This is a genomic window from Falsiroseomonas selenitidurans (genome assembly GCF_012103215.1).
Taxonomy (GTDB): Bacteria; Pseudomonadota; Alphaproteobacteria; order Acetobacterales; family Acetobacteraceae; genus Falsiroseomonas; species Falsiroseomonas selenitidurans.
The window spans coordinates 170,198-226,120 of sequence record NZ_JAAVNE010000001.1; the positions used below are offsets into that span (position 1 = coordinate 170,198).

The window sequence follows — 55,923 nt, forward strand, 5'->3', positions numbered from 1 at the left end:
CCGGAATCGGCTTCGCCGGCTGGGCGCGGTCCAACCCGGTCTACCGCGAGGAGCCGGCGCTGGACGGCTTCCTGCGCTACGCGCAGGCGCAGTTCCCCTGCCGCGACGCCCCGGCCCGCCGGCCGGCCCGTCGCTGAGCGCAACCCGAGCCCTCGAAGGATCTGATCCCATGCGCAGCTTGCGCCTTGCCCTTCCCCTGCTCGCCGCGCTCGGCCTCTCGGCCTGCGGCAACCTCAACCAGACCCAGCAGCGCACGGCGACCGGCGCGCTGGCCGGCGGCGCCGCCGGCGGGCTGATCGGCTCGTTCAGCGGCGATACCGGCCTGGGCGCGCTGCTCGGCGCCGGTGCCGGCGGCCTGGGTGGCTACCTCTATGACCAGTCGCAGCAGCGCTACGAGCCGCGGCGCGCCCCCTATCGCGGCCGCGACGACCGCGGGCGCGGAAGCGACCGGCGCGACTGGCGCTGATTGACGCGGCCGGATGCCGCGTCGCGGCATCCGGCGTCTCGCCCTCAGCCTGACTGGATTGCGGCAGCGGAACCTTTTGGAGCAGCGCGGCGAAAATCTGCCCGAACCCCGGGCGGAGTTGGTCGTGGACCTGCGTGAGATGAAATATTTCCTGGCTGCCAGCCAGACTCTGCACTTCACCCGTGCCGCCGGCCTCTGCGGCGTGACGCAGCCAACCCTGACGCGCGGCATCCAGAAGCTTGAACGCGAGCTGGGTGCGCCGCTCTTCGCCCGGGAGGGCGGCACAACCCATCTGACGGCGCTGGGCCGCATGGTGCAGCCGCGCATCGAGGACATCGTTGCGCGCAGCCGCTCGGTCTGCAAGCAGGCGGCGCTGCACCTGCGGCTGCAGGGCAGCGACCTCCGGCTGGGGGTGATGTGCTCGCTCGGGCCGTCCCGCTTCGGGCCGCTGCTCGGCCGTTTCCGCGCCGCCCAGCCCGGCATCGACATCACCCTGGCGGATGCGACGCCGGAGCGGCTCTCGGAACAGCTGCTGCAGGGTGAGCTGGACGCGGCGCTGATGGTGCAGCCGGAAGCCTATCACGAACGGCTGAAGCCGGAGCCGCTCTATGCCGAGCGCTACCTGGTGGCCTGTGCCCCCAGCCACCCCTTCGCCCAGCGCCGCTGCATCGCCATGCGCGACATGGATGGGCAGACCTACCTCTCCCGCATCAATTGCGAGCATCGCGACGTGCTGCGCGAGCACCTGCAGGCCGCAGGGGCGCGGCTGGTGCATGCCTGCCGCAGCGAGCGGGAGGATTGGATCCAGTGCCTGGTCGCCGCGGGCATGGGGGTGTGCTTCCTGCCGGAATTCAGCGCGGTGCAGAACGGGCTGGTGCTGCGACCGGTGGAGGATGCGCCGGTGGCGCGCCAGGTCTGCCTGGTGACGGTGGCCGGCCGCCGTTGGTCGGCGCCGTTGGCGCGCTTCGTGGAGACGCTGCGGCGGACCCGCTTCACCCCCAACGGCGTGTGACCGCGGAGACGCCGGTCGGGCGCCTGGCAGCGCCAGCTCGATACGCCAGAGGTATCGGGTGGCTGCACCCCGCGCATCAGGGCTGCGAAGGCGGCGGCGCTTCGGGGAGGGTGCGGGCAAGCGCGGGCAGCGCCCGCGCCCAGGAATAATGGAGAGACCCAGCATGACCAACCGCACGACCTTCCTGGCCGCCGCCGCCGCGCTGCTGCTGGCCGCCCCGAGCGCGATGGCCCAGAGCTACCCGCGGGTGACCGGCAGCGGCGAAAACCTGATGGTTGACTACGGGCCCATGGGCCAGGGCACGCTGGTCGGCGGTGGCCGCGTGATGGTCTCCCAGGCCGGGAACATGGATGTCAGCGTCATGCATTTCGACGCGATGTTCGCCCAGCAGCCGCGCGAGGGCTATGTGCCGCTGACCATCGGCTCCGGCGAGGCCGCCCAGACCGTCTATGTGCCGGCGGCGATGCTGGAGATGATGCGCCGCGCCCGCACGGCGCCCGCGCGTTAAAGCTTGCTTCAGCAAGCCCACGCACCCTCGCCGGATGGCGGCGCAGCCTGTATTGCTGCGCCGCACACCAGCATGGGGTCAGCGATGGTCGAGCGGAAGATCTGGGTGGTCTGGGGCGGCATCTTCACCGACACCAGCTTCACGAAGCTGGAAGCAGGGACCGAGGAGCTGCACGGGCCCTTCCATGACGAGGCCACGGCTCTTCGCGCCTGGCAGGACAACATGCGCCGGAAGGTGGATATCGCCTCGCACCGGCTGTTCGTGATGGAAGCGAAGACCACCGCCTGAACGGCCGCTTTCCCCCCCGCCCCTGGCGCGGATCAGCCTTCCCGGGGTGCCGGGGCGGCCGGGCGGCGCCGCAGCCGCCCGACGGCGGCCCGCAGGCCCGCCGCCTGCTGCGCCAGGAAACCGCCGGTGACGATGGCGGGGTCCGCCCCCGGCACGCCGGTGGCCGGGAACCGGGTGCGGTTCCAGTCGGCGGTGCCGAAGATCCAATCCCAGACCGGCAGCAGCACGGCATAGTTCACGCCCTGCACCTCGGTCGCCTGTTCGCCGTGATGCGCCCGGTGGAAGCGCGGCGAGACCACCAGCCTTTCCCCCAGCCGGCCAAAATGCAGCCTTGCATTGGCGTGCGACAGGGATTCCACCACCCGCGTGACCAGCACGATGACCGGGAACTGCGCCGGCGGCACGCCGATCGCCAGTGCCAGCAGGCCCAGCCAGGCGGCGGCGATGGCATCGTCCAGCAGGTGGTTTCGGTCATCGGTCCAGAAGGTCATCTGCTTCTGGGCGTGGTGCACCGCATGCAGCTCCCACCACCACGGGATGGCGTGCTGCAGGCGATGGCGCCAGTATTCGCCAAAATCCAGCACCACCACATAGACCAGCAGCGCCAGCAGCGGATGGTCGCGCAGCGGCGGGACCAGGCTTTCCAGCGTCGGCGGCACCGCGCCGAAATCCACCACGGTGCCGTGCAGCCAGACCTGCAGCGGCCGGAACAGCACGAAGACCGCCAGCGGCAGCACGCCCAGCCGGATCAGCACGGTGTAGAGGATGTCCGTCTGCACCGGCCGGTGGTCCTCCCAGCGTTCCACCGGGCGCCACTTCTCCAGCCCACCGCAGAGCGCGATGCAGACGGCGATCTGCACCAGGCCGAGCAGGGCGAAGCCCAGCCAGTCGAAGGCCTCCTCCTCCCAGTTCATCAGGCCGAGATCGTACAGCAGCGGGATCAGGTACTGCTCGTGCAGCGCGGCGCGCAGGCCGTCCAGCAGCTCGATCATCGGGCGGCCTCTCCGAGGAAGCGTTCGAAGGCGGCCAGCGTGGCGTCGCTGACATGGTGCTCGATGCCCTCGGCATCCGCCTCCGCGATGTCGGCGGGCACGCCGAGCGCGGCGAGGAAGGCAACCACGGTCTGGTGCCGGGCGCGGACGCGCCGCGCCAGTTCATGCCCCGCCTCGGTCAGGAAGACGCCGCGATAGGGCTTGGAATGCGCCAGCCCATCCCGCTTCAGCCGGCCGATGGTCTTGATGGCGGTGGCATGGGTGACGCCGAGGCGCCGGGCGATGTCGGTGGGCCGTGCCTCGGCATCGCGTTCCAGCAGGTCCGCGATGATCTCGACGTAATCCTCCGCCAGCGCGGCGGCGCGGGCGGTGCGGGCGGAGGCATGGCGGGCGGCCTCATCCGGCTGGTCCGGCAGGCTGCCCTCCGGCAGGGGATCGGCCGTGGTCATGACGCCAGCCTAGCATCGCCCCGGGGGTGCAGGAAGGGCGGCGCCAAAGTGTGGCCGATGCTTCACTTTGCTCCGCGCCGCCAATCCCCGGCGCGGGCTATTCCGCCGGCGCCGGCAGCGGCGTCACCCGCCGCGGCCGCAGCAGGCCGTGCCGCGGGCTGAACAGCAGCGCCGCCACGAAGATCGCCGACAGCGCCAGCACGATGGACCCGGCGGTGGAGGCATCCAGCATGAAGCTGGCCTGGATTCCGACCAGCGTCGCGGTGCAGGCCGCGCCGACACTCACCCAGACCATGCGCCCGAAGCGATCGGCCATCAGCAGGCCGATGGCGCCCGGCGTGATCAGCAGCGCCACCACCAGGATGACGCCCACCGCCTGCACCCCGGTGACGATGCTGGCCGCCAGCACCGTCAGCAACAGCAGGCGCAGCCGGCCCGGATGCAGCCCGGCGATGCGGGCCTGGCCGGGGTCGAAGCAGAACAGCACCAGGTCCCGGCCGCGCAGCGCCAGGATCAGCAGGGCCGCGCTGGCAATGCCCAGCGTCTGCCAGAAATCCTCCGCCTCGATGCCGAGGATGCTGCCGAACAGGACATGGGAGAGGTGGACGTTGGAGCGCACCTGCGACAGCAGGATCAGCCCCACCGCGAACATGCCGCTGAACACCACGCCCATTGCCGCATCCTCCTTGACGCGGGAGGTGGCGCGGATGGCGCCGGAGGCCAGCGCGCAGGTGAGGCCCGCGACGAAGGCGCCGATCACCAGCGGGATGCCGAGCAGCCAGGCGCCGACCACGCCGGGCAGGATGGCATGGCTGACCGCATCGCCCATCAGCGACCAGCCCTTCAGCACCACGAAGCAGGACAGGATGGCGGACAGCGCGGCCACCATGAGCCCGACCGCCAGCGCCTGCTGCATGAAGCCATGGGTCCAGGGTTGGACCAGCGCCTCGATCATGCCGCGCCCTCCGCAACCGCGGCGGCAGTGGCGCGCCGCGTGGCCCGGATTCCGTGCTTCGGCGCGAAGACCAGCACCACCACGAAGATCGCCGCCTGCAGCGCCACGATGCTGCCGCCGGTCGAGCCATCCAGGAAATAGCTGGCATAGGCGCCGGCCAGGCCGGTGGTGGTGCCGATGACCGTGGCAATCGCCGCCATCCGCCCGAAGCGGTCGGCCAGCAGATAGGCGGTGGCGCCGGGGGTCACCAGCATGCCGATCACCAGCACCGCGCCCACCGCCTGCAGGCCGGCCACCGCGGTCGCCGCCAGCAGCATCAGCAGCAGCACGCGCATCCGCCCCGGGCTGCCGCCGGCGGCGACAAGCTGCACCGGGTCGAACAGCGACAGCATCAGGTCCCGCCCGCGGATCGCCAGCACCAGCGCCACCACCCCGGCGATGATCGCCATCTGGATGATGTCGGCATCCGCGATGCCCAGCACATTGCCGAAGATGATGGTCTGCAGCCGGACGTTGGACGGGAACAGGGAAAGCAGGAACAGCCCCAGCCCGAAGAAGCCGGTGAAGACCACGCCGATGACCGCATCCTCCCGGATCGGGGTGCGGCCGCGCAGCCCGGCCATGGCGAGTGCCGCCAGCAGGCCGGAGGCGAAGGCCCCCACGGCGAAGGGTATCCCGCCGAGCCAGGCGAGCACCACGCCGGGCACGATGGCATGGCTCAGCGCGTCGCCCATCAGCGACCAGCCCTTCAGCACCACGTAGCAGGAGAGCAGGCCGGCGACGGCGCCGACCAGCGCGGAAATGCCCATGGCGCGCAGCATGTAGTCGTATTCGAAGGGGATCAGCAGCTCACTCATCCGGCTGCCATCCTCACAGATCCTGCGTCAGGCGGCCGAGCACCCGGCCATCGGGGGCCATCACCAGCGGCCGCTCATCGTCCGAGAGCACCACCACATGCCCGGCTTCCAGGGGCCCATGGGCGCGCGGCGCCTCCGGCAGGCTGTGCTGGCGCAGCGCGCCGCCGAAGGCGCGCAGCAGGTTCTCCCCGGTGAAGATCCGCTCCGTCGGGCCGGCGGCCAGCACGGTGCGGTTCACCAGCACCACCTGGTCGCAGAAGGTGGGCACGGAGCCGAGGTTGTGGGTCGAGACCAGGATGATCTTCCCCTCCAGCCGCAGCGCCTTCAGCAGGTCGATGATCGCCTCCTCCGTCGTCACGTCGACGCCGGTGAAGGGCTCGTCCAGCAGCAGCAACTGGCCACCCTGGGCCAGGGCGCGCGCCAGGAAGACGCGCTTGCGCTGGCCGCCCGACAATTCGCCGATCTGGCGCTCCGCAAGGTTCGACATGCCGACCCGGTCCAGGGCCGCGTCAACCGCCTTGTGGTCGGCGGCACGCGGGATGCGCAGGATGTTCATGTGGCCGTAGCGGCCCATCATCACCACATCGCGCACGCCGACGGGGAAGGACCAGTCCACCTCCTCCGCCTGTGGCACATAGGCCACCAGATTGCGCTTCAGCGCCGCCTGCACCGGCTGCCCGCCGATGCGCACCTGGCCGCGCGCCGGGCGCACCAGGCCCATGATCGCCTTGAACAGCGTGGACTTGCCGCTGCCATTGATGCCGACCAGCCCGCAGATGGTCCCCGGTTCCAGGCTGAAGCTGGCATCGCGCAGCGCCAGGTGGCCGTTCGGGTAGGCGACGGAGATGCCCTCCACCGCCAGGGATGTGCCCCCCGTGGGGGCCAGGCCGTGCATCACCTTGCCGCGCCCGTCAGGCCGCGGAGGATGATCTCGGCATTCGCTTCCAGCAGCTTCAGATAGGTGGGCGCCGGCCCGTCCTCCGCCGTCAGGCTGTCCACATACAGCGCGCCACCGTAGCGGGCGCCGGCTTCGCGGGCCACCTGGCGCATCGGGCGGTCGTTCACCGTGCTCTCGCAGAAGATGGCGGGGACGCGGGCGCGGCGGACCGTGTCGATCATCGCCCGCACCTGGCGGGGCGTGCCTTCATCCTCGGCGTTGATCGGCCACAGATAGGCCTCGCGCAGCCCGTAATCGCGGGTCAGGTAGCTGAAGGCGCCTTCGCAGGTGGCCAGCACGCGGCGATCCGCCGGCACGCGGGCCAGCGTCTCCCGCAGCCTGGCGTCCACGGCGCGGATCTGTGCGGCGTAGCGTTCGGCATTGGCGGCGAAGGTGGCGGCATTGGCCGGGTCCAGCGCCGCCAGCGCCTTGCGGATGTTCTCCACATAGACCAGCGCCAGGGTGGGCGACATCCAGGCATGCGGGTTCGGCTGGTTCAGATAGGGCCCCTCGCCGATGCCGATCGGCGTGATGCCCTCGGTCAGGACCGCCTGGCGGGTGGCACCGGCGCGGCTGAAGAATCGCTCGAACCAGCGTTCCAGGCCCAGGCCGTTCCACAGCACCAGGTCGGCGGCACGGGCGCGCACCACATCCAGCGGCGTCGGCTCGTAGTCGTGGATCTCGGCGCCTGGGCGCGTCAGGCTCTCCACCAGCACCGCCTCCCCGGCCACGTTCTGCGCCATGTCGGCCAGCACGGTGAAGGTGGCGACGACGCGCTTCGGGGCCTGCGCCCGGGCCGGCAGCGTGCCGGCCAAGCCGGCGCCGAGCGTGGTGCCGAGCAGGACGCGGCGCGCGACGTTCGGAAGCATGGCCTCTCCTTTTTCGCGATGGATCGAAGTGTTGTGTTTGATTGAATATCAGGCTTGGCGCGCAGTATGTAGCCAAAGCTACATCCCACGCAAGCCCGCCGCGCCACGATTGCGTGAGCAGGCGGCGCCGACCTCACTCCAGATCCGTGCGCGTCTCCCGGCTCAACTCATCCAGCGCCAGGCCGGTTGCGAAGGCGGCACGCGGCAGCGGCGGCAGGTTTGCCAAGCGCGCCAGCACGCGGCGGCCGTCGCCTGCCGCCACCGGGTCCAGCGCCGCCGCGGCCGCTTCGGCCTGCCCGGCGCGAAGCGCCGGCGCCGCCTGGCGGAGGGCGGCCGCAACGGCAGCCGGTGGCGCATCCGGCGCGATGCCCAGCGCCGCCCGCAGCTCGGCGCGCGCCTGGCGCAGGGCGGGATCGAGCATCGGCGTCGCGCTGCGCCATTCCGGCCGCTGCGTCAGCTCGGCCGACATCCATTCGAGCTGCGCGGCCAGCGCCGCGGCCTCCGCCGGGCGACCGGCGAGCCGGCCGGGGTTGGCGAAGCCGGACGCGGTCTCGAACACCGCGGCGCGGGCGGGGTCGCCCAGCCCGGCCGCAACGGTGGGCTCCGGCACCCCCCCGGTGATGGCGCCGCTGCCGGCGCAGCCAGCCAGAAGAAGGACCAGCGCGGTGGCCGGACCGCTTCTAGAACCGGAAATAGGGCGGCCTGCGGTCGCTGTCGCGCCGGTTCAGCGCGCTCCGCGCGCGGGCGGTGGCCGCGGCGGCGCGCGGCAGCGGCGGCAGGTCGCTCAGCCGGGCAAGCACCGCCGGCGCCGTGCCGGGCTGGGCCAGCGGCGCGATGGCCTGGCGCGCGGCATCCGGCCCCGCCCCGCGCAGCGCCGTGGCGGTGCCGTACAGCGCATCCACCGCCAGCTGCGGGGTGGCATCGGCCCGCAGGCCCAGGGCGGCGCGCGCTTCCGCCCGGGCCTGGCGCAGTTCCAGCGGCACCAGCGGGTCCATGTCCCGCCAGGGGCCGCCGAGGCCCAGTTCAACGGTGAGGTATTCCAGCTGGGCCAGCGCTTCCGCCGCCGCCGCGGGATTGCCGGCGAGGACACCGGGCGTGCCGAAGGCGTAGGAGGAGGCCAGGATGGCGCCGCGGGTGGGATCGCCGGCGCCCTGCGGCAGGCCGGCCGGCGGCAGGGTCACCGCCTGTTCGGCGGGCAGGCTGGCGGTGACGCCCTGGGCGCAGGCGGAGAGCGGCAGAAGCAAAGCGAGGCGGCGGGGGACGGGCATGGGGACCTCGGCGCGACCGGAGGGGCGGGTTTGCCCCGCCGGTAGATGGCGCGGCACCGCCGGACCGGCAAGCAGCCTCCGTTTCAGCCCTTCGCGAGCGCTTCACCCCCCCCCCCGCCCTGCCAGGCCGGCGCGCCACCTCAACGCGCCAGGGAGGCGCGATGCCGCTTGGAAAGCGCAACATAGTTCGGCGCCGTGCGGTCGAACTTCCCGCGCTCCTCCGCCGACATCACCCGAACCAGCTTGGCAGGGCTGCCCATCCACAGCTCGTTGGGGCCGATCACCTTGCCCGGCGGCAGCATCCCGCCGGCGCCGAGCATCCCGCCCTCCTCGATCACCGCGCGGTCCAGCACCGTGGCGCCCATGCCGACGAAGGCGCGGTTCTTCAGGGTGCAGGCGTGGACGATGCAGGCATGGCCGATGGTGACGTCATCGCCGATGATCAGCGGCTCCGCCCCCGCATTCAGGTGCAGCACGCTGCCATCCTGGATGTTGGTGCGGGCGCCGATGCGCATCATGTTCGTGTCGCCGCGCAGCACGCAGTGATACCAGACGCTGCTGTCCTCGCCGATCTCGACATCGCCGATGACGATGGCGGTCGGCGCCACCCAGGCCTCTGGATGGATCCTTGGGGTCTTGTCCTCGAAGGGGATGACGGGACCGGTCATGTCGTTCTTCTCTCCCTGGCGCATGATCCGTGCCGCTGGAGGCGCGGCTCATGCTTCGTCGATTTGTCGAGGCGCATTTCCCGAGCCGCCAGCCGCCTCCGCCTGACCGGAAAATGCCTAGAGCATTTTCAAGCCTTGCGGCTTCGCAAGGCGACTCGGAAAACGCGTCGGAACAATAAGCTGGGCGCCGTTTCACCGCCTTCGCTTGCGGTGAAACGGCTCCAGAGCACGCTGCGTTCGCTCGAACGCCGCTCTTGCTCTAGAAGCCTTCGATTCTAGAGCAAGACATGCGTTCAGATGATCCCATCCGAACGCCTTTCGGTTCAGGCCGCCAGCGGCAGGGCGTCGGCGACATCCACGCCCAGCATCAGGCCGATGTTCTGCACGGCGGCGCCGGAGGCACCCTTGCCCAGATTGTCCAGCCTGGCCACCAGCACCGCCTGGCCCTGCGCGGCATGGCCGAAGACGCGCAGCTCAAGGAAATTGCTGCCGTTCAGCGCCTCCGGCGCCAGCCGCGCCTTGGCATCGGCCGCTTCCACCCGCACCCACCCGCTGCCGGCATAGGCGGCGCGCAGGCAGGCTTCCAGATCCGCCGGAGAGGGCGCGCCGTTGAGCAGGTCGAGATGCAGCGGCACGGAGACCAGCATGCCCTGGGCGAAGTCGCCGACCGAGGGGACGAAGATCGGCCGCCGCGTCAGCGCCGCATAACGCTGCAGCTCCGGCACATGCTTGTGCTCGAGGTTCAGCCCGTACAGGAAAAAGGGTGCGGCGGTGCGCGCCGGCTCATACTCCGCGATCATCTGCTTGCCGCCGCCGGAATAGCCGGAGACGGCATTGACGGTGACAGGATAGTCCGGCGGCAGGATGCCGGCCTCCACCAGCGGGCGCAGCAGCGCGATGCCGCCCGTGGGGTAGCAGCCGGGGTTGGAGACGCGCATGGCGCCGGCCACCGCCTGCGCCTGGGCCGCGTTCAACTCGGGAAAACCATAGACCCAGTCCGGGTCCACCCGATGCGCGGTGGAGGCATCGACCAGCTTCGGCGCCTCGGCGCCGAGGGATGCCGCCATGGCCGCGCTTTCCTTCGCCGCGGCATCCGGCAGGCAGAGCACGACCAGGTCCACCTCCGCCATCAGGGCGCGCTTGGCGGCGGCGTCCTTGCGATGTTCCTCGGCGATGGAGCGCAGCGCGATGCCGGGGAAAGGCGCCAGGCGCTCGCGGATCTGCAGGCCGGTGGTGCCGGCTTCGCCGTCGATGAAGACGCTGGGGATGGGTCCCTTGGCCATGGTCGTGTTCCCTCGGATCGCACGCATGCCGCCCTGCGGCGGCCGAAAAAGCAAGAGGGGCAGGCCCTTGCGGACCTGCCCCCCGGTATAGCCAGCCATGCGGCCGGGCGTGGCGCCCGGTCCGTCGGGCGTCAGCGCTTGGAGAACTGGAAGGATCGGCGGGCCTTCGCCTTGCCGTACTTCTTGCGCTCGACCACGCGGCTGTCGCGCGTCAGGAAGCCGGCCTTCTTCAGGATGCCGCGCAGGCCCGGCTCGTAGTAGGTCAGCGCGCGGGTGATACCGTGGCGCAGCGCGCCGGCCTGGCCGGACAGGCCGCCGCCGACCACCGTCGCGAAGACGTCGAACTGCTGGTCCCGGTCGGCCACCAGGAAGGGCTGGCCGATCAGCATCCGCAGCACGGGGCGCGCGAAATAGGTGGTGGAGGGCTTGCCGTTGATCTCGATCTTGCCCTTGCCGGGCTTCACCCAGACGCGGGCGATCGCGTTCTTCCGGCGACCGGTGGCGTAGGACCGGCCGAGCGCGTCACGCTTCGGCGCGACAATCGCCGCAGGCTCGGCGGAGGGGCCGCCGGCGGCGTTGACCAGGTCCTTGAGCTCCGCGAGGGAGCCGCCGGTGCGGGGGGCGGTGGTTTCGCTCATGCTCAGGCAGCCTTACCAGCTTCGGCCTTCGAAGGGGCGCCGAAGACATTCTTGCGGTTCAGGGCGGCGACATCCAGGGCGACCGGCGTGTTGCCGGCATGGGGATGTTCCGGGCCGGCATAGACATGCAGGTTGCGCATCTGCGCGCGACCCAGCGGGCCACGGGTGATCATGCGCTCCACGGCCTTTTCCAGCACCCGTTCCGGATGCGGGCTGGCCAGGCGCTCACCCACCGTGCGGCCCTTGATGCCGCCGGCATAGCCGGTGTGCCAGTAGAAGACGGATTGCTCGGCCTTCTGGCCGGTGACCTTCACCTTCTTGGCGTTCACCACCACGACATGGTCGCCGCAATCCACATGCGGCGTGAACGTCGCCTTGTGCTTGCCACGGAGGCGGTTGGCGATGAGGCTGGCGAGGCGGCCGAGCACGAGGCCCTCGGCGTCGATCAGCACCCAATTCTTCTTGACCTCCGCCGGCTTGATGGAGGTGGTTTGCCGAGTGAGCATCTGCTGCGTAATTCCGACTATCGGTCTGGCGCGCCTTATCCCGGGACAGGGCCGCAAAGTCAAGCGGAAGCTGGGTTTTTTGGCTGCGGTATCAGGTTACCGTCATCCCGCGGAAGCGCAACCCCCATCAAGCGCCGGCATGCCACAAGGCGCCGCCACAGCCGGAGATGCCCGCCATGTTCAGCCACGCCACGCTCGGCACCAACGACCTGCCGCGCGCGATCGCGTTCTACGACGCCCTGCTCGCCCCGCTCGGCCTGGCGCGCTTCCACACCGCGGAAGGTGAGGCCGGCTATGCACGGCGCCCGGATGCCAGCCCGCAATTCTGGCTGATGCGCCCGATCGATGGCCGCCCGGCCAGCCCGGGCAATGGCGCCACCCTGGGCTTCGAGGCGCCGGACCGCGCCACCGTCCGCGCCGTCCATGCCGCCGGGCTGCAGCATGGCGGGGCGGAGGAGGGTGGCCCGGGGCTGCGCCCGCATTATCATGCCGACTTCTACGGGGCCTATCTGCGCGACCCGGACGGCAACAAGCTCTGCTGCGTCTGCCACCGGCCGGAATAGGCTGCCGCCGGGCCTATTGCGGCGCCTCGGCGGCCAGCCGGCCGTTCATCGCGGCGCAACACGCCCCGCCGCCGCGCCGGGCCGGCGATGGCGGCGGCGTTCGGCCATGATCGCGGCGCCAGCCCTCAGAAGGGCAGGACGGTGGTGGCGCGATCGGTCATGCGGCGCGCCATCTCCGGCGGCCGGGCGGGGCGCACGCCGTCGATCAGCGCCTCGGGGCCGATGCCGGCATTGGGCAGATACAGCGCACAGACCTCGGTCCGCACGCCCGCGCGGACGATGCCGGCGAGCATCTGCGCCGGCGTCGCGTTCATCGGGCGCAGGGCTGTGGCGGCCGGACCAGGTGGCTCGCGCCGCGCGAGGTCGGCAGCGGGGCCGCAGAGCATCACCTCGACGGTGGCGCCCTGCTGGCGCATGGCGTTCAGCAGCACGAAGGCCATGCCCTGCACCTGCGGCTCGGCGGTGGTGAGGAGGGCGAGGACGCGCGGTGCCTCCTGCGCCGCGGCCGGGGGAACGCCGGCGCTGGCGGTGCCGGCCAGCAGAAGCAGCGCCGCGCGCGTGAGAGTGGAGCGGGTCATGATCGGGGGCTTCCTGTCAGGGTTGGAGAGGCGGCTCATCGCAGCATGGCCTTGATGGCGAGACCGACGACGCCGAGGCCCGCGACACTCGCGGCCCAGATCAGCGCGAACCAGAGCAGGCGCCGCGGCAGGCTGCGGGTGTGCGCCATCAGTGATAGCCCCCCACCGCCTTCACCTTCCCGCGGAACACCCAGTAGGCGTAGGCGGTGTAGGCGAGGATGACCGGCACCAGCACGGCGGCGCCGACGAGGAGGAAGGCCAGGCTGTTGTCGGGCGCCGCGGCCTCGCGGATCGTCACGGCATGCGGCACCATGTAGGGGAAGAAGCTGATCCCGAGGCCGATGAAGCAGAGCGCGAACAGCGCCAGCGAGGCCAGGAAGGGCGCCACCTCCCGCCGCTCGGTCAGGCCCTTCAGCAGCAGGAAGCCCGCGCCGAGCACGGCCAGCGGCACCGGCCCCACCAGCAGCACCTGCGGCCAGGCGAACCAGCGCTGCGCATAGAGGCTGTTGAGAAAGGGCGTCCCCAGGCTGACCGCGCCGATCAGCAGCAGCGTCGCCGGCGCCACCCAGAAGGCGATGTCATAGGCGCGTCGCTGCACCCGGTCCTCGGTCTTCCAGATCAGCCAGGTCGCGCCAAGCAGCGCGTAGCCGATGACCAGCGCGACCCCGGTCAGCAGGCTGAAGGCGGAGAGCCAGTCCCACCAGCCGCCGGCATAGGCGCGGCCTTCGACCGCGATTCCCTGGACCAGCGCGCCGAGCGTGACACCCTGCGCGAAGGCCGCGATCGTCGAACCGAAGGCGAAGGCCCAGTCCCACAGGAACTGCCCGCGCTTCGTCCGCCAGCGGAACTCGAAGGCGACGCCGCGGAACACCAGCGCCAGCAGCATCACGATGATCGGCACATACAGCGCCGACATGATGATGGCGTAGGCGAGCGGGAACACCGCCAGCAGGCCGCCGCCGCCCAGCACGAGCCAGGTCTCGTTGCCATCCCATACGGGCGCCACGGCATTCATCGCCTCGTCGCGGTTGGCCTCGCCGCGGATCAGCGGAAAGAGGATTCCGACGCCAAGGTCGAAGCCGTCGAGCACGACATAGGCGAGCACGGCAAAGGCGATCAGGCCGGCCCAGATCATCGGCAGGTCAAGGGTCATGGCACGTCTCCCCTATTCGCCGGCCGGCAGCGCATGCTTCGCCGCCATCACCGGCCCCGGCATGATGCCGCCGGCGCGCACCGGCGCCGCCGGCGGCAGGCCGGGCTCCGCCGGCCGCGGCGCGTGGTTCATCAGCCGCAGGATGTAGAAGGTGCCGGCGCCGAACAGCGCGAAGTAGACGACGACGAAGGCGACCAGCGAGGCGCCGACGGCGGCGGCGTCGATGGGCGAGGCGGATTGCGCGGTGGTCAGCAGGCCCTGCACGGTCCAGGGCTGGCGGCCGACTTCCGTGGTGATCCAGCCGGCGAGCACCGCGGCGAAGCCGGACGGCCCCATCAGGAGCGCCGCGCGGTGCAGCCAGGGCGCGTCGTGGAGCCTTCCCTTCCAGCGTGCCCAGAGGCTCCAGAGCCCGAGGCCGAGCATCAGGAAGCCGATGCCGACCATGATGCGGAAGCTCCAGAACACGATGGCGACGGGCGGGCGCTGGTCGGCGGGCCATTCATTCAGGCCGCGCACCACGCCGTTCCAGTCATGGGTCAGGATGAAGGCGCCGAGATTGGGGATCTGCACCTTGTAGTCGATGCGCCCCTCCGCGGCGTTGGGAAGGCCGAACAGGATCAGCGGGGCGCCGGCATGGGTCTCGAAATGGCCCTCCATCGCGGCGACCTTGGCCGGCTGGTGCTCGAGCGTGTTCAACCCGTGGAAGTCGCCGGCGACGATCTGCAGCGGGGCGACGATCGCGGCCATCCACATCGCCATCGAGAACATCACGCGCGCCGCCGGCCCGGCACGATCGCGCAGCAGGTGCAGTGCGCCCACCGCGCCGACCACGAAGGCCGTGGTGAGGTAGGCGGCCAGCAGCATGTGCAGGAGGCGATAGGGGAAGGAGGGGTTGAAGATCACCGCCCACCAGTCGGTGGCGATGAACTGCCCGGCCTCGTTGATCGCATAGCCGGCGGGCGTCTGCATCCAGCTGTTCACCGACAGGATCCAGAAGGCCGACATGAAGGTGCCGGCCGCGACCATCAGCGTTGCCAGGAAATGCAGCTTCGGCCCGACCCGCTCGCGCCCGAACAGCATGACGCCGAGAAAGCCCGCTTCGAGGAAGAAGGCCGAAAGCACCTCGTAGCCCATCAGCGGGCCGATCACCGGGCCGACCTTGTCGGAGAAGGCCGACCAGTTGGTGCCGAACTGGTAGCTCATGACGATGCCGGAGACGACGCCCATGCCGAAGGCGACGGCGAAGATCTTCTTCCAGTAGTTGAACAGGTCGGTGAAGACCGGGCGGCCCGTCCAGAGCGCGAGCCCGTTCAACACCGCGAGGTAGCTGGCAAGCCCGATCGAGAAGGCCGGGAAGATGATGTGCGCGCTGACCGTGAAGGCGAACTGGATGCGCGCGAGGAGGAGGGCGTCGAGACCGAGCATGGCAAACCCCGCTAAACCATCATTCTGGATGAAGAATATTGCCGGCAGCCCAGAAAAGCAATACGCTGAATGAAGATTAATCTGCGAAGGAAGTCCCTTGCGCCTCACCCAGTACTCGAACTTCACCCTGCGCACGCTCCAGCTTGTCGCGCTCCGCGCGCCGGCCATCGTCACGGTGGATGACGTCGCGCGCGCGCACCGGATCTCGAAGGCGCATCTGGTGAAGGTCGCCGCGGAGCTGGCGCGGCGCGGCTACATCGACTCGCTCCGCGGCCGGCACGGCGGCATGCGCCTCGCGCGTCCCGCGGACAGCATCACGGTGGGCGAGATCATCCGCTGGACCGAGGCGCCGCTCGAACTCGTCGAGTGCTTCAACCCCGACACCAACACCTGCCCGCTGCTCGGCGCCTGCCACCTTTCGCGCGGGCTGCAGCGGGCGCTGCGGGCCTTTCTCTCGGTGCTGGACGACCTCACCATTGCGGACATCGCCTACAACAAGAACGCATTGCTGGCGCGGCTTGGCGGCGTGTCGCCGGCCGAGGCGCACGATCAGGCCGCCGCGCTGCCACAGGACGCCGACGCACCATAGAGCCGGAAGAGCGTCTCCAGGATCGCCGCGACCTCGGCGCTCGCCAGCCGGTAGAAGATCGTCTGCCCGTCGCGGCGCGTCGCGACCAGGTCGAGGTCGCGCATCCGCGCCAGGTGCTGGGACAGGGCGGTCGGCGCCAGGTCGATCAATCCGGCAAGCTGCCCGACCGATTTCTCGCCCTGCAGCAGGTGGCACAGCGCCATCAGGCGCTTGGCGTTGGCCAGGGTGGCAAGCAGCCGCGCGGCCTCCTCGGCTTTCGCTTCCATCGCGGTAAATACGTCATCTTTGATATCTGTTTTCGCGTTGACACCTTCGCATCTTCGCATATAAATGTCTAGCCCGAACCCGCTGGAGGAGACTCGTCATGGCCAATGTCGGCGCCCTCGACCGCATCCTTCGCGTCGCCCTTGGCGCCGCGCTGGTCGCCGCCCCCTTCCTCCTTGCCGGGACCTTCGCGCCGCTCGGCGCCTGGCGCTTCGTGGTGGTCGCCTCGGGCGTGGTGCTGCTGGGCACCGCGGCCTTCCGCTTCTGCCCGGCCTACGCGCTGCTGGGCATCCGCACCTGCCCGGTGGCGAAGGCCTGAGATGAACGCGCCCGCGTGCGCGCCTGTCCGCAACCGCGCCTGACAGGCGCGAGCCAACACAACAGGAGACGCCCCATGAACGCCATCCCGCATCGCGTCGATCTTTCGGTGAAGCCCGAGGTCACCGCCTTCTTCGACGCGCCCACCAACACGATCAGCTATGTGGTGAAGGATCCGGCCTCCCATGCCTGCGCCGTGGTCGATTCCGTGATGGACATCGACTACGCCGCCGGGCGCATCACCTACGACAGCGCCGATGCGATCATCGCCCACATCCGCGACCGCGGCCTCACGCTCGAATGGCTGATCGAGACGCATGTGCATGCCGACCATCTCTCCGCCGCGCCCTACATCCAGGGCAGGCTGGGCGGCAAGATCGGCATCGGCGAGCAGATCACCGTCGTGCAGGAGGTCTTCGGCAAGGTCTTCAACGAAGGCACCGAGTTCCGCCGCGACGGCAGCCAGTTCGACCGCCTGTTCAAGGATGGCGACACCTACGGCATCGGCAGCCTGCAGGCCTTCGCGCTGCACACGCCTGGCCACACGCCGGCCTGCATGACCCATGTGATCGGCGATGCTGCCTTCGTGGGCGACACGCTGTTCATGCCGGATGGCGGTTCCGCCCGCGCCGATTTCCCCGGCGGCGATGCGCGCACGCTGTTCCGCTCGATGCGCCGCATCCTGGAGCTGCCGCCGCAGACGCGGCTGTTCATGTGCCACGACTACGGCCCGAACGGCCGCGAGATCCGCTGGGAGAGCACCGTCGCCGAGGAACGCGCGCACAACATCCATGTGCATGACGGCATGACGGAGGACGACTTCGTCGCGATGCGCGAGGCGCGCGACAAGACGCTCGGCATGCCGCGGCTGATCCTGCCCTCGCTGCAGGTGAACATGCGTGCCGGCGCGCTTCCGCCCGCCGAGCCGAACGGGCGCGTCTTCCTGAAGCTGCCCGTCAACGCGCTCTGAGTCCGAACCACAGGAGGTCGCCATGACCGATACGACAAGGCCGCTGGCGCTGCCCGGCCTGAACCGCCCGGCGCCGGAATTCAGCGCCAACACCACCGACGGCCCGCGCACGCTGGCAGACTACAAGGGGCGGTGGCTGGTGCTGTTCTCGCACCCGGCCGACTTCACGCCCGTCTGCACCACCGAATTCATCGGCTTCGCGAATCACCACGAGCAGTTCAAGGCGCTCGGCTGCGAGCTGCTCGGCCTGTCGATCGACAGCATCTTCGCGCACATCGCCTGGATCCGGAACATCGAGGAGAAGTTCGGGATCCACATCCGCTTCCCGATCATCGAGGACCTCTCGATGAAGGTCGCGCACGCCTATGGCATGGTGCAGCCGGGCGCGAGCGACACCTCCGCCGTGCGCGCGACCTTCGTGATCGACCCCGAGGGCGTGCTGCGCGCGATGCTCTACTACCCCATGAGCAACGGCCGCTCGGTGCCCGAGATCCTGCGCCTGGTCACCGCGCTGCAGGCCTCCGATGCGCAGAAGATCGCGACGCCCGAGGGCTGGACCCCCGGCCAGGACGCCATCGTCCCGCCGCCCAGGACCGCCGAGGCGGCGCGCCAGCGCGGCAGCGAAGGCTATGCCACCACCGACTGGTACTTCAGCACCCGCAAGCTGGACTGACGCGAAGGGCCGGCCCGCCGCGGCCGGCCCTTCCCATGCGGCAATGACAGCGCACCCCAAGGGTGCCGACAGGGAGGAAAACGCCATGACCATCAGGGCCATCAATGCCGGGCTGTCGGTGTCCCCGCAGATCCTGCCCGCCGACATCGCCGCCATCGCCGCCGCCGGCTTCCGTTCGGTGATCTGCAACCGCCCGGATGGCGAGGGGGCCGACCAGCCCGCCTTCGCCGAGATCGAGACGGTCGCGAGGGCCGCCGGCCTGCAGGCCGCCTATCAGCCGGTCATCTCGGGCCAGGTGAAGGACTCCGATGCCGAAGCCTTCGGCGCCCTGTTCGCGACGCTGCCCAAGCCGGTCTTCGCCTATTGCCGCAGCGGCACGCGCTCCGCGACTCTGTGGTCGCTGTCCGAGGCCGCGCATGGCCGCCCGCTGCCGGAAATCCTGGCCACGACCAGGGCCGCCGGCTACGACATGGCGGCGGTCGCCCGGCGCATCGCCAATGGCGGGCGCACGCCCACCGAGCAGGCGGATGCGACGCATGAGGTGGTGATCATCGGCGGCGGCGCGGCCGGCATCGCGCTGGCCTCCAGCCTCAAGGCGCGCAAGCCCGACCTCGACATCGCGCTGATCGACCCGGCCGACATCCACTACTACCAGCCCGGCTGGACCATGGTCGGCGCCGGCGTCTTCGACCCGCAGACCACCGCGAAGACCATGGCCTCGCTGATCCCGGCCGGCGTGCGCTGGATCAAGGCCGCGGTCGCGGCCTTCGAGCCGGAGCGCAGCGCCGTCATCCTCGATGGCTGCCGCGTGGTGAAGTACCGCGCGCTGGCCGTCGCGCCGGGCATCAAGCTCAACTGGGCGGGCATCGAGGGGCTGGCCGGGACGCTCGGGCGCAACGGCGTCACCTCCAACTACCGCTATGACCTCGCGCCCTATACCTGGGAATGCGTGCAGGGGCTGAAGGCCGGCCGTGCCGTCTTCACCCAGCCGCCGATGCCGATCAAATGCGCCGGCGCGCCGCAGAAGGCGCTCTATCTCTCGGCCGATCACTGGCTGCGGTCGCGCCGGCTCAACGACATCGCGGTCGAATTCTACAACGCCGGCGCGGTGCTGTTCGGCGTGAAGGACTACGTGCCCGCGCTGATGTCCTACATCGAGCGCTATCACGCGCAGCTGCATTTCCAGCACACGCTGACGAAGGTCGACGGCCCCGCGCGCCGCGCCTGGTTCCGGCGGACGGATGCCGAGGGCGCCACGACGATGGTCGAGACCGATTTCGACATGCTGCACGTCGTCCCGCCGCAGGTGGCGCCCGACTTCATCCGCGTCTCGCCGCTGGCCGATGCCGCCGGCTGGGTCGATGTCGACCAGGCGACGCTGCGCCACAGGACGCTGCCCGGCATCTATGGCCTGGGCGACGCCTGCAACGCGCCCAACGCCAAGACCGCCGCCGCCGCGCGCAAGCAGGCGCCCGTCGTCGCGCACAATCTGCTGAAGGATCTTGGCGCGATCCAGGGCGCGGATGCGGTCTATGACGGCTACGGCTCCTGCCCGCTTACCGTCGAGCGCGGCAGGATCGTGCTTGCCGAGTTCGGCTATGGCGGCAAGCGTCTGCCCAGCTTCCCCGCCTGGCTGATCGACGACACGAAGCCGAGCCATCTTGCCTGGCTGCTGAAGGAACGCATGCTGCCGCCGATCTATTGGAAGGCGATGCTGCGCGGCAAGGAATGGATGGCCAAGCCGCAGATGGCGGGCTGAGGTGATGCGCCGCCTCGCTTCCCTGCTGCCGATCCTGGACTGGGCGCCACGCTATACGCGCACGGATGGGGTGAACGACCTGTTTGCCGCGGTGATCGTGACCATCATGCTGGTGCCGCAGAGCCTGGCCTACGCCATGCTCGCCGGCCTGCCGCCGGTGGTCGGGCTCTACGCCTCCATCCTGCCGCTGGTCGCCTATGCGCTGTTCGGCACCAGCCGGACGCTGGCGGTCGGCCCAGTCGCGGTGGTCTCGCTGATGACGGCGGCCGCGGTGGCGCCGATCGCCGTGGCGGGGTCGGCGGCCTATGTCACGGCCGCGGTGACGCTCGCCTTCCTGTCGGGCCTGGTGCTGCTGGCGATGGCGGTGCTGCGGCTCGGCTTCCTGGCGAATTTCCTGAGCCACCCGGTGATCTCGGGCTTCATCACCGCCTCGGGCATCCTGATCGCGGCGAGCCAGCTCAAGCACATCCTCGGCATCCGGGCGGAGGGCGACACGCTGCCGCGCATCCTGGTCGAACTCGCGCAGGGGCTGGGCGGGGCGAACCTGCCGACGCTGGCAATCGGCGTCGCCGCGACCGGCTTCCTGTTCTGGGCCCGGCGATCGCTGAAGGCGTTGCTGCTGCGGGCCGGGCTTGGGCGGAGGCTGGCGGACCTTCTGGCCAAGGCGGGGCCGCTCGCGGCCATCATCCTGTCGATCCTCGCGGTGGTGCTGATGGGCCTCGACCGGGCGGGCGTGCGCATCGTGGGCGAGATCCCCGCCGGCCTGCCGCCCTTTGCGGTGCCCAGCTTCGACCCGGCGCTGTGGGTGGCGTTGCTGCCGGCAGCGGTGCTGATCAGCCTGGTCGGCTTCGTCGAATCCGTCTCGGTCGCGCAGACGCTGGCGGCCAAGCGCCGCCAGCGCATCGTGGCGAACCAGGAGCTGGTTGGACTCGGCACCGCGAACCTCGCCTCGGCGATCTCGGGCGGCTATCCGGTGACCGGCGGCTTCGCGCGGTCGGTGGTGAATTTCGATGCCGGCGCGGCGACGCCGCTGGCCGGAGCCGCGACGGCGCTCGGCATTCTCGGCGCGACGCTGTTCCTCACGCCGCTGTTCCGTTACCTGCCGCAGGCGGTGCTGGCCGCGACCATCATCGTGGCCGTGCTGTCGCTGGTGGACCTCGCCGCGATCCGCCGCACCTGGACATATTCCAGGGCGGACTTCGCCGCCATGGCCGCGACCATCCTGCTGGTGCTGCTGGTCGGCGTCGAAGCCGGGATCGTCGCCGGCGTCGCGCTGTCGCTGCTGCTGTTCCTGTGGCGCACCAGCACGCCGCACATGGCGATCGTCGGCCAGGTGCCGGGCACCGAGCATTTCCGCAACGTGGACCGGCACGCGGTGATCACGGAGCCTGCGATCCTGTCCCTGCGCGTGGATGAAAGCCTGTATTTCGCGAATGCGCGCTATCTGGAGGACCGCATCTACGCCGAGGCCGCCGCACGTCCCGCGTTGCAGCACGTCATCCTCATGTGCCCTGCGGTGAATCTGATCGATGCGAGCGCGCTTGAAAGCCTGGAGGCGATCGCCGACCGCCTGCAGGCCGCCGGGGTCGGCTTCCACCTGTCGGAGGTGAAGGGGCCGGTGATGGATGCGCTGAAGCGCTCGGACTTCTTCGAGCATTTCAAGGGCCGGGTGTTTCTCTCGCAGTTCGAGGCCGTGCAGGCCCTGGTGCGGGAGCCGAGGCCGAAGGCGCCAGGCCCGGCGGCCGATCGGTGACGCCGGCGGGCGCGGGGCAGGCGCGGCCCATCATGCCAGCCATCGTCACCCCCGGAGCGGTTCCGGACAATCTCCCATGAATGCCGCCCTCCCCCCGCGGCGCCGGGCCCGCAGCTTGTCCCGGGGGCGCCAGGTGTCGCCCGGGCCTGGGGAGCGATCGACCCCCCAGGCTTCATCATGTTGTTTTCCAGGGCAGCCATCCGGACCCCTCGCCGGCCGCGGTGGACGCGCCGCGACACCCCCTCTGGACAGGCGGCGCGCCGCGAAGGAGGCTCCCGCCATGGAAACGCCCCTCAAGCCGCACGGCCTCGCCAACCGCTCCTCGAATTACGGGGACCGCGAATTCGCCCTCTATCTCCGGCGATCCTTCGCCAAATCCATGGGTTATTCCCAGGCCATGCTGGACAAGCCCGTGGTCGGCATCGCCGATACGGGGTCCGACTACAACAACTGCCACCGCACGGCGCCGGAGCTGATCGAGGCGGTGAAGCGCGGCGTGCTGGCCGCCGGCGGGCTGCCGCTGGCCTTTCCCACCATCAGCATCTGCGAGCCCTCGCTCTCCCCCTGTTCCATGCATTACCGCAACCTGATGGCGCTGGACACGGAGGCGATGCTGGCGAACCAGCCGATGGATGCCGCCGTGCTGGTGGGCGGCTGCGACAAGACGGTGCCGGCGCAGCTGATGGCCGCGATCTCCGCCGGCACGCCGAGCGTCATGCTGGTGGTCGGGCCGATGCTGGCGCAGGCCTTCGCGGGGGAACGCCTCTCGGCGTGCACCGATTGCCGTCGGTACTGGGCGCGCTACCGGGCCGGGGAGGTTTCGGGCGAGCGGATCAAGACTCTTGAGGGAAAGCTGGCCACCACCGCCGGCACCTGCGGCGTGATGGGCACCGCCAGCACCATGGCCTGCATCGCCAGCACGCTGGGCTTCATGCCGCTGGATGCCGCCTCCGCCCCCGCCGTGCATGCCGACCGGCTGCGCATGGCGGAGGAAGCCGGCGCGCAGGCGGTGCGGCTGATCCACAAGCCGGTGGCGCCGCTCTCCCTGATGACCCAGGGCAATCTGGACAATGCCGTGCGCGTGCTGCTGGCCCTCGGCGGGTCCACCAATGCCGTGGTGCACCTGGCGGCGATCGCCGGCCGCGCCGGGCTGAGCCTGGACCTGAAGCGCCTCGACGAACTCAGCGAAACCACCCCCGTGCTGGTCGACCTGAAGCCGACCGGCGAGGGCTACATGGAGGATTTCCACGCCGCCGGCGGCATGCAGGCACTGCTGTGGGAAATCCGCGACCTGCTGGACCTCGAGACGCTGGACCTGGACGGCGTGACGCTGCGCGACCGCATCGGCGATGGCAGCCATTTCGTCGACCGGAAGATCATCCGGGCGCGGGAGACGCCGGTGAGCCCGGTGGGCGGGCTGGTCGCCCTGTTCGGATCGCTGGCGCCGGATGGCGCCATCCTCAAGCGCAGCGCGGCAACGGAATCGCTGTTCGAGACAGAGGCGCGCTGCCTGGTGTTCGACGGGCTGGCGGATCTGTCGAACCGCATCGACGACCCGGCGCTGGACGTGACGCCGCAGGACATCCTGGTGCTGAAGAATGCCGGGCCGCGCAGCCCCGCCGGCATGCCGGAAGCCGGCTATCTGCCCATCCCGAAGAAGCTGGCGCGCCAGGGCGTGAAGGACATGGTGCGGATGAGCGACTGCCGCATGTCCGGCACCGCCTTCGGCACCATCGTGCTGCACATCGCGCCGGAAGCCGCCGTGGGCGGGCCGCTGGCGCTGGTGGAGACCGGGGACCGCATCCGGCTTTCGGTGCGCGACCGCAGCCTGGACCTGCTGGTGGATGCGGCCGAGCTGGACCGCCGCCGCGCCGCCTGGACCCCCGCCCCCGCCCCGGCCCGTGGCTGGGACCGGCTGGTGCATGAGCAGGTGACGCAGGCCCCCGAGGGCGCGGACCTCCGCTTCCTGCAGGCGGCACCCTGAGCACGGGGCCATTGACCCCGACGGAGCGCCAGGCCCATCAAGACGTGACGTGAATCGCCGCGGCGGCCGAGGCAACGCGCTGCCCCACCCCGACCCTTCCCCGCCCAGCGGGGGAGGGAGAAAGCCGCGCTTCCCGGCTGTTGCGGGGGCGGGCCGGGGTGGGGGCCGCAGCCGGCGCGGCAGAACCGCTTTCCTCCAAGGGTTGCAGCATGCCCATCATCAACCGCATCGCCGACTTCCACCCCGACATGACCGCGTGGCGGCAGGATTTCCACCGGCACCCGGAACTGGGCTTCGAGGAGGTGCGCACCAGCGGCATCGTCGCCCAGAAGCTGCGCGAATTCGGCTGCGACGAGGTGATCACCGGCATCGCCACCACCGGCGTGGTCGGCGTGATCCGCGGCCAGGGCGCCTCCGGCCGCGCCATCGGCTTCCGGGCCGACATGGACGCGCTGCCGATCGAGGAAGCCACGGGCAAGCCCTGGGCCTCCACCGTGCCGGGCACCATGCATGCCTGCGGCCATGACGGGCACACCACCATGCTGCTGGGCGCCGCGCGCTACCTGGCGGAAACCCGCAACTTCGACGGCACCGTCTACCTGATCTTCCAGCCGGCGGAGGAGAATCTGGCGGGTGGCGAGGTGATGGTGAAGGAAGGGCTGTTCGAGCGCTTCCCCATGGACCGCGTCTTCGGCCTGCACAACTGGCCCGGCGCGCCGGCCGGCGTCTTCCTGCACGCCCCCGGCCCGGTGATGGCGGCGGTGGCGAATCTCGAAGCCACCATCACCGGCCGCGGCGCGCATGGCGCCATGCCGCATAACGGAATCGACCCGGTGCTGGTCGCGGCCCATGTGGTGACGGCGCTGCAGAGCGTGGTGGCGCGCAACCTCAACCCGCTGGAGGCCGGCGTCATCACCATCGCCCATATCGAGGGCGGCTTCACCTTCAACGTCATCCCCGAAAGCGTGCGCCTGCGCGGCACCGCGCGCTGGTTCCTGCCGGAGGTGGGGGACCTGCTGGAGGCGAATTTCCTGCGGATCGTCAACGGCGTCGCCGCCAGCTTCGGCGCCACCGCCGAAGCCCGCTTCAGCCGCGCCTATCCGGCGACGGTGAACGAGGCCGAAAGCACCGTGATCGCCGCCCGGGCTGCTGCCAGCGTGGTGGGGGAAGCGCGGTCCCGCACGCTGCCGCAGCCGACCATGGGCGGCGAGGATTTCAGCTTCATGCTGAATGAGCGCCCTGGCGCCTACCTGTTCCTGGGCGGCGGCAAGGGCGAGGGCGACGCCATGGTCCACCACCCGAAATACGACTTCAACGACGAGATCCTGCCGATCGGCGCCAGCTGGTTCGCCACGCTGGCGGAGCAGGTGCTCGCCCGGAAGGCATGATCGCGGGCGGCGCGGTGGATCACGGCGCCGCGGCGGCCAGGCCTTCCCCCCAGGGCGGCGCCGGCTCCGCGCCGCGGCTGCGCAGCCCATCCACCAGGCCGAGCAGGCGGCGCGTCTCGAAGGGCTTGCGCAGCACGGCGTCGAAGCCGGCGGCGCGGCAGGCCGCGTCGAGTTCCTCAGCCGGGTCGGCAGTCAGGGCGATCAGCGGCACCCGCCCCTGTTCGCCCGGCAGGGCCCGCACCGCCCGCGCCACGCCGACGCCGCCCAGCCCTGGCATGTGCAGGTCCAGCACCACCAGGTCGAACCCCGCGCCATGCAGGGCGGCCAGGGCGTGCGGCCCATCCACCGCCGCCGTCACCGCATGGCCGGCGCGTTCCAGCACCGTGGTCAGCAGCATCCGGGCAGCCGGCACGTCCTCCGCGACCAGGATGCGCAACGCCCCGCCGCTGCGCGCCACCGCCGGCGCGGCGCCGGGGCGGAAGGGCACCCAGAAGGCGAAGCGGCTGCCGCGGCCGGGCTGGCTTTCCACGCCGATGGCGCCGCCCATCGCCTCCGTCAGACGGCGGCAGATCGCCAGCCCCAGGCCACCGCCCGCGACCGGCTCCGGCATGTCCGCCGCTTCCGGGGCGGGGTCGCGGAAGCGGTCGAAGATGCGTGGCAGCTCGGCCTCGGCATGGCCGGGGCCGGTATCCGTCACCGCCACCTCCACCCGTTCCGGCCGCGGCGTCAGGCGGGCGGACAGCGTCACCTCGCCGTGCCGGGTGGCGCGGATGGCGTTGTCCAGCAGCTTGGTCGTCACCTCCCGCAGCCGGGTGGGATCGCCGCGGATCCAGCGCGGCAGCCCGGGGTCGATGGCCACCCGCAGCGCCAGGCCCTTGGCGAGGGCCACCGGCCGCATCAGCGCGGCGCATTCGTCGAGCAGCGGGGCGATCTCGACGTCGCTGTCCTCCAGCGCCACCGTGCCATGTTCCAGCCGGGCGAAATCCAGCACGTCCCCCACCAGCGCCAGCAGCGCGTGGCCGGCGCGGCGCTGCTGCTGCACCCAGCCCAGCGCCTCTGCCGGCAGGGGGGCGTCGGCCAGGCGCTCGGTATAGTCGAGCAGCCCGGCCAGCGGGGCGCGCAACTCCTCGCTGACGGCGGCCATCATCTCCGTCCGCCGCCGCTCCTGCTCCGCCGCGCGGGCCAGCACCTCCCGCTGCCGGCGCTGGTGCCGGGCGGCATCGCCACGGTCGCGCAGGGCGGCGCGGGTGGCGACGCCAAGCCCGGCCAGCACGGCGGAAGCGCCGAGCGCCAGGGCCAGCCACCAGCCGGCCATGTCGCCGAAGCCCGGCGGCGGTGCCGCCACCACCAGGGACCAGCGGGACTCGCCGACCGGCAGGGCCAGGGCCAGCACCTCCTCGGTCTCCACCAGCGTGGTGCGGCGCTGCAGGGCCGGGCGGACCGTCTCCGGCGCCTCCCGGCCATTGGCGGCGCGGGCGATCAGCCTTCCCTCGCCATCCACCAGCAGGGCGGACCAGCCATCCGGCAGGCCGGCCCGGTCCAACAGTTGGGCGAAGGTGGTGGCTTCCTGGGTCGCCACCAGGGCGAAGCGCACCGCGCCATCCACCCGCACCGGCACGCGGAAGGAGACCCGCCCCTCCACCAGCCCGCCCGGCGCCGGATGGCCGGTGCGCAGCACACTGCCCACCGCCGCCAGATCCTGGATCGGCGGCAGCGCCGCCTCCGCCGGGTAGCGCAGGTTCAACAGCTGCCGCTCACCATCCGTCAGCGCGATGGTGAACCAGTTGGGCTCGCGCGCCAGAAGGCGCTGCGCCTCCCGCCGGAAACCGGCCAGGTCGCCAGTCTCGAGGTGCTGGGACCCGGCCAGCGCATCCAACGCGCGCAGGCCGGCGCGCAGTTCCGAATCCAGCCCGGCCACCAGGGTGGTCGCGGTGCGCTGCAGGTCGCGCCGGCGGTCAGCCTCGCGTTCCGCATGCAGGGCCAGCAGCAGCACCAGGCCGAAGGCCGCCAGCGGCAGCAGGGCCAGGAACGGCGCCAGGGTGGCGGCCCGGTTCCAGCCGCGCAGGACGCCACCCTCCGCGGGCGTGGGTTCCGTCGGATGATCGCGGGTCAACACGCGAGCGGGTGGCCTTCCGTCTGGTGTGCAGCAGCATCGCCCAGGGCGTGGCTTTCGCGCAGGCAGACCGGGCGGCCCGCCCTTGGGGCCGCCGGATCATACCAGCGTCGGGGGCAATGTCACCCACCACGTCTACTCCGGGGTGCAGCCCTCGCGGCCGGCGCAACCCACGGGGCGGTCAGGCCGCTATTGCGGCTGGATCCGCGCCGCGGCCACCAGCGCCCGGTTGCGGTCGATCTCGGCGGCGATGGTCGCCTCGAACTGTGCCGCGGTCTCCGCCAGGGGGGTCAGGCCGAGATCGGCCATGCGGGCGGCGACGGCGGGCTCGTTCGCCGCCTGGTTCACCGCCGCATTGGCCCGGGTGACGAAGGCCGCCGGCAGGCCCTTCGGACCCCAGACGCCGGTCCAGCCCTCATAGACCAGGTCCGCGAAACCGGATTCCGCCAGAGTCGGCACATCCGGCAGCACCCGCTGGCGTCGCGCGGAGGTCACGGCATAGGCGCGCAGCCGCCCGTCGCGGACCAGCGGCAGGGCCGGGCCAAGCGGCGCGATGAACAGGCTGACGGCGCCCGAGACCAAATCGTTCATCGCCGGGCCGGTGCCGCGGTAGGAGACAAAGGTGGTCTCCACCCCCAGCTTCTGCCACAGCGCCGCCGTGGCGAGCTGGCCGACCGAGCCCAGCGAGGATCCGGCGAAGGAGAAGCGGTCCGGCGTGGCGCGCAGGCCGGCCAGCAGCGCCCGCAGATCGGCCTGCTCCAGCGCGGCACCGCCGACCAGCACGTAGGGGATGGAGACGGTGCGCGCCACCGGCGTGAAATCCGCCCGCAAATCGAAGGGCACGTTGCGCTGCACGAAGGGCAGCACCGTCAGCACCTCGTTGGAATAAAGCAGCGAGGTGCCGTCCGCGGCGCTGCGCGCCACCGATTCCGCGCCAACCACGCCATTGGCGCCGGAGCGGTTCTCGATCACCCAGGTGACGCCGAGGGCCTCCGCCGCCTTGGGCGCGATCAGCCGGGCCGTGAGGTCCGTGGTGCCACCGGGCGGATAGGGCACGACGAGGCGCGCATTGCGCGACTGCGCGAGCGCCGGCGCGGCCAGAGCGGCGAGGCCGAGCCCGACGGCGCCGCGGCGGCTGATGGCTGTGGTCATCCTGTCGTTCCCCCTCATTGGGGGCATGCCGACGCGCCTGGCCGTGGCCGGTCCGCCTGCACCCTCCCCCGCGCATGCCTGTCGCCGCCCGGCGGGCGTGCGGAATGCTTCAAGACCTAAGTATGTCCCGGTGGCATGACGACATGTCAAGCCGCGCCTGGTGGGGTCGGGCGCGGCCTGGTCTGCGCGGTCCTGACGCGGGGGCCGAGGCCCCGGAGGCAGAAAAGCGGGGGCCGAGGCCCCGGAGGCAGAAAGGCGGGGGCCGAGGCCCCCGCGCGTCTCACAGGTTGAAGTCGGACTGGAACAGCGTGTGCAGGCCGGCCAGGCGGATCGCCATTTCCGCCGCGCCGCCGTCGCCGGCATCGACCATCACCAGCGTGTCGCCACCGTCGTGGTCGTAGCGCACCGAGCCCTGGCCGCCGCCGGTGAAGGCGCCGGTGCCGACGAAGGCGAAGGCCTGGTCGCCGCCCAGCCCGAGATGGGCGTCGATGTTCGCCAGGTTGATCTTGTCCCCCTCGAACCAGGAGAAGTCCAGGATCATGTCCGCCGCCGCCGCGGCGCTGTCCGCCAGCGCCGTGTAGATGAAGCGGTCGGCCCCCGCCCCGCCGCTGATGACATCCGCGCCGGCACCGCCCAGCAGCGTGTCGTTGCCGCCACCGCCGGCGATGGTGTCGTCGCCGCCATTGGCCTGGATGCGGTTGGCGTTGTTGTCGCCGGTCAGCGCGTCGCCATGCTGCGAGCCCAGCAGGTTCTCCACCTGGATGAAGATGTCGCCCGCCGCCATGCCGGTGTTCACCGAGGGATCGGCGAGCGAGACGGTGACGCCGACGGCGGAGGACTGGTAGGTCGCCGTGTCGATGCCCGCGCCGCCATCCAGCACATCCGCGCCGGCACCGCCGTTCAGCGCATCGTTGCCGTCGCCGCCGATCAGCGTATCCGCGCCGCCGCCGCCGCCGAGCACGTCGTTGCCCTGCAGGCCCTCGATCCGGTCCGCACCGCCGGTGCCGACCAGCGTGTCGTTGCCGGTGCCGCCCATGATCGGCGCCCGTTCCACCGGCAGGCCCGGCGCCACATTGCTGCCCGGGACGAAGGTGATGCCGGGCGTCGAGCCATCGGTCGGGTAGGCGTCGTTGAAGACGATCGCGCTGTTGGTGTCGAGGTAGACCACCGTCTGCCCGTTCACGCGCTGCACCGCCGCGGCACCGCCGAAGCCGTAGATGGTCAGCGTGTCGCCCTCGCTGGCGCGGAAGTCCAGCAGCAGGTCGACGCCGTCGCCCTTCTGCCAGATGAAGCTGTCCGCGCCACCATCGCCGGAGATCGTGTCGCCGATGACGATGCCGCCGACCTGGCCGGCGACCAGGCTCGCCTGGCCGAGATCCTTGCCGCCGATGACGGTGTCGTTGCCGTCATGGCCGGCGACCCGGTCGTTGCCGGCGCCGCCGAAGACGATGTCGTTGCCGCCATTGCCTTCGACGGTGTCGTTGCCGGTGCCGCCGAACAGCGTGTCGTTGCCGCCTTCGCCCTGCATCCGGTCGTCGCCATTGCCGCCCTCGGCCCAGTCATTGCCCTCGCCGGCCTCGATCGTGTCGTTGCCGTTGCCGCCGAAGATGACGTCGTCGCCGCCATTGCCGTGCAGGTTGTCGTCGCCGTTGTCGCCCTGGATCTTGTCGTTGCCTTCGTGGCCGTTGATGACGTCGTTGCCGTCATTGCCACGCAGGCAATCGTCGCCGCGCAGGCCGTGGATGTTGTCGTTGCCGCCCAGCCCGTCGATGTGGTCGGCCTGCTCGGTGCCCGGGAAGGCATCGTTGCCCGGCGTCAGCAGCGTGGCGGGCAGGTCGCAGGTGCCCACCACATCCGGGATGAAGCCGGCATCGACCGTCAGCACCACGCTGCCCTGGCCGAGCGTGATCGTCCCGGTGCGGCCATTCGCCGCCGCATCGCTGTCGCTGGCGTCGTTGCCGACATTCTGCAGCGTCGCCGTGTAGCCGGAGGGCGTGTTGAAGCGCACCACATAGTCGCCCGGCCGCAGCCCGTCGAAGAGGTAGAAGCCGGAGGCATCGGTGGTGGTGGTGGCCAGCACGGTGCCGGTGGTGCTGAGCAGGCGCACGGTGACGCCGCCGATGCCCGGCTCCGCGCCATCCTGCTGGCCGTCGCGGTCGTAATCCGCCCAGACCCGGTCGCCGATGGACGCGGCGACGAGCAGGCCGGCATCCAGGGTCTTGTTCTCCTGGCCGGAGGTCAGCGTCACCTGCTGGGTCTTGCCGGTGACCAGGTCGGCGTCGCTGTCGCGGCCGTCATTGCCGCCGGCGTCCTTCGTGGTGAACACCGCGCCGTTCGGCGCCGTGAACTGCACGGAATAGGTTCCGGGCAGCAGGTCGTCGAACAGGTAGCTGCCGTTCAGCGCGGTGACGGTGGTGGCGATGACGGCGCCGCCGGCATCGAGCAGTCGCACGGTGACGCCGCGCGCCCCCGGCTCGCCGCCATCCTGCACGCCATTCGCGTTCAGGTCGCGCCACACGCGGTCGCCGATGCTGACCCGCTCGAACAGGCCGGCGTCGAGATCGGTGCGGGCATCGCCGGAGTAGAGCATCACCGGCTCGATGATGCCGTTGCCCAGCGCGTCGCTGTCCTTGGCGTCGTCGGGCGTCGCGTCCTTCGGGGAGAATTCGAAGCCGGCCAGCGGCTCCACCTCCACCCCGTACATCCCCGGCGCCAGGCCGTCGAAGCTGTAGAGGCCGCTGCCATCGGTCTGCGTCGTGTCGAGGAGGTTGCCGCTGCCATCCAGCAGGTTGACCGTGACGCCGGCGATGCCCGGCTCGTTGCCGTCCTGCACGCCATCCGCATCCAGGTCGAGGAAGACGCGGTCGCCGAGCGAGGCCGGGATGTACAGGCCCGCATCCAGGTCGCGCGTCACCTCGCCGGGCAGCACCTGCACCGCCGCGGTCTTGCCGTTCAGCGGGTTCGGGTCGCTGTCCACCGCGTCGTTGCCACCGACGTCACGCAGCGTCAGGCGCTCGCCCGCAGGGGTGACGAACTGCACGCTGTAGAAGCCGGTGATCAGGTCCTCGAACAGGTATTCGCCGTTCGCGTCGGTGGTGGTGGTGCGGCCGGTCGGGTTGCCGAAGCCGTCCAGCAGGATGACGGTGACGCCGGCGCGCGGCGCCTCCCCGCCCTCCTCGATGCCGTCGCCGTCGCGGTCCACCCAGACGCGGCCGGTCAGGTCGCCGAGATAGAGCAGCCCGGCATCGACATCCGTGCGGTCCTGGCCGGAGATCAGGGCGATGACATCGGTGCGGCCGGTGGTGCGGTCCGCGTCGCTGTCCAGCGCGTCGCCGCCCTGGTCCTTCTTGGCGAAGGCGCGGTCGGCGGGGGCGACGAATTCCACACGGTAGTCGCCGGGCCGCAGCCCGTCGAAGCTGTAGAGGCCGTCCGCATCGGTCGTCGTGCTGTCCAGCACCGTGGCGCCGTCGGCGGAAAGCAGGCGGACGGTGATGCCGGAAATGCCGGGCTCCCCGCCATCCTGGATGCCGTCATTGTCCAGGTCGTCGAACACCTTGTCGCCGAGCGAGACCAGCCGCACCAGGCCGCCATCGACCGTGTTGTCGGTCTCGCCGGATTGCAGGTTCACCAGGCCGGTGCGGCCATTGGCGGCGATGTCGCTGTCCGCGGCATCCGGGCCCAGGTTCGGCAGCGTCGGCACATGACCGGCCTTGGTGATCTCCACCCGGTAGTCGGCCGGCGCCAGGCCGGTGAAGCTGTAGAAACCGCTGCCATTGGTGGTGGTGGTGCCGAGCACGGTGCCGCCGGCGTCCAGCAGCTTCACCGTGGCGCCGGCAATCGCCGGCTCGCCACCTTCCTGCTGGCCGTCGCCGTCCAGGTCTTCCCAGACGTAATTGCCGATCGCGGCCGGGTTGTAGACGCCGGCATCGAGCGAGCGGTCATCGCCGTTGGAGACGATGGTCACCTGCTCCGTCTTGCCGGTGGTGGGGTTGGCGTCGCTGTCCTTCTCGTTGTCCAGGCCGACATTCGGCTTGGTGAAGGGCTGCGCCCCGTTCGGCGCGAAGGTCACGCTGTAGGTGCCGGGCGCCAGATTGTCGAAGACGTAGTCGCCATTGCCGTCGGTGATCGCAGTGCGGCCGGTGGAGATGCCGGCGGCATCCAGCAGCGTCACCAGGCGGCCGGAGATGCCGCCCTCGCCCGCATCCTGCAGGCCGTCGCCGTCCACATCCTCGAACACCGTGCCGCCGAGCTTGGCGCCGCGGTAGAAGCCGGCATCCAGGCGGGTCTCGTTCTCGCCGGATTCCAGGTTGAAGCTGTCGGACAGGCCGGCCGCATTCACGTCGCTGTCGCCGGCCTCGCCGCCCGCCACCACGTTCTGCTGCGTCGCCGTGTAGGTCGCCGGCAGCACGCGGATGCTGTAGTCGCCCGGCACCAGGCCGGTGAACTGGTAGAAGCCGTCGGCGCCGGTGGTGGTGGTGCCGACATCGTTGCCCAGGCCATCGACCAGCACCACGGTGGCGCCGACGATGCCGGTGGCGCCGTCATCCTGGCGGCCATTGCCGTTGGTGTCTTCCCAGACGCGGTCACCGATGCTGGCCAGCTGGTAGAAGCCGGCATCGACCTGGCGGCGGTCCTCGCCATTCGCCAGCGTGATGATGCCGGTGACGCCATTGCCCTGGTTCGCGTCGCTGTCCGTCGCATCCGGGCCGATATTGGCCAGGGTGCGCTCCTCGTTCGCGATCTCGTCGAAGCGGACGCGGTAGCTGCCGGGCACCAGCCCGTCGAACAGGTAGGCGCCATCCGGGCCGGTCACGGTGGTCAGGCCGGTCGGCGTGCCGTCCGCGTTCAGCAGCGTGACCGGGATGCCGGCCAGCAGCACCGTCTCGCCGGCCTCGCGCTGGCCATCGGCATCGGTGTCACGGAAGGCGATGCCGCCGAGCGAGGCGCGCACCACGTTCACCGCCTCGTTCTCGCTGACCGTGGTGGGCGAGGAGCCGGGGGTGACGCCGTAGGGGTTCACCGGGGCGGCGGAGACCACCTGGCCGACATTGGTCAGCACCTTGCCGGCGGTGTTGCCGGCGATGTCCGCCACCTGCGCGGTGACACGGAACACCACCTGGTCGCCGGGGGTGGAAAGGTTGTCCCAGGGGTTCAGCACATCGCCCAGCGCGTAGCTCAGCGTGCGGCTGCCGGCGTCGTAGCTGCCTTCCGCGCCGATGCCCAGCGCCGCGCCGCTGATGCTGCCGAGCGAGAGCAGCTCGCTGTCCAGGTAGGTCAGGCCGGTCGGCAGCACATCCTTCAGCGTGATGCGCTGCGCGCCCTCGCCCAGCGTCGCGGTGACGAGGAAGGTGACCACCTCGCCGATGCCGACGGCGGCGCCGAAGGTGGTGTCGAGGCTGGTGGTCTCCAGCGTCTTCACCACGGTGTTGACGATGTCGACATTCACCGTCGCCGGGTCGCTCTCGGTCTTGGACACGCCGAGCACGGGGGCGGAGCTGTAGGTGACCTGGGCGGTGTTGGTGATGGCCTGGCCATCCACCACGTCGCCATCGTAGCGCACCTGGTAGGTGATGGTGACCGGCGCCGCGCCCAGCAGGTACTGGTTCAGGCTGTAGCTGATGTTGCCGGCGGTCTCGGAGATGGTGCCGACGGTGGCGGTGGCGCTGCCGGGCACCAGGGTGACGCCGTCCGGCAGGATGTCGGAGAGGTTCACCAGATAGGCCGGGGAGGTGGAGCCCGCGGCGTGGCTCAGCGTGACGGTGTAGGTGACCAGGTTGCCGGCATCGCCGGTGCCCGGCGCCGCATCCTTCACGATCACCAGATCCGGGCGGACCACGTCGATCTTCGCATCATCGGTGGCGGAACCGAGGCCGGGCTTGCCGCCGCCCGGCGCATAGGTCTCGGCCTTCGCGGTATTGGTCAGCGTGGCGCCGGCGGTGGCGGTGGTGGCGACGCGGGCATGCACCAGGATGGTGACGGTGTCGCCGGCATCGCGGTCATTGTCGCCGGCATTCACGATGGTGCCGAAGTCGAAGCTGTAGGCGCCGCCCGAGACGGAGGTGGCGGCGGCGCCGACGCCGAGCGCGGCGCCGCTGATGGTGGCGCCGATGCTCTCGACGCTCGCGCTCTCGAACACCAGCCCGGTCGGCAGCGTGTCGGAAACGACCAGGCGCTGTGTGCCCTCGCCCACCGTCACGGTCAGGCGGTAGGTCACGGTCTCACCCGGCGCGGCGTCCGGGTTGCTGCCATTGACGAAGCTGCTGCCGGTGTTGGCGTCGCCGGTCGCGATCACCGCCTTGTCGATGGTCGGCGCCAGCACGACGGTGCGGGTTTCCGTGTCCTGCGTGCTGTAGCTGCGGCTGGCGAGATCCTCGGCCGGGGTCGGGTTCAGCGGATCCACCGGATCGGCCGGATTGGTGTCGTAGGCCAGCGTCGCGGTGTTCGACAGCACCTGCGCCGGCGTCACGCTGTCCAGCAGCTTCGCCTGGTAGGTGATGGTGACGGCGGCGGCGCCGAGCAGGTACTGGTCGGCGGACCAGGAAATCGCGTTGCCGCTGGCGCTGACGCTGCCGGTGCTGGCGGCGAGCGAGCCGGCCACCAGCTCCATCCCTGCCGGGACCAGGTCGGCCAGCGCCAGGTCGTAGGCCGGGGCGTCGCTGTTCGACGCATGCCGGATGGTGATGGTGTAGGAGACGACGGCGCCGGCATCCAGCGGCTGGCCGCCGGTGGCGGAGGTCTTGTCGATGCTGAGCACCGGCTCCACCACGTCGATGTCGACATCGGCGCTGCCGCTGGTTGTGGGCGTGCCGTCGGTCTGCACCGTCGCGCTGTTGCGCAGGTTGTCGGCGTCGCTGTTCTGCGAGAGATCGTTCACCACCGCCTTGATGCGGAGGGTGATGACCTCGTCGTCGGTCGTGGTGTTGACCGAGGTGTTGCGCACATCGCCGAAGTTCAGCGTGAAGCTGTCGTCGCCCGGCGTGCTGCCCGGCGCGGCGGTGGACAGCACCGGGGCCGGCAGCACGGCGCCGCCGAAGGTCTTCAGCGCGGAGCCGACCGAGACCACTTCCAGCGAGCCCGCCACATAGGTCAGCGTGCCGTTGCCGGAGCTGGTCGCGTCCTCCAGCAGGTCCGTGATGCGCAGGTTGGTGCTGTCGCCTTCCGGCAGGCGCACCTTGATCTCATAGGTCACTTCCTCGCCGATCCGCAGATCGGTGCGGCCGGCATCGTGGCGCGCGGCAGAGGTGTTGGCGTCGGAGGTGGCGATGATGGTCTTGGTGATGGCCGGCTTGTCGATGGTGACGGTGTGGCTGTCCTTGTCGGTGACGATGCGGTCATCCGGGCTGCCGGTGTCGTCCATCGAGCTGCCGGCGACCGTCGCCTCGTTCAGCAGGATCTCGCCGGCATCGACGTCGGACTTCACCACCACGTCGAACTTGACGGTGATCTTCTCGCCCGGGTCGAGGTAGTCCAGCGTGATGTCGAGCGGGGTCGCGCCGTAGCTGATGCGGCCGGCGGCGATGCCGGTGACGTTGAGCGTGGCGCCCTGGTAGACGGCATCGAGCTGGACGTCGGTCAGCAGGTCCTTGAGGTTCACGTCCCAGGCGCGGGCGGTGAAGTTGCTGTCGCTGCCGGCGGCGGGGACGCCCTTGTTCTCCACCGTGATGGTGTACTTGATGGTGTCGAAGGCATCGCCCGTGGTGCGGTCGGCGTCCTTGACGACGTCGAGGTTCGGCGCCACCACGTCGATCAGCGCCGTCGCGCTGGCGCTGCTGCGGCCGCCCGGCGCATCCGGGTCCACGGCGCTGACGGTGACGGTGTTGGTCAGCGTGTCGCCGCGCGCATTGGTGGCCAGGTCGCGCACCCGCGCATCCACCTCCACGGTCACCGTGGCCGGCGCGCTGCCGGTGGTGTCCGAGGTGTTCAGCACGTTGCCGAAGCCGAAGGTCACCTTGTCGTTGCCGTTGATGCCGTCGCGGTCCGACAGCGCGATGGTCGGCGTGATGTCGAAGGTGCTGCCGGCGCCGAGGCCGGTGACGCTGATGAAGCGCGCCGCCGTCACCTCCATCACGCCGCCGCCGCTGGCGTCGGAAATCGGCAGGTAGTCCTCGATGCGGAAGTCCGTCATCGCGCCTTCCGGCACGCTGACGGTGATGCGGTAGGTGACGGTCTCGCCGATCGTCGCGTCCACGCGGCTGTCGGTGCCGGCCAGGCTGCCGGTGTGCGCCTCGCTGGTGGCGGAGACGATCTTGGCCGGGCTCGGCGCCTGGGTGCGGACCAGGGCGGTGTCCGTCAGGTCGCCGGCCGGGGTGTAGTCCGTGCGGTCGATGCCGCCTTCAACCGCGGCGAAATGCTCGATGGTCGCGGTGTTCACCAGGTCCGCGCCGAACACCGGCACGTCATCCACCAGTTCGAGGTCATAGGTGATGACGACGATGTTGTCGCCGCTGGTGGCGCTGTAGGTGCCGATGCTGCCGCTGTTCAGCGCATCGCCCAGGCGGATGCCGCCCGCCGGGTCGAAGATGCTGGCGCCTTCGACCGTGTAGGGGATGGCGTTGCCGGCACCGTCCGTCACCCGCAGGTTCAGCCCGCCGGCCGGAATCTCGAAGCCGGTCGGCAGCGTGTCGTGGATCAGGACGTCGAAGGCGCCCTTCAGGCTGCTGCCGGTGTTCTCCACCACGATGGCGAAGGAGACGCGGTCGCCGGCATCGGCGCCGGTCAGGTCGGCGTTGATCGGCGTGGTGGCCAGGTTGGTGCTGTTGATGGTGCCGGTGAAGCGGTTGCCGGCCGAACCCGGCGCGGAGAAGGCCACCGGGCCCACCGCGGCGGTCGGGTTCGCATTGGCGTTGCTGTCGGCGATCACGCCCTTGGTGATGTTCAGCTCCGGCTCACCGAGCACGAACTGCACGATGGCGTTGTCCTCGAACACCGTGCCGAAGCTGTTGGTCTCGGTGGAGGTGACGTGGTTGGTCAGCAGCAGGCCGTCGCCGAACTCCTCGTCCAGCACCACCACGGTGAACAGCAGGTCGATGCGGCTGGCCGGGTTGCCGGGGGCCACCGCGTCGCCGAAGTCGAACTTCAGGAAGTTGCTCTCGGCGTCGAAGGCGATGGTCGGCACCGTGGTCGGGTCGCCGGAGGTGTCGAAGGTGGCGCCGGGGCCCCACTTCGCCTGGTTGGCGCCCGGCACGGCGGCGCTGACGAGGTCGGTGAAGCTCATGCCGCCCAGCGCCTTCAGCACGGGCAGCGGCAGGAAGTCCGTCAGCGCCACGTCATGCGCGCCGGTCAGCGGCATGTCGAGCGTCAGGCGGAAGGTGATGGCGTCGCCGGCGGAGATCGGGCCGGGGGTGAAGGCGGTGTTGCCGTTGATGGCGTAGATCGACTTGCCGACCTCGCTGACCGGCAGCACCACGCCGGCGCCGCTGTCGTCGCCCTTCGGGTTGCCGGTCTCGTCCACCACGCCGTCGAAGACGATGCCGTTGTCCAGCGGGTCGCCCTGGTCCACCAGCGGCTCGTTCGACGGCGCGGGGGCGGTTGAGATGTAGCTTTCCTCGATCGTGCTGTGGAAGGTCACCAGCACGGTCGCCTGGTTGTTCACCCCGCCCGGCTGGCCGTTCAGCACATCGTCGATGCCGCGGTCGCGCATCTCCTGCGACACGTCGAAGGTGATGGTGGAGATGCCGGTCAGCGGATCGCGCACCACGGTGACGTTGTCCGGGTCGATGGTGCCGGTGAACAGCACCGCGCCGCCTTCGCGCATGGTGATCGTCGGCGCGAAGGAGGGGTCGTAGACCTGGCCGTCGGACAGCGTGTCCACCAGCACCAGGTCGTCCATGTTGAAGTAGTTGGAAACCTGGCCGTCCAGCGTCCAGGCCAGCGTCCCGCCGGCCTTCAGCGCATCCACCACCGCGACGGATTTCTGCACCGCGATGGACTTGGCGGTGATGACATCCTCCGGCCCGGCCGGGTCGATGGCGAAGACCACGACGGGGTCGCGCCCGTCATTCGGGTCCCACATGGCGTCGAGGCGCGCATTGTCCTCCAGCACGCGGAAGGCGCCGGTGTCCGGATCCAGCACCGGGGTCACGCCGTCGCGCAGGAATTCCGGGACGTAGAAGTCGATCTTCAGCGTCGGCGCCGGGCCGCCGCCGGTGTAGCTGCCATCCAGCGTGGCGACCACGAGGCCGGTGGCGTTGTCATAGGTGACGGTGCCGGTGCCGTTCACGATGGAGGCACCGGTGATGAAGGTGCCGTCCGGCATGTGGTCGGTCAGGACCAGGTTCGTGACCGTCTGGCCATCGGCGATCAGCGCCTTCACCAGCCATTCGCGCGGGTAGGAGGGGCCGGTCGCCGTCTCCTGCTCCGGCCCGACATAGACCTTGTCCAACTCCAGCACCGTGGGCGTGACGGCGAGGCTGGCCGCCGGGCCGGTGACCGGGTTGTCGGCCACCGGGTTCAGCAGCGGGTCGCGGCCATAGGCGAAGCCGCCGGAGGCCTGCATCGTCAGCGGCACGGCGAGGTCCGCATCGCCGGAGACCTGCAGCGAGACCTCGATGTCGGAGGGGGTCTGGCCCGGGGTGAAGCTGCCGAAGGGCAGCCGCAGCACCACCAGCGTCTCGCCCGGGGTGCCGGTGATGGTGAGGGCGTTGCCGGCGGCGTCGGTGGCGTAGGGGTGGGTGATCTGGCCGTTGGCCGGGAACTCCAGCACCCACTGTTCCAGGGCCACGCCGAGATAGGTGGCGCCGAGATAGATCAGGCCGTCATTGCTGGTGGCCCCCGCGCTGCCGACGCCCGCGCCATCCGCGCCATTGGTCGGCAGGACCAGGTTCACATAGGGCGCGTAGCCGACGTCGGAGCCAGCGGCACCGTCCGGGACATTGTCGAAGCGGACCGTGACCTTCTGCAGCCCCCCGATCGGGGCGCTGAGGGCGGAGCCATCGAGAAAGCTGACGATCGGCTGGGCGGACATCGGCGGGACCTCCATCTGGGGACCCTCGGCCAACGCCAACGTCCCGTTAAGGCGACATATACCAATTTTGAGCAGTCCCGCAACGAGTTTGTTGAAAAACTATGTGTTTGAGACCGAATTTGAGACGCCAAAGGTAAACCAGCGCCCGACGCGGGCGGCGCTGTTAAGCTGCTGTAAATAAGCCGGAAATCCGGCCCTTCCGCGCGCGATGCAACCCACGCAGGCAGAGTCGCCGCCTGGGAGCGGACGGTGGCGCCGAATGAATCTCGCTTTAGATGTTTTTGAGACGTCTCCGGCGCCGGCCCCTGCGGCGGGAAGCCGGGGGAATGGGGCAGCCGACAACCCCTGCTGGTGGTGCTTCCGCCAGGTGCCGGGCGGCGGCCGGTGCGGTCACGGCCGCTTGGCGCCGGTCAGGGTGGGAGGATGGCGTGGCGCGGCGCCGGCGTGCCGGCCGGGGCCTGGGGCAAGGTGGGCGGGGCGGTACGGGACAGGCAGGCACGAAAAAGGGCGCCTTGCGGCGCCCTGGATCGGCTCGAAGAAATCGGCTGCGTCAGCGCAGGACGATCTCGACGCGGCGGTTCTGCGGCTCGCGCACCCCGTCGGCGGTGGGCACCAGCGGGCGGCTCTCGCCGAAGGCCTGGATGGCCATCGCGGCGCGCGGCACGCCGCGGCGCTCCAGCTCCGCCGCCACCGCCATGGCGCGGCGCTCGGACAGGCGCTGGTTGTATTGCGGGGTGCCGGAGCGGTCGGCGTGGCCGGAGACCTCGATGCGGGTGGTGCCGACGCGCTGGCTGTTCGTCGCTGCCTCGCCGATGATCTGGCGGGCGCGGTCGGTCAGGTCAGCGCGGTCGAAGTCGAAGAACACCAGATAGGTGCGGGCGATCGCCGGGGCGGCGGCCGGGGCCGGCGCAACCGGGGCCACGACCGGCGGCGGCGGCGTCACGCCGAAGGCGTAGCGCAGGCCGACCATCAGGCTGTGGTTGAAGTTGTCCACCTCGGCGGAGCCGCGGGTGGTGCCGGTGGAGGTCACGCGGCGCGCGTCGATCTCCGGGGAGATGCTGCCCATGAAGCGGTATTCGGCGGTCACGGCCAGGCCGGAGACGGCAGCGATGGGGATCGCGCCACCGAGGATCGCCTGGTAGGCGAAGTTGCCGTCATTGCCGTCGATGAACACCGCGTTGTTCGCGGTGGTGCCGCGGACGTCGCCGTAGTCATGCACCATGTAGCCGGCGCCGGCACCCACATAGGGGGTGAAGAAGCTGCCCGGGCCCAGGTCGAAATCGTAGAGGGCGTTCAGCATAAGGCCATAGGAGGCGACGCCCCCCGTCTCCCGCACCTGGCCGGGAAGGCCGAAGCCGGACACCGCGTCCACCTGGTTGCCGCGGAACGATGCCTCGAGCTCGGCGCGCACGCCGTTGCCGTAGCCGTAGCCCAGGCTGATCACGCCGGCGAGGCCGTAGTTGAACTCCACCGTGCCGTTGCGGGGCCCGGTGATGTTGCGGGAGAGGCTGGCGTCCGATTCCTGCAGCAGGTTGGCGCCCAGGCCGGCCCCGACATAAAGGCCGCTGACGGGCTGCGCCTGGGCCGCGAGGGGAAGGGCCAGGACGCTGGCGGCAAGCAGGGCATTCCGAAGACGCATCATTCTCGCTCCTTGATCCCCGGCGGGATAGGGAACGGGCGGCCGGAAGTTCCGGAAGCCCAACCACGCCTTGTTTACCTTGCTGCTCTGCACACGGCGAGGGCGCCGTGCGCCCCGCTGCATCCCGGCGACCGGCTGTGGCATCAGAGCCACACCGCTGGCCGCCGGCCACCGGCGGGCACGCGCCATCCCGGGGCAGGCGCGCCGGCGGATCTGCTGTATGCTGCACGGCGGCATGACCCTTTCCGACCCGAAGCCCCCCTCCCCACCCGCCGCCCTGAGCTGGGCCGCCCCCACCCTGACCGAGGAAGCCTATCGGCGGCTGGAGGAAATGATCGTCACGCTCGACCTGGCCCCTGGCAGCGTCGTGTCGGAGGCGATCCTGGGCCGCATGCTGGGCATCGGCACCACCCCGGTGCGGGAGGCGCTGCAGCGCCTGGCGCGGGAACATCTGGTGCAGGTGCTGCCGCGCCGCGGCGTGGTGGTGACGGCCATCGACCTGCGCCAGCAGATGCAGGTGCTGGAAACCCGGCGGGAACTGGACCGGCTGATCGCCCGCGCCGCCGCGCATCGCGCCCGCCCGGCGGAACGCGCGGCCATCGCGGCGTTGGCCGCGCAGATGGCGGAGGCCGGCCAGGCCGGCGACCAGCGCGGCTTCCTGCGCCTGGACGGGCTGCTGAACCAGGCGCTGGCGGAGGCCGCGCGCAACCCGGTGGCCGCCGCCGCCGTCGCCAGCCTGCATGCCGTCTCCCGCCGCTTCTGGTTCTTCCACCACCGGGCGGAGGAGGAACTGGCAACCACCGTCGCCCTGCATGCCGAGGTGGCCGCCGCGGTCGGCCGCGGCGACCCGGCCGCGGCGGCCGAGGCGTCAGACCGGCTGATCGGGCAGATGATCGACTTCGCGCGCGCCACCGTCAGCACGCTTGACCCGCTCGACTCGGTTGTAGCATAACGCTGGCATGCCAGCCGCGCCGCGCGGCCTGGGAGGAAACCGTCCGAACCTGCCCCAAGGGCAGGCCCCCTCAACGAAGGGAGTGCCCCATGCCGCTCGACACCGCCGCCCCACCCCGGCTGACCCCGGCGCAATGCGAGGCCTATGCCCGCGACGGCTACCTGGTGCTGCCCAACCTGTTCAGCGCCGCGGAAGTGGCGGCGATGAAGGCCGATCTGGCGCGGATCCAGACGATCGACACCGACCACCTGGTGCGCGAACGTGCCGGCGGCGTCGCCAAGACCATCTACCGGGTGCATGAGGCCGATGGGCCCACCGCCTCCCCCCTGTTCCACGCGGCCTCCCGCGCGCCGCGGCTGCTGGGCCCGGCCCGTCAGCTTCTGGGCGATGACAGCCTTTATATCTACCACACCAAGTGCAACCTGAAGACGGCGATCGACGGCTCCGTCTGGCAGTGGCACCAGGACTATGGCTCCTGGCGCCGGGACGGCGTGCCGCAGCCCGACCTCACCACCGCGCTGGTGATGCTGGATCAGCCCAGCGAGATGAGCGGCTGCCTGTATTTCATCCCCGGCAGCCACCGGCTCGGCACCATCGAGCCGGAGATGGACGACCGCACCACCTCCTACCGCCTGTGGGTGGTGCCGAAGCCGAAGCTGGTGGACATCATGCAGCGGAGCCCGGAGCCCGTGCCGATCATCGGCCCGCCCGGCACCGTGGTGTTCTTCCACTGCAACATCCTGCACGGCTCGGGCCACAACCTCTCGCGCCACGACCGCTGGGCCGTCTACCTGGTGTACAACCGCTGCGCCAACCGGCCGCTGGACGTGCCCGGCCCGCGCCCGGACTATGTGCGCTCGCTGAACTGGGCGCCGCTGCCGATGGGCAGCGACGCGCTGCCGGCCGGGGGGGCATGAGGGCGATGCAGGTGACCCCGATCGGGCCGGGCTTCGTGGCGGAGATCTCCGGCCTCGACCTTCGCCTTCCCCTCAGCCCCGCGCAGGCCGCTTCGGTGGAAGGGGCGGTGGATGCGCACGCCGTGCTGGTGTTCCGCGACCAGGACCTGGACGACGACCAGCAGATCGCCTTCGGCCGCAACTTCGGCCCGTTGGAGGCCGAGCCCGCCACGGTGGACCTGCACAAGCGCCGGCTGGCGCATGCGCAGATGAACGACATCTCCAACCTGGACGAACATGGCCGGCTGCTGGCGGCGGATGACCGGCGGCGGATGTTCAACCTGGGCAACCGGCTGTGGCACAGCGACAGCAGCTTCAAGGCGATCCCCGCCAAATACTCCATGCTGCACGCCCGCAGCGTGCCACCCACCGGCGGCAACACGGAATTCGCCGACATGCGCGCCGCCTGGGACGCGCTGCCCACCGCGGAACAGGACCGCCTGCGCGACCTGGTGGCGGAGCATTCGCTGATCTTCTCCCGCGCCATGCTGGGCTTCGACGCCTTCACGCCGGAGGAAAGGCTGAAATTCGCCCCGGTGCCGCAGCGCCTGGTGCGCCGCCACCCGGGCAGTGGGCGGCTGAGCCTTTACCTTTCCTCCCATATCGGACGGATCCGCGGGATGGAGGTGCCGGAGGCCCTGGCCCTGGTGCGGGACCTGACGGAACATGCGACGCAGCGGCACTTCGTGCACGCCCACCAGTGGCGCCGGCACGACCTGGTGTTGTGGGACAATCGCTGCACCCTGCACCGCGCCCGCCCCTTCGAGGATACGCGCTACCCCCGCGACATGCGGCGGGTGACGCTGATGGACAGCGCCTCCAGCCTCGACCAGGCGGCCTGACGGCCGAGTCGCGCCACCCACACCGCCGCGGGGCGGTTGGAAAAGTGACTGTCTGCAACAGCATCGAGATCATGCGCTGACAGCGCGCGCGCGCTCCGCTATGCCACGGCTTCGCAAGGAGCCTTGGCATGTCGAAGAAGTTTCTGACCGACGTCATCATCCAGTCCACCGAGATGCCGGCCAATGCGGCCGGGCGCCTGGCGGCCGACATCATCGCCGCCATCAAGGGCGAGATCGTCCAGAACGGGCGGTTCACGATTCCGGATTTCGGCGCCTTCAGCGTGCGGGAAACCCCGAAGCGCCAGGCGATGAACCCGCGGACCGGGGAGAAGGTGGCGGTGAAGGCCGGCGCCACGGTGCGCTTCAAGGCCAGCAAGGCGCTGAAGGAATCGGCGCTGGCCGGCATGAAGAAGGCCAAGCGCAAGGCCGCCAAGGCCTGAACCGGCGCCGCACCCCTCCGGGTGCGGCGCCCACTTCAGGCGGACGGGCTCAGGCGGGCTGCGCCGCAAAGTCCTGCAACAGGGCGGCGACCGCCTGCGGCTGTTCCTGCTGCACCCAATGCCCGGCGCCGGGGATCAGGTGCAGGCCGCGGAAATCGGCGCAGCCTTCGCGCTGCATCCGCGCCAGGGCGCCGGGGGTCTGGTGGATGCCCCAGTCGCTGGCGCCGGCGATGAAGATGGCCGGCACCTCGATCCGCCGTCCGCTGAACAGCCTCAGCTCCGCCGCATTCGCCCCCGTCGTGTTGCAGCGATAGGATTGCAGCCCGCCAGCGAAGCCGGTGCGGGCATATTCGGCGGCGTAGAAGCCAAGCTCCGCATCCGTCAGCCAGGGCGCCTCGGCCGCCGGCATGAAGGGCGCGACGGCCTCCGGCATCGTCGCGTGCAGGGGCATCACGTAGTAGCCGGGCAGCTGCGCCAGTTCCGCCGCCGTCCAGCCCGCGAGCTCGAAGGGCTGGTTGCCGGCCCAGTCGGCGCTTTTCTGGTGGTAGTAGGCGCGCAGGAAGGCGTGCAGCCCCTGCGGCGGGTGGTCCATTTCGGCCGCTGCGCGGCGTTCGGAATAGTACCACTGGTAGTGCCTGCGCGGCGGGTCCAGCGCCGCCAGCGCCGCATGCACATCCGGCCCCGCATCCCGCCGCCAGCCGGGCGCGCCGGCGAAAGGCGCGCTCATCAGCGCCACGCGGGTGAAGACGTCCGGCCGCACCAGCGCGCACCAGGCGGCGACCGGCGAGCCGTAATCATGCCCGGCCAGCAGTCGCACCTGGCCGATGCGCATCGCATCCAGCAGCGCCAGCTGGTCGCGCAGGATGTTCGGCATCAGGAAGGGCGCCAGCGGCGCGTCGTAATCCGCCTGCCAGCCCGTGGTCCGGCCGTAGCCGCGCAGATCCGGGGCCACCACATGGAAACCGGCCGCCGCCAGCAGCGGCATGACCTTGCGCCAGGAGAAGGCGAGTTCCGGAAAGCCGTGCAGCAGCAGCGCCACCTTCTGGCCGGGCTGCCCGGCCTCCAGCACATGCACGTCCAGCCCGTTCACGCCGGGAACCATGCGGCTGCGCAGGCCCTCGGGCAGAAGCGGCGTCTCAAGCGGTGTCATCGGGCAGTCGGCTCCCTTGCCGGGCGGGGGATGGCTGCGCACACTCGCGCCCTCGGCGCGGGGGAACAAGCGGCATGTGGCAGGCCCACACCATCATCCACAACGGCCAGGCGATGCCCTTTGCGGAGGCGCGGCTGCATCCGCTGTCGGTGGCCGTCGCCTACGGCGTCGCGGTGTTCGAGGGGCTGCGCGCCTACCGCAACCCCGCCGATGGCAGCTTCAGCGTGTTCCGGCTGGATGAGCATCTGGCACGGCTGCAGCAGGGCATGAAGGTGATGCGCTTCGACGCGCCGCCCACCACGCCGGTGCTGCACGCGGCGGTGCGTGAGGTGGTGCGGCTGAACGCGCCGGACGAGGACGCCTATATCCGCGTGCAGACGCAGCTGGAGGCGCTGGGCACGCTGGCCAGCACCGGCCCCGTCGGCTGGATCGCCGCGGCGCTGCCGCGCGAACGCTCCGCCAAATTCGCCAGCGGGCTGGCCGCCGGCGTGTCCTCCTGGACCCGGATCGCGGACAATGCGATGCCGCCGCGGATCAAGGCCTCGGCCAACTACCATGCCAGCCGGCTGGCCAACCTGCAGGCGAAGGCGGATGGCTACGACACGGCGCTGCTGCTGACGGCGCGCGGCAAGGTCAGCGAGGCCGCCTCCGCCTGCGTCTTCCTGCTGCGCGACGGCGTGCTGGTGACGCCGGGCAAGACCAGCGACATCCTGGAAAGCGTGACGCGGGACACGGTGCTGGTGCTGGCGGCGGAGGCCGGGCTGGTGGTGGAACAGCGCGACGTGGATCGCACGGAGCTGTATGTGGCCGAGGAGGTCTTCGTCTGCGGCACCGGGCAGGAACTGGTGGCGATCACCTCCGTGGACCGCCTGCCGGTGGGCGATGGCCGGCCCGGGCCGGTGACGCGGCAGTTGCAGGCGGCCTATGAGGCGGTGGTGCGCGGCACCACCACCGCGCATCCGGAATGGCGCACGCCGGTCAGGTGAAGGTCACCACCAGGTTCAGCGCCGCGTCGCACAGTGCGGTGCTGCCGGGCGGCAGCACCAGCGTGCTCTCGCGTTCCTCGACCAGTGCGGGTCCATCGATGGCATCGCCCGGGCGCAGCGCCGCGCGGTCGAACACCGCGGCCTCGACGAAGCCTTCGCCGAACCAGGCGCGGCGATGGCCCTTGCCGGCCGGGCCGATGCCGGTGGGCGCGGTGGCGAGTTCCAGCTTCGGCGTCGGGCCGGCGACGATGACGCGCCAGCCCACCACCTCCACCGGCAGCGTCGCCTCCACCCGGCCATAGAGGCGGCGATACTCCGCTTCGAAGGCGGCGCGCAGCGCGACGCGGTCGCCGGCCTGCACAGCCGCCGCATCGATCGCGGCCTCCACCTGGTAGCCCTGGCCGGCATAGCGCATGGCGGCGAGCAGGCGGGTTTCCACCTGCGCCGGCGGCACGCCGGCCTCCGCCACCATCGCCGCGCCCTCGACCTGCATCGCGGCGAGCATGGCGCGCAGCGCGTCCAGGTCCAGCGTCGCCAGGGGTGCCACCATGGCGCGCAGATGCGCAAAGGCGATGGGGGCGGCGAGGAACCCGAAGGCGGAGGCGACGCCGGCCCCGGGCGGGGAGACCAGCTTTGCCAGGCCCAGCTTGCGGGCGATGGCGCAGGCATGCACCGGACCGGCGCCGCCGATCGGCACCATCGCATAGCCTTCGATCCGCCGGGCCTTTTCCAGCGCATGCACGGAAGCCGCCTGCGCCATGGACTGGTTCACCGTCTCATGCACCGCCCAGGCCGCCTCGATGGCGGAAAGGCCCAGCGGCGCGCCGACATGCTGCGCGATGGCGCGTTCCGCCGCTGCCACATCCAGCGCCATGTCGCCGCCCAGGAAGCGGTCCGGCGCCAGGTAGCCCAGCAGCAGGTCGGCATCCGTCACCGTGGGCAGCGTGCCGCCCAGCCCGTAGCAGGCGGGCCCCGGATCGCTGCTGGCGCTGTCCGGGCCGACGCGGATCAGGCCGAGCCGGTCGACGCGGGCGATGGAGCCGCCGCCGGCACCGATCTCGATCATCTCGATCACCGGCACCTTCAGCGGAAAGCCGCTGCCCTTGCGGAAGCGATCGACGCGGGAGACCTCGAAATCCAGGCTGCGCTCCGGCTGCCCGGCCTCGATCAGCGCCGCCTTCGCGGTGGTGCCGCCCATGTCGAAGCAGAGGATGTCGGCCGCGCCGGCGGATTGCCCGATCAGGCGCGCCGCCTGCACGCCGCCGGCCGGGCCGGACTGCACCAGGCGGATGGGGTGGCGCGCCGCCACATCCTCGCGCACCGTGCCGCCATCCGACAGCATCAGGAACAGCGGGCCGGTGAGGCCGGCGCCGCGCAGGCCCTCGCCGAGACGCGCGAGATAGCGTTCGAAGACCGGCAGCACATAGGCGTTGCAGATGGTGGTGGTGCCGCGCTCGTATTCGCCGATCTCCGGCACCAGGTCGGAGGACAGGCACAGGGCGAGGTCCGGCGCGACCTGCCGCGCCAGCGCCGCCAGGCGGTGTTCATGCACCGGGTTGCGGAAGGCGTGCAGCAGGCAGATGGCCAGCGCCTGCGCGCCGCCATCGCGCAGCGCGGCGATGGCAGCGCGCGCGGCGTCCTCGTCCAGCGGCGTCAGCACGCTGCCATCGGCGCGCAGCCGTTCCGGCACGCCCAGCCGCAGGCGGCGCGGCACCAGCGGGTCCGGCCGGCGCATGAACAAGTCGTAGGTGTCGTGCCGGAGTTCGGTGCCGATCTCCGGCACGTCGCGGAAGCCTTCGGTGGTGAGGAAGCCGGTCGGCACGCCGCGGCGCTCGATCAGTGCATTGGCGACCAGGGTGGTGCCGTGGATGACATGGCGCACCGCCTCTGGCGCCACGTCGTGCTGCGCCAGAAGCTGCGCGATGCCGACCAGCACGGCGCGTTCCGGCGCCTGCGGCGTGGTCAGCACCTTGCCGTTGAACAGGCGGCCGTCGCGGGAATCCAGCAGCACGAAATCGGTGAAGGTGCCGCCGATGTCGACGCCGATCTGCCAGGGCCTTTCAGGGTTCATGGCCGGTAGCCCTCGGCCGCGTCGCGGTCTCGTGCCGCGGCGCTGCGCGCTTCCGGCGGGCCGAAGCCGCCGCCGCCCGGCGTCTCGAACACCAGCGTGTCGCCGGGCGCCAGCACCAGCCGCGCCTTGGCGGCCACCTGGGTGCCGTTCAGCAGGTCCCGCCCGCCGCGCCCGGCCAGGCCGCCCAGCAGGCCGCGCGGCGGGTGCTGCACGCGCTCATGCCGGTAGGTGGCGGTGACCGGCTTCTCGCCCACCACGCGGAAGCCGAGGCGCTGGCCCAGCCCCCCGCGCATCGTGCCGTCACCGCCACTGCCGGGGATCAGCGACTTCTCGGTCACCAGCAGCGGCACCGCATTCTCGAACTGCTCCACCGGCTGCGTCGCGACGTTGGAGGGGAAGGAGAGGCAGGCGGCGCCGTCATGCGTGGCGGCGGCGCCATGGCCGCCATTCATGAAGAACATGCGGACATAGCGGCCGCCATCCGCCTGTTCGCCGGTGAAATACACGTTCCACAAGGGGCTGCCGGATTCGGCGACGACGCGATCGGGGATCAGTTGTCCGAGGGCCGACAGCACCAGCATGGGCAGGTAGTGCCCCGTCAGGTGGCGGCCCCAGACCGGCGCCGGGCGGCGGGGATTCACGATGGAGCCCTCCGGCGCCACCAGCGTGATGGGCCGGAAGCAGCCATCATTGTTCGGCGTGGTCGGGTCGAAGGCGCATTTCACCGCGTAGTTGGAATAGGCGCGGGAGAAGTTGAGCGGGGAGTTCACCGGGCGGGCGATCTGCGGATCGGTGCCGGTGAAGTCCAGCGTCAGCGCATCGCCGGCGATGGCGAGGCGCAGACGGATGGTGACGGGGTGCTCGAAGCCATCGGCCGTGACCGCGTCGAACACCTCGCCATCCGGCACGGCGGCGATGGCCTGGCGCATGGCGCGTTCGGACCGGGCGAAGATCTCCGCCGAAAGCTGCTCGACGGAGTCGATGCCTTCCTCCGCCAGGATGCGGAGGAGGCGCGGCGCGGCCTGGTCGTACATGGCGAATTGTGCGCGGAGGTCGCCGATGACCTCCGCCGGCTGGCGCAGATTGGCCTCCAGAAAGGCGAGGACATCCTCGTTCTCCTCGCCGCCGCGCAGGATGCGCGCGACCGGAATGGTCAGCCCTTCCTCCCACGCATCGCGCGCCTCCACCCCCGGGGCGCCGCCGATATCGGTGGCGTGGAAGGTGCTGCCGATCCAGGCGATGATGCGGCCGCCGGCAAAGATCGGCTTCACCATGGTGATGTCGTTGAGGTGCCCGGTGCCCAGGTAGCCGTCGTTCGAGATCAGCACATCGCCTTCCGCCAGGCGCGCCGTGGGGATGCGGCGCAGCATGGCGGCAAGCGTGACGGGCATGGTGCCGACGAAGCTGGGGACGGAGCGCGAGGATTGCGCGAATTGCCGCCCCGCCCCGTCCATCAGCCCCACCGCCATGTCCCAGTTGTCGCGCACGACGGAGGAGAAGCTGGTGCGGACGAAGGCCTCCGCGGCCTCGTCCATCAGCCCGGCGATGCGCGCCCAGGCGGTGCCGAGGCGCAGCGCGGAAAGCGGTTGGGTCATCAGCCGCGCATCGCCTGGAGCTGGGCGGGATAACCCGCCGGGTTCACCTGCACGTCGATCAGGCTGGGCCCGTCCAGCGCCAGCGCCTCGACCAGCGCCGCGCGATAGGCCTCCGGCGTCGCCGCGCCGAAGCCGCGCACGCCAAAACCCTCCGCGATGCGGGCGAAGTCGGTGGCGGAGAAATGGACGCCGGCGGGCGGCAATTGCCGCTGCTGCTGCTTGATGTCGATCAGCGACAGCGCGCTGTCGTTGAAGACGATGGTGACCAGCCGCGCGCCCGTCTGTGCCGCCGTCGCCAGCTCGCCCAAGCACATCATCAGCCCGCCATCGCCGGTGAAGGCGATGGCGCCGCGCGCCGGGTCGTGCAGCGCCGCGGCGATGCCGGCGGGCAGGGCGAATCCCATGCTGGCCAGGCCGTTCGAGATCAGCAGGTCGCGCGGCGCCTCGCATTGCCATAAGGCGGTGGCGGAGAACATGTGCGCGCCGGCATCCACCGTCACCCGCGGGGCACGGCCCGCTTCGCGCGCGGCGGCCTGCGCCATGGTCACGATGGCGGGTGGCGACACTCCCCCCTCCCCCTGCCAGCGCAGCGCCGCCAGCGCCGCGTCGCGGTGCCGCGCGATCGCGGCAGCCTGCCAGTCGCTGTGCCGCGCATGGGGGAGCAGCGCGGCGATGCTGTCGGCCAGCGCGCCGTGCAGCGCCGCCTGCGGCTCGGCGTAGCGCACGGGATGCGGGCGCAGCGCCAGGTCCAGGATCGGCGCGCGGTAGCGCCAGGGCTGCAGGATCAGCTCCACCGGGTCCAGCCCGACCTGCAGGATGAGGTCCGCTTCGCCGACGCAGGCGGCTTCCAGCGTGCCGCCGGTGAAGATCCCGGCATACAGCGCATGCGCATCCGGCATCACGCCCTTCGCCTTGTAGGTGACCAGCACCGGGCAACCCAGCGCCTCCGCCAGGGCGCGCAGGGCGGCGGCCGCGGCCGGCTCCGCCGCCTCCACCCCGGCCAGGATCACCGGGTGGTGTGCGGCGGCCAGCAGCGCGGCGGCATCGCCGAACGGCGCCGCCGCTTCGCCGGCCGGCGCGGTGGCAGCGGCGGGCGGCGCGGCGCGGCGGGCAGCCTGGCCGGTGAGGTCCAGATGCACGGCCCCGCGCGGTGCCGCCTGGGCCAGGTCCAGCAGCGCCGCGATTTCCTCGGCTGGCGCGGCGCCATCCGCCCGCGCATAGCCCTTGGCGATCGCCGCCGTCGCGCCCTGCTGGTCGAAATACTGGTGCGTCAGCCAGCCGCGCTGGGCTTCCGTGAACCCGTCCGAGAGCAGCAGCAGCGGCGCGCGTTCCAGCGTGGCGCAGGCCAGGCCGTTGGCGGCGTTGGACACGCCCGGCCCCTTGGTCGTCATCACCACGCCGGGCGCGCCGGTCAGCTCCGCATCGGCCAGCGCCATCATCGCGGCATTCGCTTCCTGCCGCGCCAGCACGAAATCCACCCCGAAGCGCGGCGCGGCGGCGATCACGTCCAGCGAGGAACCGCCGCCGGGCACGCCCCAGATGCGCTTCGTGCCGCGCCGGGCGAGTTCCGCCAGCAGCGCCTCGGCGACCGTGGCGTGTCCCGCATTCGCATCCGGCATGGTTCGACTTCCCTTCCCCATCCCTGTCCTGTGCCCCGCCTGGACCGGCTTGCCAAGACACCGGCAACCGGCCTCTGCTGCGGCATCGCGCAAGGGGAGCAGGATGATGGCGGATTTCACGGGGCGGAAGGTGCTGGTGGCGGGCGGGTCACGCGGCATCGGGCGATCCATCGCGCTGGGCTTCGCGCAGGCGGGCGCGGCGGTGTCCCTCTGCGCCCGCGACCCGAAGGCGCTGGAGGCGACGCGGGCGGAGATTGCGGCGATGGGTGTCACCGCCCATGCCGTGGCCGCCGATCTTGGCGTGGCGGCGCAGGTGACGGGGTGGGTGGAGCAGGCGGCGGCGGCGCTCGGCGGCATCGACGTGCTGGTGAACAACGCCAGCGGCTTCGGCGCCAAGGACACGGAGGAGGATTGGGCGCGCGGCCTGAACGTGGATGTGATGGCAACGGTGCGCGCCAGCCGCGCCGCCGCGCCCTACCTGAAGGCGGCGCGCGGCTGCATCGTCAACGTCTCCTCCATCTCCGGCTTCCGGCCCTCGCTGCGCACGCCGGCCTATGCGGCGGTGAAGGCGCTGCTGGTGAACTACACCGCCAGCCAGGCCGCCGCCTTCGGGCCGGACGGCGTGCGGGTGAACGCGGTGGCGCCGGGCTCCATCGAATTTCCCGGCGGGTCCTGGGAACAGCGGCGCACCAGTGACCCGGCGCTGTACAACCGGATCCTGGGGTCCATCCCCTTCGGCCGGATGGGCACGCCGGAGGAAGTGGCAGCGGTGGTGCTGTTCCTGGCCAGCCCGGCGGCGCGCTGGGTGACGGGGCAGACCGTCATCGTCGATGGCGGCCAGATGCTGGGCTGAAACAACGGCGATACGCAGCGCCGGGGCGCGACATGAAGGCGAAACGCGGCTGCGCCAGAAGGCGCGCCTCGCATCGCCCAAGGAATGGATTGCATGTCGCGCCTGCCGCTCTTCTATCTCATCGCTGCCACCTTTTGCCTGCTGGCGGGCGTCTGCCTCGGCATCGGGATGGGCATCGCCCATGACTTCCAGCTGGCCCCGGTGCACGCGCATCTGAACCTGCTGGGCTGGACCTCGCTGGCGCTGATGGGCCTGGTGTTCCGTGCCTGGCCGGAACTCTGCGCCTCGGTGATGCCCAGCGTGATCCAGTTCTGCCTGATGGTCGGCGCCGCCCTGCTGTTCCCGGCCGGTATCTGGCTGTCCATCACGCAGGGCGAGCCGGGGCTGGCGATCGGCGCCTCGCTGGCCTGGCTGGCCGGGGTGGGCTTGTTCCTGGCGCGGTTGCTGCGGCTGGCCTTCCGCCCGGCGCCGCGGCGCCTGCCGGCCTTCCTGCCCGCCGAATAGCGGCGGGCGCTGACAGGCGGCGCGGAACATGGTGGATTGGCGGCCTAAGGAGACTGCCATGATCGACCTGAAAGCCAAGCGCCTGAACGGGCCCGTGATCCGCCTGCACCCCGACGACAATGTGGTGGTGGCGCGCATCGATATCGAGCCGGGCACCTCCATCCCCGGGGAGAACATGCTGGCGCGGCAGAAGGTGCCCGCCGGCTACAAGATCACCACCACTTCCCTGCGCAAGGGCGACCCGGTGCTGAAGTACCAGGTCACCATCGGCTTTGCGGCGGAGGATCTGCCCGCCGGCACCATGGTGCACACCCACAACATCGATTTCCGCGAATTCGACCGCGACTATGCCATCGGCCGCGACTACCGCCCGGTGGAGATGATCCCCGACGACCAGCGCAAGACCTTCGAGGGCTATGTGCGCGCGGATGGGCGCGTCGGCACGCGCAATTTCATCGCGGTGGTGTCGAGCGTGAACTGCTCCGCCACCGTCTCCCACGCCGTGGCGGACTGGTTCACGCCGGACCGCATGGCGGAATGGCCGAATGTCGACGGCGTCGCCGCCTTCACGCACTCCACCGGCTGCGGCATGGAATTGTCCGGCGAGCCGATGCAGCTGCTGCGCCGGACGCTGGGCGGCTACATGCGGCACCCGAACGTCGCCGGCGTCGTGGTCATCGGCCTCGGCTGCGAGCGCAACCAGATCGCCGGGCTCCTGGCCGAGCAGGGCCTGGCGCCCGGGCCGATGCTGAAGTCCCTGGTGATGCAGGAAGTGGGCGGCACGCGGAAGAGCATCGACGCCGGCGTGGCCGCGGTGCGCGAGATGATGGCAGAAGCCAACAAGGCATCTCGTACAACCGTGTCCGCCGCGCATCTGTCGGTCGGGCTGCAATGCGGCGGCTCCGACGGCTTCTCCTCCATCACCGCCAACCCGGCGCTCGGCGCGGCGATGGACCTGCTGGTGCGCCATGGCGGCACCGCCATCCTCTCCGAAACCCCCGAGATCTACGGCGTGGAACACACGCTGACCCGCCGCGCCGCGAGCCAGGAAGTCGGTGAAAAACTGATCGAGCGCATCCGCTGGTGGAAGGATGTCTACACGCCGGGCCGCGACACGCAGATCAACGGCGTGGTCAGCCCGGGCAACCAGGCGGGTGGCCTGGCGAACATCCTGGAGAAGTCGCTCGGCTCCTCCATGAAGGGCGGCACCGGCCCGCTGATGGACGTGTTCCGCTACGCCGAGCCGATCACCACCAAGGGCTTCGTCTTCATGGACACGCCGGGCTTCGACCCGGTCTCCGCCACCGGCCAGGTCGCCGGCGGCGCGAACATGATCGCCTTCACCACCGGCCGCGGCTCCATGTACGGCGCCAAGCCGGTGCCCAGCGTGAAGCTCGCCACCAACACGCCGATGTTCCGCCGCCTGGAAGAAGACATGGACATCAACTGCGGCGAGATCCTGGACGGCACGGCCAGCCTCGCCGAAATGGGCGAACGCATCCTGGACCTGCTGCTGCGCACCGCCTCCGGCGCGCCAACCAAGAGCGAACTTCTCGGCGTGGGCAAGCACGAATTCGCGCCGTGGCAGATCGGCATTACCGGGTAGGTTTTGCGCTGGCTGCTTTGCAGGGGGACGCTGTCCCCCTGCACCCACTGCCTCCTGGCGGGAGGGTGCAGGGAGGGCAGAGCCCTCCTTGCAAGCCACCCGCGCAAACCTCACCCCGGCAATGTCAGCAGCCGGCGTGGGGTGTGCACCAGCATCGCGTCCAGTTCGGCCTGGCTGAAGCCGCGTTCCCGCATGAAGGGGACGATGTTGCGGAAGATGTGGCCGTAGCCGTGCCCGCCGAAGGCGCGCAGCCGGGTCAGGCGGCAGATGTCCTGGCTGATGACGATCTGGCCGGCATGGCCGCGGTCCAGCAGCCTGCGGATCGTGTCGATGCGCGTGCCGTCGTTCGGCATGTTGATCGGCGCGAAGGACCAGTAGGCGTGTTCGTAGCCGAAAAGATCGAATTCCAGCACGCAGCCGGTATCGGCCAGGGCGAACAGCCGGTCGTCGTCGAAGATGGTGCGGTCGACATGGTCGATGATGGTGCGGCCGATGTCGCCGCCATGGGCGCGCAGGAAGGCGATGATCTCGGCCGGCTGGTCGGGGTGCACGCCAGGGTGGATGGTGAGCGCCGCGCCGCTTTCCCGCTGCGCCAGCACGGCGCCCGCCATCACGCGCCGCTCCAGTGGCGTCCAGGGGGCGGAGCAGCCGATCTCGCCGATGATGCCGGCGCGCACCGCGGTGCCCCAGGCACCCTGGCGCAGGGCGCCCAGCATCTCCGCGGCGAAATCCTCCACGCTGCGGGCATGATTCGCGGGGTCCTGGAAATCCTCGACATACTGGCCGCAGCCCATCACCAGCTGCACGCCGGTGCGGCGGGAGACCTCCACCAGCCCTTCCGGGTCCGGCGCCAGGCCGCCGATGGTCATTTCCACCATGCTGGCGCCGCCCTCGGCGCGGAACAGGTCGAGTTCCGCCACCGCCAGTTCGCGGTCCAGCATCACCGTCTTGCCGGCATGCGGGTGGCGGCCGTAGTCGATGTCGTAGCGGCTGGCGAGCGTGATCGGCTGCAGCAGGGCCGGCCGCGCCGACGCCGCCTGCCGCAGCGACCGTGGCGTGATGTCGCAGAGGACATGCTCGTGCATCAGGGTCGGGCCCAGGCTATCGGGCGGCACCGGGCCCAGCACCGTCTGCACATGGCCCGCCATCCGCATCGCCCTCCATCCAGCCGGGACAGGATGCGGCGGGCTTGGCAAGGCCGCAAGCGGCGCGGGATTGCGCTGGTCGTTTCAAGATGGCGTGTGTATACTTTAACGATCTCGGCGGCCTGGAGAAGCCGGTTCACCGGCACCAAAGCCAGGGGGGGTTCCAGGATGCGAGACCTCGACCTGTCCGCGGCGCTAGGGCTGACCAGCCTGTGGCGCGTGCC

At 70.8% G+C, this 55,923-nt stretch carries 49 protein-coding genes (2 of these 49 only partly in view); 23 read left to right on the plus strand and 26 right to left on the minus strand.

The window, feature by feature from the left end:
- The 5 genes from HEQ75_RS00740 to HEQ75_RS00760 all read left to right on the plus strand — a co-directional run.
- Window positions 1-137, plus strand: partial view of a Rap1a/Tai family immunity protein gene (locus HEQ75_RS00740; protein ID WP_168026992.1) — the end only. 313 nt of this gene lie to the left of the window's left edge; only the last 137 of its 450 coding nucleotides appear in the window; its start codon lies off the left edge, out of view; the stop codon is at window positions 135-137.
- A gap of 32 nt (window positions 138-169) precedes the next feature.
- Complete coding sequence (locus tag HEQ75_RS00745) at window positions 170-466, plus strand: glycine zipper domain-containing protein (RefSeq protein WP_168026993.1); 297 nt, start codon at window positions 170-172, stop codon at window positions 464-466.
- 124 nt (window positions 467-590) lie between these two features.
- Complete coding sequence (locus HEQ75_RS00750) at window positions 591-1,478, plus strand: LysR family transcriptional regulator (RefSeq protein WP_168026994.1); 888 nt, start codon at window positions 591-593, stop codon at window positions 1,476-1,478.
- 163 nt (window positions 1,479-1,641) lie between these two features.
- Window positions 1,642-1,986 (plus strand): hypothetical protein, encoded by a 345-nt coding sequence (locus tag HEQ75_RS00755; protein WP_168026995.1) that lies wholly within the window; start codon window positions 1,642-1,644, stop codon window positions 1,984-1,986.
- 84 nt (window positions 1,987-2,070) lie between these two features.
- Window positions 2,071-2,274 carry a DUF4170 domain-containing protein gene (locus HEQ75_RS00760; RefSeq protein WP_168026996.1) on the plus strand — a complete coding sequence of 68 codons (204 nt, stop codon included), beginning with the start codon at window positions 2,071-2,073 and terminating at the stop codon, window positions 2,272-2,274.
- 32 nt (window positions 2,275-2,306) lie between these two features.
- On the opposite strand, the gene HEQ75_RS00765 is transcribed toward HEQ75_RS00760, so the two are convergent.
- The 12 genes from HEQ75_RS00765 to rplM form a co-directional block, all read right to left on the minus strand.
- Window positions 2,307-3,266: a sterol desaturase family protein gene (locus tag HEQ75_RS00765; RefSeq protein WP_168026997.1), complete on the minus strand. Its 960-nt coding sequence runs from the start codon at window positions 3,264-3,266 to the stop codon at window positions 2,307-2,309.
- Window positions 3,263-3,715, minus strand: coding sequence for a manganese-binding transcriptional regulator MntR (gene mntR / locus HEQ75_RS00770; RefSeq protein WP_168026998.1), 453 nt, complete (start codon window positions 3,713-3,715; stop codon window positions 3,263-3,265). Before mntR ends, HEQ75_RS00765 begins: the two co-directional genes overlap by 4 nt.
- Window positions 3,716-3,812: 97 nt before the next feature.
- The gene (locus HEQ75_RS00775; protein ID WP_168026999.1) at window positions 3,813-4,670 is read right to left on the minus strand and encodes a metal ABC transporter permease; all 858 of its coding nucleotides are present in this window, start codon (window positions 4,668-4,670) and stop codon (window positions 3,813-3,815) included.
- Window positions 4,667-5,527 (minus strand): metal ABC transporter permease, encoded by an 861-nt coding sequence (locus HEQ75_RS00780; protein WP_168027000.1) that lies wholly within the window; start codon window positions 5,525-5,527, stop codon window positions 4,667-4,669. The genes HEQ75_RS00775 and HEQ75_RS00780 overlap by 4 nt, the downstream gene beginning before the upstream one ends.
- Before the next feature lie 13 nt (window positions 5,528-5,540).
- Window positions 5,541-6,422 (minus strand): ATP-binding cassette domain-containing protein, encoded by an 882-nt coding sequence (locus tag HEQ75_RS00785; RefSeq protein WP_168027001.1) that lies wholly within the window; start codon window positions 6,420-6,422, stop codon window positions 5,541-5,543.
- Window positions 6,422-7,333, minus strand: a complete 912-nt coding sequence (locus HEQ75_RS00790) for a metal ABC transporter substrate-binding protein (protein WP_168027002.1) — start codon at window positions 7,331-7,333, stop codon at window positions 6,422-6,424. Before HEQ75_RS00790 ends, HEQ75_RS00785 begins: the two co-directional genes overlap by 1 nt.
- A gap of 133 nt (window positions 7,334-7,466) precedes the next feature.
- Window positions 7,467-7,943: a hypothetical protein gene (locus HEQ75_RS00795; protein WP_168027003.1), complete on the minus strand. Its 477-nt coding sequence runs from the start codon at window positions 7,941-7,943 to the stop codon at window positions 7,467-7,469.
- Window positions 7,944-8,013: 70 nt separating this feature from the next.
- Window positions 8,014-8,601: a hypothetical protein gene (locus tag HEQ75_RS00800; protein ID WP_168027004.1), complete on the minus strand. Its 588-nt coding sequence runs from the start codon at window positions 8,599-8,601 to the stop codon at window positions 8,014-8,016.
- Between the two features lie 140 nt (window positions 8,602-8,741).
- A complete protein-coding gene (locus tag HEQ75_RS00805) occupies window positions 8,742-9,269 on the minus strand; it encodes a gamma carbonic anhydrase family protein (RefSeq protein ID WP_168027005.1) in 528 nt (175 codons plus the stop codon).
- Between the two features lie 323 nt (window positions 9,270-9,592).
- Window positions 9,593-10,552: an N-acetyl-gamma-glutamyl-phosphate reductase gene (argC, locus tag HEQ75_RS00810; RefSeq protein WP_168027006.1), complete on the minus strand. Its 960-nt coding sequence runs from the start codon at window positions 10,550-10,552 to the stop codon at window positions 9,593-9,595.
- Window positions 10,553-10,683: 131 nt separating this feature from the next.
- Window positions 10,684-11,190, minus strand: coding sequence for a 30S ribosomal protein S9 (gene rpsI, locus HEQ75_RS00815; protein WP_168027007.1), 507 nt, complete (start codon window positions 11,188-11,190; stop codon window positions 10,684-10,686).
- A gap of 2 nt (window positions 11,191-11,192) precedes the next feature.
- Window positions 11,193-11,696 (minus strand): 50S ribosomal protein L13, encoded by a 504-nt coding sequence (gene rplM, locus HEQ75_RS00820; RefSeq protein ID WP_168027008.1) that lies wholly within the window; start codon window positions 11,694-11,696, stop codon window positions 11,193-11,195.
- A 176-nt stretch (window positions 11,697-11,872) separates the two neighbouring features.
- Between rplM and HEQ75_RS00825 the strand changes: the two genes are divergently transcribed.
- Entirely contained in the window at window positions 11,873-12,259 is a 387-nt protein-coding gene (locus tag HEQ75_RS00825) for a VOC family protein (RefSeq protein ID WP_168027150.1), read from the plus strand.
- 125 nt (window positions 12,260-12,384) lie between these two features.
- On the opposite strand, the gene HEQ75_RS00830 is transcribed toward HEQ75_RS00825, so the two are convergent.
- From HEQ75_RS00830 to HEQ75_RS00845, 4 genes are read right to left on the minus strand one after another with little or no spacing between them, the layout of a single operon-like run.
- Window positions 12,385-12,837 carry a hypothetical protein gene (locus tag HEQ75_RS00830; RefSeq protein ID WP_168027009.1) on the minus strand — a complete coding sequence of 151 codons (453 nt, stop codon included), beginning with the start codon at window positions 12,835-12,837 and terminating at the stop codon, window positions 12,385-12,387.
- A 35-nt stretch (window positions 12,838-12,872) separates the two neighbouring features.
- The gene (locus tag HEQ75_RS00835; protein ID WP_168027010.1) at window positions 12,873-12,986 is read right to left on the minus strand and encodes a DUF2474 family protein; all 114 of its coding nucleotides are present in this window, start codon (window positions 12,984-12,986) and stop codon (window positions 12,873-12,875) included.
- Window positions 12,986-13,990, minus strand: a complete 1,005-nt coding sequence (cydB, locus tag HEQ75_RS00840) for a cytochrome d ubiquinol oxidase subunit II (RefSeq protein WP_168027011.1) — start codon at window positions 13,988-13,990, stop codon at window positions 12,986-12,988. The genes HEQ75_RS00835 and cydB overlap by 1 nt, the downstream gene beginning before the upstream one ends.
- Window positions 13,991-14,002: 12 nt before the next feature.
- A complete protein-coding gene (locus HEQ75_RS00845; RefSeq protein WP_168027012.1) occupies window positions 14,003-15,415 on the minus strand; it encodes a cytochrome ubiquinol oxidase subunit I in 1,413 nt (470 codons plus the stop codon).
- 97 nt (window positions 15,416-15,512) lie between these two features.
- Between HEQ75_RS00845 and HEQ75_RS00850 the strand changes: the two genes are divergently transcribed.
- Complete coding sequence (locus tag HEQ75_RS00850) at window positions 15,513-16,004, plus strand: RrF2 family transcriptional regulator (RefSeq protein ID WP_168027013.1); 492 nt, start codon at window positions 15,513-15,515, stop codon at window positions 16,002-16,004.
- Here the strand turns inward: HEQ75_RS00850 and HEQ75_RS00855 are convergent.
- On the minus strand, window positions 15,965-16,330 hold the full coding sequence (locus HEQ75_RS00855; protein WP_235961156.1) for an ArsR/SmtB family transcription factor: 366 nt from the start codon (window positions 16,328-16,330) through the stop codon (window positions 15,965-15,967). The genes HEQ75_RS00850 and HEQ75_RS00855 overlap by 40 nt on opposite strands.
- A gap of 38 nt (window positions 16,331-16,368) precedes the next feature.
- Between HEQ75_RS00855 and HEQ75_RS00860 the strand changes: the two genes are divergently transcribed.
- From HEQ75_RS00860 to HEQ75_RS00890, 7 genes are all read left to right on the plus strand, one after another.
- Window positions 16,369-16,587, plus strand: coding sequence for a YgaP family membrane protein (locus HEQ75_RS00860; RefSeq protein ID WP_168027014.1), 219 nt, complete (start codon window positions 16,369-16,371; stop codon window positions 16,585-16,587).
- Between the two features lie 75 nt (window positions 16,588-16,662).
- The gene (locus HEQ75_RS00865) at window positions 16,663-17,556 is read left to right on the plus strand and encodes an MBL fold metallo-hydrolase (RefSeq protein ID WP_168027015.1); all 894 of its coding nucleotides are present in this window, start codon (window positions 16,663-16,665) and stop codon (window positions 17,554-17,556) included.
- Between the two features lie 22 nt (window positions 17,557-17,578).
- Window positions 17,579-18,229 carry a peroxiredoxin gene (locus HEQ75_RS00870; RefSeq protein WP_168027016.1) on the plus strand — a complete coding sequence of 217 codons (651 nt, stop codon included), beginning with the start codon at window positions 17,579-17,581 and terminating at the stop codon, window positions 18,227-18,229.
- An 85-nt stretch (window positions 18,230-18,314) separates the two neighbouring features.
- On the plus strand, window positions 18,315-19,988 hold the full coding sequence (locus tag HEQ75_RS00875; protein WP_168027017.1) for a bifunctional protein tyrosine phosphatase family protein/NAD(P)/FAD-dependent oxidoreductase: 1,674 nt from the start codon (window positions 18,315-18,317) through the stop codon (window positions 19,986-19,988).
- A gap of 4 nt (window positions 19,989-19,992) precedes the next feature.
- Complete coding sequence (locus HEQ75_RS00880; protein ID WP_168027018.1) at window positions 19,993-21,741, plus strand: SulP family inorganic anion transporter; 1,749 nt, start codon at window positions 19,993-19,995, stop codon at window positions 21,739-21,741.
- 280 nt (window positions 21,742-22,021) lie between these two features.
- Window positions 22,022-23,725 (plus strand): dihydroxy-acid dehydratase, encoded by a 1,704-nt coding sequence (locus HEQ75_RS00885; RefSeq protein WP_168027019.1) that lies wholly within the window; start codon window positions 22,022-22,024, stop codon window positions 23,723-23,725.
- 209 nt (window positions 23,726-23,934) lie between these two features.
- Window positions 23,935-25,113 carry a M20 aminoacylase family protein gene (locus HEQ75_RS00890; RefSeq protein WP_168027020.1) on the plus strand — a complete coding sequence of 393 codons (1,179 nt, stop codon included), beginning with the start codon at window positions 23,935-23,937 and terminating at the stop codon, window positions 25,111-25,113.
- Window positions 25,114-25,132: 19 nt separating this feature from the next.
- Here HEQ75_RS00890 and HEQ75_RS00895 read toward each other — a convergent pair whose 3' ends face one another.
- The 4 genes from HEQ75_RS00895 to HEQ75_RS00910 form a co-directional block, all read right to left on the minus strand.
- The gene (locus HEQ75_RS00895; RefSeq protein WP_168027021.1) at window positions 25,133-27,226 is read right to left on the minus strand and encodes a hybrid sensor histidine kinase/response regulator; all 2,094 of its coding nucleotides are present in this window, start codon (window positions 27,224-27,226) and stop codon (window positions 25,133-25,135) included.
- Window positions 27,227-27,415: 189 nt separating this feature from the next.
- Complete coding sequence (locus tag HEQ75_RS00900) at window positions 27,416-28,378, minus strand: Bug family tripartite tricarboxylate transporter substrate binding protein (RefSeq protein WP_168027022.1); 963 nt, start codon at window positions 28,376-28,378, stop codon at window positions 27,416-27,418.
- Between the two features lie 280 nt (window positions 28,379-28,658).
- Window positions 28,659-39,341 (minus strand): SdrD B-like domain-containing protein, encoded by a 10,683-nt coding sequence (locus HEQ75_RS00905; RefSeq protein WP_168027023.1) that lies wholly within the window; start codon window positions 39,339-39,341, stop codon window positions 28,659-28,661.
- Window positions 39,342-39,891: 550 nt separating this feature from the next.
- Window positions 39,892-40,983: an OmpA family protein gene (locus HEQ75_RS00910; protein ID WP_235961157.1), complete on the minus strand. Its 1,092-nt coding sequence runs from the start codon at window positions 40,981-40,983 to the stop codon at window positions 39,892-39,894.
- A 232-nt stretch (window positions 40,984-41,215) separates the two neighbouring features.
- Here HEQ75_RS00910 and HEQ75_RS00915 point away from each other — a divergent pair, with 232 nt between their 5' ends.
- From HEQ75_RS00915 to HEQ75_RS00930, 4 genes are all read left to right on the plus strand, one after another.
- The gene (locus HEQ75_RS00915) at window positions 41,216-41,932 is read left to right on the plus strand and encodes a GntR family transcriptional regulator (RefSeq protein WP_168027024.1); all 717 of its coding nucleotides are present in this window, start codon (window positions 41,216-41,218) and stop codon (window positions 41,930-41,932) included.
- An 89-nt stretch (window positions 41,933-42,021) separates the two neighbouring features.
- On the plus strand, window positions 42,022-42,849 hold the full coding sequence (locus HEQ75_RS00920) for a phytanoyl-CoA dioxygenase family protein (RefSeq protein WP_168027025.1): 828 nt from the start codon (window positions 42,022-42,024) through the stop codon (window positions 42,847-42,849).
- Between the two features lie 5 nt (window positions 42,850-42,854).
- Window positions 42,855-43,730 carry a TauD/TfdA dioxygenase family protein gene (locus tag HEQ75_RS00925; protein ID WP_209318279.1) on the plus strand — a complete coding sequence of 292 codons (876 nt, stop codon included), beginning with the start codon at window positions 42,855-42,857 and terminating at the stop codon, window positions 43,728-43,730.
- Between the two features lie 128 nt (window positions 43,731-43,858).
- Window positions 43,859-44,170 (plus strand): HU family DNA-binding protein, encoded by a 312-nt coding sequence (locus HEQ75_RS00930; RefSeq protein ID WP_168027027.1) that lies wholly within the window; start codon window positions 43,859-43,861, stop codon window positions 44,168-44,170.
- A gap of 49 nt (window positions 44,171-44,219) precedes the next feature.
- On the opposite strand, the gene HEQ75_RS00935 is transcribed toward HEQ75_RS00930, so the two are convergent.
- Window positions 44,220-45,320 (minus strand): alpha/beta hydrolase, encoded by a 1,101-nt coding sequence (locus HEQ75_RS00935; protein WP_168027028.1) that lies wholly within the window; start codon window positions 45,318-45,320, stop codon window positions 44,220-44,222.
- Between the two features lie 74 nt (window positions 45,321-45,394).
- On the opposite strand from HEQ75_RS00935, the gene HEQ75_RS00940 reads away from it, so the two are divergent.
- Window positions 45,395-46,306, plus strand: coding sequence for an aminotransferase class IV (locus HEQ75_RS00940; RefSeq protein WP_168027029.1), 912 nt, complete (start codon window positions 45,395-45,397; stop codon window positions 46,304-46,306).
- On the opposite strand, the gene HEQ75_RS00945 is transcribed toward HEQ75_RS00940, so the two are convergent.
- From HEQ75_RS00945 to HEQ75_RS00955, 3 genes are read right to left on the minus strand one after another with little or no spacing between them, the layout of a single operon-like run.
- Complete coding sequence (locus HEQ75_RS00945) at window positions 46,299-48,377, minus strand: hydantoinase/oxoprolinase family protein (RefSeq protein WP_168027030.1); 2,079 nt, start codon at window positions 48,375-48,377, stop codon at window positions 46,299-46,301. The two genes, HEQ75_RS00940 and HEQ75_RS00945, sit on opposite strands and share 8 nt — an antisense overlap.
- Complete coding sequence (locus HEQ75_RS00950) at window positions 48,374-49,972, minus strand: hydantoinase B/oxoprolinase family protein (protein ID WP_168027031.1); 1,599 nt, start codon at window positions 49,970-49,972, stop codon at window positions 48,374-48,376. The genes HEQ75_RS00945 and HEQ75_RS00950 overlap by 4 nt, the downstream gene beginning before the upstream one ends.
- Window positions 49,972-51,591 (minus strand): thiamine pyrophosphate-binding protein, encoded by a 1,620-nt coding sequence (locus HEQ75_RS00955; protein ID WP_168027032.1) that lies wholly within the window; start codon window positions 51,589-51,591, stop codon window positions 49,972-49,974. The genes HEQ75_RS00950 and HEQ75_RS00955 overlap by 1 nt, the downstream gene beginning before the upstream one ends.
- Window positions 51,592-51,697: 106 nt before the next feature.
- Between HEQ75_RS00955 and HEQ75_RS00960 the strand changes: the two genes are divergently transcribed.
- The 3 genes from HEQ75_RS00960 (at window position 51,698) to HEQ75_RS00970 (ending at window position 54,554) form a co-directional block, all read left to right on the plus strand.
- Window positions 51,698-52,444, plus strand: a complete 747-nt coding sequence (locus tag HEQ75_RS00960) for an SDR family NAD(P)-dependent oxidoreductase (protein WP_328733175.1) — start codon at window positions 51,698-51,700, stop codon at window positions 52,442-52,444.
- 93 nt (window positions 52,445-52,537) lie between these two features.
- Window positions 52,538-52,948 (plus strand): hypothetical protein, encoded by a 411-nt coding sequence (locus HEQ75_RS00965; RefSeq protein ID WP_168027034.1) that lies wholly within the window; start codon window positions 52,538-52,540, stop codon window positions 52,946-52,948.
- Between the two features lie 58 nt (window positions 52,949-53,006).
- Complete coding sequence (locus tag HEQ75_RS00970; protein ID WP_168027035.1) at window positions 53,007-54,554, plus strand: UxaA family hydrolase; 1,548 nt, start codon at window positions 53,007-53,009, stop codon at window positions 54,552-54,554.
- Window positions 54,555-54,664: 110 nt separating this feature from the next.
- Here HEQ75_RS00970 and HEQ75_RS00975 read toward each other — a convergent pair whose 3' ends face one another.
- Window positions 54,665-55,708, minus strand: a complete 1,044-nt coding sequence (locus HEQ75_RS00975; RefSeq protein ID WP_168027036.1) for a phosphotriesterase family protein — start codon at window positions 55,706-55,708, stop codon at window positions 54,665-54,667.
- A 159-nt stretch (window positions 55,709-55,867) separates the two neighbouring features.
- Between HEQ75_RS00975 and HEQ75_RS00980 the strand changes: the two genes are divergently transcribed.
- Window positions 55,868-55,923: the start of a DUF4189 domain-containing protein gene (locus HEQ75_RS00980; protein WP_168027037.1), read on the plus strand. It continues 613 nt past the right edge of the window; 56 of the gene's 669 nt are visible here — the first part of the coding sequence; it begins with the start codon at window positions 55,868-55,870; its stop codon lies off the right edge, out of view.

Excerpts from the sequence above, each read along its gene's own strand:
- HEQ75_RS00745 (WP_168026993.1), top strand. The coding sequence starts at position 170 with ATGCGCAGCTTGCGCCTTGCCCTTCCCCTGCTCGCCGCGCTCGGCCTC.
- HEQ75_RS00755 (WP_168026995.1), top strand. The coding sequence starts at position 1,642 with ATGACCAACCGCACGACCTTCCTGGCCGCCGCCGCCGCGCTGCTGCTG.
- HEQ75_RS00760 (WP_168026996.1), top strand. The coding sequence starts at position 2,071 with ATGGTCGAGCGGAAGATCTGGGTGGTCTGGGGCGGCATCTTCACCGAC.
- HEQ75_RS00765 (WP_168026997.1), bottom strand. The coding sequence starts at position 3,266 with ATGATCGAGCTGCTGGACGGCCTGCGCGCCGCGCTGCACGAGCAGTAC.
- mntR (WP_168026998.1), bottom strand. The coding sequence starts at position 3,715 with ATGACCACGGCCGATCCCCTGCCGGAGGGCAGCCTGCCGGACCAGCCG.
- HEQ75_RS00775 (WP_168026999.1), bottom strand. The coding sequence starts at position 4,670 with ATGATCGAGGCGCTGGTCCAACCCTGGACCCATGGCTTCATGCAGCAG.
- HEQ75_RS00780 (WP_168027000.1), bottom strand. The coding sequence starts at position 5,527 with ATGAGTGAGCTGCTGATCCCCTTCGAATACGACTACATGCTGCGCGCC.
- HEQ75_RS00785 (WP_168027001.1), bottom strand. The coding sequence starts at position 6,422 with ATGCACGGCCTGGCCCCCACGGGGGGCACATCCCTGGCGGTGGAGGGC.
- HEQ75_RS00790 (WP_168027002.1), bottom strand. The coding sequence starts at position 7,333 with ATGCTTCCGAACGTCGCGCGCCGCGTCCTGCTCGGCACCACGCTCGGC.
- HEQ75_RS00800 (WP_168027004.1), bottom strand. The coding sequence starts at position 8,601 with ATGCCCGTCCCCCGCCGCCTCGCTTTGCTTCTGCCGCTCTCCGCCTGC.
- HEQ75_RS00805 (WP_168027005.1), bottom strand. The coding sequence starts at position 9,269 with ATGACCGGTCCCGTCATCCCCTTCGAGGACAAGACCCCAAGGATCCAT.
- argC (WP_168027006.1), bottom strand. The coding sequence starts at position 10,552 with ATGGCCAAGGGACCCATCCCCAGCGTCTTCATCGACGGCGAAGCCGGC.
- rpsI (WP_168027007.1), bottom strand. The coding sequence starts at position 11,190 with ATGAGCGAAACCACCGCCCCCCGCACCGGCGGCTCCCTCGCGGAGCTC.
- rplM (WP_168027008.1), bottom strand. The coding sequence starts at position 11,696 with ATGCTCACTCGGCAAACCACCTCCATCAAGCCGGCGGAGGTCAAGAAG.
- HEQ75_RS00825 (WP_168027150.1), top strand. The coding sequence starts at position 11,873 with ATGTTCAGCCACGCCACGCTCGGCACCAACGACCTGCCGCGCGCGATC.
- HEQ75_RS00830 (WP_168027009.1), bottom strand. The coding sequence starts at position 12,837 with ATGACCCGCTCCACTCTCACGCGCGCGGCGCTGCTTCTGCTGGCCGGC.
- HEQ75_RS00835 (WP_168027010.1), bottom strand. The coding sequence starts at position 12,986 with ATGGCGCACACCCGCAGCCTGCCGCGGCGCCTGCTCTGGTTCGCGCTG.
- cydB (WP_168027011.1), bottom strand. The coding sequence starts at position 13,990 with ATGACCCTTGACCTGCCGATGATCTGGGCCGGCCTGATCGCCTTTGCC.
- HEQ75_RS00845 (WP_168027012.1), bottom strand. The coding sequence starts at position 15,415 with ATGCTCGGTCTCGACGCCCTCCTCCTCGCGCGCATCCAGTTCGCCTTC.
- HEQ75_RS00855 (WP_235961156.1), bottom strand. The coding sequence starts at position 16,330 with ATGCGAAGATGCGAAGGTGTCAACGCGAAAACAGATATCAAAGATGAC.
- HEQ75_RS00860 (WP_168027014.1), top strand. The coding sequence starts at position 16,369 with ATGGCCAATGTCGGCGCCCTCGACCGCATCCTTCGCGTCGCCCTTGGC.
- HEQ75_RS00865 (WP_168027015.1), top strand. The coding sequence starts at position 16,663 with ATGAACGCCATCCCGCATCGCGTCGATCTTTCGGTGAAGCCCGAGGTC.
- HEQ75_RS00870 (WP_168027016.1), top strand. The coding sequence starts at position 17,579 with ATGACCGATACGACAAGGCCGCTGGCGCTGCCCGGCCTGAACCGCCCG.
- HEQ75_RS00875 (WP_168027017.1), top strand. The coding sequence starts at position 18,315 with ATGACCATCAGGGCCATCAATGCCGGGCTGTCGGTGTCCCCGCAGATC.
- HEQ75_RS00880 (WP_168027018.1), top strand. The coding sequence starts at position 19,993 with ATGCGCCGCCTCGCTTCCCTGCTGCCGATCCTGGACTGGGCGCCACGC.
- HEQ75_RS00885 (WP_168027019.1), top strand. The coding sequence starts at position 22,022 with ATGGAAACGCCCCTCAAGCCGCACGGCCTCGCCAACCGCTCCTCGAAT.
- HEQ75_RS00890 (WP_168027020.1), top strand. The coding sequence starts at position 23,935 with ATGCCCATCATCAACCGCATCGCCGACTTCCACCCCGACATGACCGCG.
- HEQ75_RS00900 (WP_168027022.1), bottom strand. The coding sequence starts at position 28,378 with ATGACCACAGCCATCAGCCGCCGCGGCGCCGTCGGGCTCGGCCTCGCC.
- HEQ75_RS00905 (WP_168027023.1), bottom strand. The coding sequence starts at position 39,341 with ATGTCCGCCCAGCCGATCGTCAGCTTTCTCGATGGCTCCGCCCTCAGC.
- HEQ75_RS00910 (WP_235961157.1), bottom strand. The coding sequence starts at position 40,983 with ATGATGCGTCTTCGGAATGCCCTGCTTGCCGCCAGCGTCCTGGCCCTT.
- HEQ75_RS00915 (WP_168027024.1), top strand. The coding sequence starts at position 41,216 with ATGACCCTTTCCGACCCGAAGCCCCCCTCCCCACCCGCCGCCCTGAGC.
- HEQ75_RS00920 (WP_168027025.1), top strand. The coding sequence starts at position 42,022 with ATGCCGCTCGACACCGCCGCCCCACCCCGGCTGACCCCGGCGCAATGC.
- HEQ75_RS00925 (WP_209318279.1), top strand. The coding sequence starts at position 42,855 with ATGCAGGTGACCCCGATCGGGCCGGGCTTCGTGGCGGAGATCTCCGGC.
- HEQ75_RS00930 (WP_168027027.1), top strand. The coding sequence starts at position 43,859 with ATGTCGAAGAAGTTTCTGACCGACGTCATCATCCAGTCCACCGAGATG.
- HEQ75_RS00935 (WP_168027028.1), bottom strand. The coding sequence starts at position 45,320 with ATGACACCGCTTGAGACGCCGCTTCTGCCCGAGGGCCTGCGCAGCCGC.
- HEQ75_RS00940 (WP_168027029.1), top strand. The coding sequence starts at position 45,395 with ATGTGGCAGGCCCACACCATCATCCACAACGGCCAGGCGATGCCCTTT.
- HEQ75_RS00945 (WP_168027030.1), bottom strand. The coding sequence starts at position 48,377 with ATGAACCCTGAAAGGCCCTGGCAGATCGGCGTCGACATCGGCGGCACC.
- HEQ75_RS00950 (WP_168027031.1), bottom strand. The coding sequence starts at position 49,972 with ATGACCCAACCGCTTTCCGCGCTGCGCCTCGGCACCGCCTGGGCGCGC.
- HEQ75_RS00955 (WP_168027032.1), bottom strand. The coding sequence starts at position 51,591 with ATGCCGGATGCGAATGCGGGACACGCCACGGTCGCCGAGGCGCTGCTG.
- HEQ75_RS00960 (WP_328733175.1), top strand. The coding sequence starts at position 51,698 with ATGGCGGATTTCACGGGGCGGAAGGTGCTGGTGGCGGGCGGGTCACGC.
- HEQ75_RS00965 (WP_168027034.1), top strand. The coding sequence starts at position 52,538 with ATGTCGCGCCTGCCGCTCTTCTATCTCATCGCTGCCACCTTTTGCCTG.
- HEQ75_RS00970 (WP_168027035.1), top strand. The coding sequence starts at position 53,007 with ATGATCGACCTGAAAGCCAAGCGCCTGAACGGGCCCGTGATCCGCCTG.
- HEQ75_RS00975 (WP_168027036.1), bottom strand. The coding sequence starts at position 55,708 with ATGCGGATGGCGGGCCATGTGCAGACGGTGCTGGGCCCGGTGCCGCCC.